This window comes from Streptomyces sp. NPDC001137 (genome assembly GCF_040298885.1).
Lineage (GTDB): Bacteria > Actinomycetota > Actinomycetes > Streptomycetales > Streptomycetaceae > Streptomyces.
Window position 1 is genome coordinate 114,686 of sequence record NZ_JBEPBA010000012.1, and the last position, 57,671, is coordinate 172,356.

Here is a 57,671-nt window from a genome sequence, read left to right on the forward strand (position 1 = left end):
CTAGACACACAGCACTTCCGTGCCGCCGCGCTCGATGGCGGTGGCGTCTTCCGGGCTCAGCCCGCTGTCGGTGATCAGCAGGTCCACGTCGCTCAGGTCGCCGAAGCGGGCGAAGTGCTCCTGGCCGTGCTTGGACGAGTCGGCGAGCAGCACCACCCGGCGGGCCGCGGCCACCGCCGCGCGCTTGACCGCGGCCTCGGCGAGGTCGGGGGTGGTCAGACCGTGGTCGGCGGAAAAGCCGTTCGCCGCCACAAAAAGTACATCAGCCCGGATTTCGCTGTAGGCCCGCAGCGCCCAGGCGTCCACGGCGGCGCGCGTACGGTTCCGTACCCGCCCCCCGACGAGGTGGAGCTGGATGCCGGGGTGGTCCGCGAGGCGGGCCGCGATCGGCAGGCTGTGCGTGACGACGGTGAGCGACGCCTCCAGGGGCAGCGCGGCGGCGAGCCTCGCCACCGTCGTACCGGCGTCGAGGATCATCGTGCCCTCGGTGGGCAGCTCCGTGAGGGCCGCCTTGGCGATGCGGTCCTTCTCGTCGGTGGAGGTGCCCTCGCGCTCGGCGAGGTCGGGCTCGAAGTCGAGCCGCCCGGCCGGTATGGCACCGCCGTGCACCCGCCGGACGAGGCCCGCGCGGTCGAGGGCCTTCAGGTCCCGGCGGATCGTCTCCGCCGTCACCTGGAACTCCTCGGCCAGCGACACCACGTCCACCCGCCCGCCGTCCCGGGCAAGCCGGAGGATCTCCTGCTGCCGCTCCGGTGCGTACATGTCCGTTCACCTCCGACCATGCCCGAACTTGTGGTTTCACTCGGAGGCTACGCCCGGATTTCTGGAAAGTAAACAGGTTCGGGCGCCACTCGGACACAAACGGGCATCGATGGCAGATGCACGAGATCGGCGCCGAGATCCGTGCCGAGAAGTGAGCAGACGGCTGCGGAAGCCCTGACGGGCAGTCACCCCGTCCGTATCCTGGACTCCGGGACGCAACTTCTTCGGGGGGTGTTGTGGACACGGACGACCCCAACCCGCACGCCCGGGCGGACGGCGGTCGCAACTGGCCCATCAATGTGGTCCAGGCGCTGCTCGCCTCGCCCAAGCTGGCGGACGGTCTGACCCGGGCACTGCTGTTCGAGCTGGTCGGGGCGGAGCTGGCACAGCCGCTGGAGGCGGCGGACCAGCCGAGCCTGATGCGCGAGTTCCTGGACCTGGTGCGGCACTGCGAGGGCCAGCAGGGTGGTCTGATGGCGTTGGCGCACGCGGTGGAGCGGATCGAGGGCCCGAGCTGGACCTCCCATGTGGTGGGCGAGCTGGTGCGGCAGCGGCTGGCCCGGGCGCCGTCGGCCGGGGTCAACGGGGTCGCGGTCGCGGCGAACCGGCCGATCGACGACCGCCGGGACTTCTTCGTCTCGTACACCGCCGCGGACCGCAGATGGGCCGTGTGGATCTCGTGGCAGCTGGAGAAGGCGGGCTACAGCGTCCTGGTGCAGGAATGGGACTTCGTCCCGGGCAGCAACTGGCTGTTCGGCATGGACGGGGGCGTGACACAGTGCGAACGCACCATCGCGGTCCTCTCCCCGGCGTATCTGGACTCCGTCTACGGCCGGCTGGAGTGGCAGGCGGTCCAGCACGGCGACCCGTCCGGGCTGCTGCGCAGTCTCGTGCCGGTGATGGTGGACCGGTGTGCTCCGCAGGGCCTGCTGGGCTCGGTCGTGTACATCGATCTGTCCTCGCCGGAACTGGACGTCGAGGCAGCCCAGGAACGTCTGCTGGCAGGCGTCGGCGGCGCGCGCACCGGCCGCTCCAAACCCACCGTGGCGCCCCCCTTCCCCCGCTCGGAGGAGCCGCGTTGACGGAGGCGGGCGGCGAGGACCGCAACGCCTCCCGGATACGCGCCCGGATCGGCGGACGGACGGCGCACACGCTGCTCGACATGCGGGCGCTGGGCACGGCCGAGGGGCGCGCCGAGCTGGTCGCCGCGGTGGGCCGGGAGACCGGACGTCCGCTCGCCACGCGGGACGAGGACACCGCGGCCGAACAGTTCCTGGATGTGGTCCGGCACTGCTCCGTGGACCCGGACGGGCTGTCGGTGCTGGCTGACGTGCTGCACGGCATGGATCCGTACTGTCCGCAGGTGTTCGCCGTGCGGCGGCTCGCCGACGAGTGGACCGCGGTGGGCTCGCTGGAGGGGCTGGCGGTCCTCGGGTCCTGGGGGTTTCTCGCCGAGGCGCTGCGCCCGCTCCAGCCGCTGCCGTACCCGTACAAGATGCGGTCCGCGCTGATGTGGCTCGCCACCGGGAAACGGCTGAGCGAACCGCCGCCGCACGCCGAGAACCCGTGGCACGACTTCCTCTATCTCGCCGGGCAGAACACGGCACCCGGTGAGCTGCCCCCGTGGATGCTCCACCTGGATGTGTGCGCCCCGTACATGAGCCGGGAGCTCAGTGAGGAGGTGATGGCCCGCAACCGGCACTGGTCGCTGGGCCTCGGCCTGTCGGAGCTGCTGGACGAGGAGCGCAACAGGGCGCGCGGGTCGTCGGTGTCCGGGGTGGCCCGGCAGCTGAGACGGTATCTGGCCATCCGTATCGAGACGGACCCGCTGAACAACACCCAGTACAACGTGTTCCCTTCGCACATGTCGGACGGGCCCGGCCGCGGCTGGGTGCAGGGGCAGCCGCGGCACCAGGTGCCGGTCGAGCAGCTGGAGGACGTGGTCGGCTCGATCGTCCGGCAGAACGAGCGGCACCGTCCGGCGGGGCCGGCCGGTGCGGCCGAACCGGCACCGCTCTTCCTGGAGTTCGTGCTGCCCTTCGAGCTGCTGAACCTGCCCGTGGAGTGGTGGCCGCACGACTGGGACTGGGCCTCGCAGGTGACGTCGGCGAGCGAGTTCTCGGTGGTCATCCGCAGCCTGGACCGCCTGCAGAACCGGGAGTGGCACGAGTTCTGGAACACCCGCTGGCGGCAGCTCGGCGCGGACGAACCGCCGTCGCGCTCGGTCTGCTACGCGGCCGACACCCGGGCACGTTCCGGTGCGTACGCCCTGGAGCAGCGCCTCGACGAGGACGAGCACCTGGTCGCCCTGGTGCTGAGCGAACCGCCGCTGACCGGCACCGGGCAGGGCAGCCAGGAGCTGCAGACCGCCTTGCGCATGGGGCTGCCCGTGGTGATCTGGAACCGGTCGGACCGGGCCACGTCGGGGTTGCGGGAGGTCCTGGACGAGTTGCTCCGCGGCGGCCTGAAGCGGTTCCCGGCCAGGGTCGACGCATATCGCCGGGAGGCCGCCGGCCAGAACGGCCAAGCCGCCACCGCCGGCCGCGCCGGCCACATCGGCCGCCATCTGACGGTCCTGTGGGACGACGCCGAACGCAACCCGATGGATCCGGACCCGGCCTGACGGGTCTTCGGGGGGTCGGGGCACGTGCACAGCCGTACGACCGGACCGCGCAGTGCGGCCGGCAACCGGAGAGGACACCGCTGATGTCGCCGACCGCCGAGCCCTGGGGCGTCTACCGAGGAACCGGCCTGCCCGGCTCAGCGGCCGCCGGCCCCTGGCCGGAGCCGCCACCCTGGCGCCGGTACCCCACCGTCCCCTGTCTGCCCCCGCCCCCCGACGACCCGTACGCGTCGTCCGTGCTCGGCGAGGCGACGAAGCCGCTGCCGGCCGCCCCCGGCGAGGTCGAGCGGGTCAACGCGGCGCTGGCGCTGTGCCGTCCCCTGCTGGTGACCGGCGAGCCCGGCACCGGCAGGTCGGCGCTCGCGTACCGGATCAGCCGCGAGCTCGGCCTCGGCAGGGTGCTGCGCTGGCGCCTCACCAGCTTGTCCACCCTCCAGGAGGGCCTCTACGACGGGGCCGGCCGGCTCGGCCCGCTGGGCACCGCCTTCCTGCCGTACCGCAGACCGCGGGTCCTGCTCCTCGACCGGCTGGACCGGGCGGAGATCGCGCTGCCGGAGGACCTGTGCACGGTGCTGGAGGCGGGCGGCTTCACGGTGCCCGGGGCTCCCGCGCACGTGGCGACCGACGACGACGCGGAGGCCGCGGTGGCGCTGCGCGGCGGCGCCGTCCAGTGCCACGCCTTCCCCCTCGTGGTGATCACCACCGGCGGCGACCGCGACCTGTCGCCTGCGCTGGCCGAGCAGTGCGTGCCGTTGCCGCTGGCGCGGCCGGACCGGGCGGCGCTGGAGGCCATCGCGACGGCGCGCTTCCCGCAGGGCCTCGCGGAAGACGTCCTGACCGCGTTCCTGGACCGCGCCGAGGCGGCCCAGGGGTCGGTGGTGCGGCGGCTCCTCGATGCACTGCACCTGGCGGCCCAGGGCGCACTGACCTCCCTGGCCGAAGGGCGCAGCTGGCAGGAGGCACTGGACACGGTCTGGGCGTGGACGGAGGCGGAACAGCCGTGAGCAGCGCTCCGCTGGAGAGAGCGCGTTGTGCCGTCTGTCAACTGCGGCGCAGTCGTGGCTGGTCGCTCCCCCACTCTCGGCTTCGCTCGAGCGGGGGGACCCCCATCGCGGCGCAGCCGCAGATCGCTACAGCCCCGCGCCCCTTCGGGGCGCGACCTGCCGGCCCCACCCCCAGCACGGGAGCGGAGGCCGACACCCCATGACCCCGCCCCCCGCCTGGCCCCCACTGCCACCCGAGTTGCCCGAAGCACTACGCCGCACCGGCACCGCCCTACGGCGGCCCGCCGGGTACCCGGCGGGCACCCACTGGGACGTCGCCGTCGTCGCCGACTCCGGCCCCACCATGGGGATCTGGGAGCCGACGGTGCGGGCGTTCGCGCGCGAACTGCACCGCACCGGGTCCTTCGCAAGGATCACCGTGCACCGGCTGCCGTACGGGCGCGGAAGGGCCCCGGCGACCCTGCCGCGGCACGGTGCGGCGGGCAGGCTGACTCTGCTGCTCACCGACGGTGCCGGGCCGCACTGGCGTGACCACGGGGTGGAGCCCTTGCTGCGGCGCTGGGCGCAGGCCGGGCCGACCTGTCTGATCCATCTCCTGCCGCACCCGGTGTGGCCGGTGACGGGTCTGCGCGGCTGGCAGGTGCAGCTGCGCTCCCCCGCTCCGGGAGCGCCCAACAGCCGGTTGCGCCGGCGGGCCCGCGGGCTGGGCCCCGACCCGTACGACCTGCCGCCGGCGCCGGGGCGGCCGGACGTACCGGTCCCCGTCCTCGAGCTGTCCGCGCGCTGGCTGGACGCCTGGTCGAGCCTGCTGGGCGGGGCGCCCCCGCGCTGGCTGCCGCTCACCGTGACCTTCCCCCGCGCCCATGTGCCCGCCTCTCCCGGACCGGACCCGCTGCCGCAGGACGCCCCCGCGATGGTGGCCCGGCTGCGGTCGGCCGCGCCCCAGCAGGTGTTCACGCTGGCCACCATGCTCGCCGCGATCCCCCTCACCGACCCGCTGGTCCGGCAGGTCCAGGACACGCTGCTGCCGGGCAGCTCGCTCACGGACTTCGCGCTGCTGCTCGCCCAGGGGATCGTCCGCCCGGCCGACCGCGCGTTTCCCGCCTACGAGTTCGCGCCCGGCGTGCGCGAGGAGCTGCTGGCCGCCGGACGCCGTACCGACCTGGTCCGGGTTGTCGAACTGGTGGGGGATCGTCGGGGGCTCGGGGGGGAACACTTGTGGCGACTGCCCCGGCTGCTGCGCGGCGAGTCCGTGTCCCAAGTCCCTTCCGTGGACGCGGAGTCCGGTCCGTGGCTGCTGGCGGAAAGCGCCGTGCTCCACGCCCTGTCCGGGCCGTTCCTGAAACCGGCCGGAGAGGTGGACGAGGCGGTCGCGGACCTCCGTGAGGAGCCTGCGCACCGGCACTCGTCCCGCACCAGCACCACCGCACCGTTCACACTCAGCGACCCCGTCGCCCGCACCCCGGGCGACGCCGACCACCCGACGCATCAGGGGAACAGGAGGCCGGTGATGCCAGAGCAGGCCCCGGCGCACACGGCGGGTACCGAGCGCACCAGGAACACCCCGACGGTCTGGGGGAACATCCCGCCGCGCAACCCGAACTTCACCGGCCGCAAGGATCTCCTGGAGGCCCTCCACCAGCGGCTGTTGCAGGAGAAGACGACAGCCGTCCTGCCCCACGCCCTGCACGGCATGGGTGGCGTCGGCAAGAGCCTGCTGGCGGTGGAGTACCTGTATCGCCGGATGTCCGAGTACGACGTGGTGTGGTGGATCTCCGCCGAGCGCACCGCGCAGATCTCCCTGTCCCTGGTGGAGCTCGCCCCGCGCCTCGGCATCACCGCCGGCAGCGACGCCTCCTCGACGGTCGCGGCCGTCCTGGAGGCGCTGCGCATCGGACGGCCTTACGCCAACTGGCTGTTGGTGTTCGACAACGCCGAGAGCCCGGAGGCGGTACGGGCGTTCTTCCCGGCGGGCGGCCCCGGCAACATCCTCATTACTTCCCGCAACCCCCAATGGGCGTCCATCGCCCGCCCGTTGGAGGTCGACGTCTTCCTCCGCGAGGAGAGCAAGCAGCTGCTGCGGCTGCGCGGTCCTGAGATCAGCGACGAGGACGCCGATCGGCTGGCCCAGGCGCTGGGCGACCTGCCGCTGGCCATCGAGCAGGCGGCCGCCTGGCACGCGGAGACCGGCATGCTGGTCGACGAATACCTGCGCCTGCTCACCGAGAAACGCGTGGACCTGCTGCGCGGCACCGCACCGCTGGACAACCAGCACCCGGTCATCGCCGCCTGGAACATCTCCCTGGACCAGCTGGAGACCAAGAACCCGGCCGCCTACCAGCTCCTCCAGGTCTGCTCCTTCTACGCCCCCGAGCCCATCGCCCGCTCCCTCTTCGCCCGTATGCCGCGCGGCTCGATCGCCCCCGAACTGGACCTGGCGCTGGAGGACCCGATCCGCCTCGGTCAGGTCATCCGGGAGATCGGCCGCTACTCACTGGCCCGCTTCAACCACCGCAACAACTCCCTCCAGATGCACCGCCTGGTCCAGGCCGCCCTGCTGTACCGGATGACGGAGGAGGACCGGTCGACGATGCGGCGGGGAGCGCATCTGCTGCTGGCGGCGAGCGACCCCAACGACCCGGACAACGTGCTGCGCTGGGACCGGTACGGCGCGCTCTACCCGCATGTGCTGGTCTCCGAGGCAGCCCAGTCCGACGAGGGCTGGGTGCGCAACCTCGTCGTCAACGAGGTCATCTACCTGCTGCGGTTCGGCGACTACCAGCCCTGTCTGGAACTCGCCCGCACCGCGCACGAGACCTGGTCGGCAAAGCTCGGCCAGGACCACCCCCAGACCCTCCAGGTGGCCCGCTGGCTGGGCTTCCTGCTCTTCAGCCTGGGCCGCTACCGGGAGGCCGCCGAACTCAACTCGGCCACTCTGGAGGCCTACCGGCGCACCGTCGGCCCCGACGCCCAGGACACCGCCGACGCGCTGGGCAACGTCGCCATCGACCACCGGGTACGCGGCGCCTTCAGCGAGGCTCTCACCCTCTCGGAATCCGTCCACCAGCAGTACTTACGGCTGCTGGGCCCCGACGACCCCGAAACCCTGCGCGCCGCCCACAACCTCGGCGTCAGCCTCCGCCTCGTCGGCGACTTCGCCCGTGCCCGCGACCTCGACCAGCAGACCTGGAACGGCTACACCGAGATCTACGGCCAGGACCATGTGCTCTCGCTGCTCAGCTGGCTCGGTTTCATCCTCGACACCCGGGAACTGGGCGAGTACGCCGTCGCGCTGACGTACCACCGAGAGCTGGTCGACCGGTCCAACTCCCTGCTGGGCAGCACCAATCCCCTCAGTCTCTCCTGCTACCGGCACCTCGCGGTGGCCCTGCGCAAGGCGGGCGAGCACCGGGAGGCGATGGAGACCGCCGAGCAGGCCCGCACGGACCTCATCCACCGGTACGGCACCGACAACCCCGAATCCATGGCCGCCACCCTGGAGTTGTCGGTGCATCTGCGGCACAGCGGCGACCTTCCGGAAGCGCTGCGGCTGGGCACCGACATCTGCGAGCAGTACGAGAAGACGTACGGCAAACACCATCCGCACGCCCTGTCGGCGGCGCTGAACCTGGCGATCACCTACCGGCTGCTGGGCAACGCGGCGGCCTCCCAGTACATCAACTCACTGGTGCTGGAGGAGTTCACGGCGACCCTGGGCGAGATGCATCCGTCGACCCTGGTGTGCCGCACCAACCTCGCCAGCGACCACTACGCCCTGGGCGACCCGGCCACCGCCCACGAACTGGACACCGAGACCCTGCGCCGCTCCCGCGAGGTCTTCGACGACGATCACCCCTCCACCCTCGCCTGTGCCGCCAACCTCGCCATGGACCTGCGCGCCCTCGGCCACACCGAGGAGGCGGCCACGCTCCACACCGACACCCATGAACGTCTCAGCCGCAAGCTGGGCAGCAGCCACCCTGCGGTACGGCTGGCCGCCGACTGGGAACACCGGGCTGACTGTGACATCGACCCCATGCCGTTGTGACAGTGCTCATGGCCGTCGGTCGTCCGCTGCGCCATCGTGGCTCGTCGCGCCCACGCGGCGGTAGCCGCATGTTCAACACAGCCCCGCGCCCCTATCGGGGCGCCAGCCAATGTGCCAGCGCCACCGGGTCCGGCGGCTCAGGCAGCAATCGGCTTACGGCTACGGCCAGTTCGGGGCTGTTGGTCAGGGCGGCCCCGGCAGCCTCCTCGCCCGTCTCGGTGAGCGCCAGGCCCAGGCCTGCCCAGGCTGCGGGTCTGGCTCCGGGGAGCGCCAGTTCCTCGGCGTAGAGCTCGACCGCGGTCTTCGCGTCGCCCGCCACCAGGGCCAGGTCGGCCGCGGCGGCGCCGGGGACCTGGGCGGCGGGATCGTCGTCGGCGAGCAGTCGCGCGTACTCCGCGGGGTCGACGAGGCTGAGGCGGGACAGCAACGCCAGGGTGTCCAGCCGGCAGGCGCCGGGGTCCGTGTGCAGTTCGGGCTCCGGCGCCGGCCCCAGCGGGGTGCCCGTGACGTCGACGGGCTCCCGGTGGCCGTGCTGCCATGCCTGCGCCACCGCCTGCGCATAGGCCTTGGGTGTGTGCAGGTGGTGGGCGCGCCAGGTCGCGTGGTGGTGGGCGGACGCCAGCCGGGCGAGGTTGTGCTCGTGCTCGCCCACCGGCTCCGCGCGCCAGGGCTCGGTCTGTTCCGTGAGCGCCTCGCAGAGCCGGCGCCCGAGCGGGGTCAGCAGGGGGTGGTCCCGCAGGGTGGTGAGCACCTGGTCCAGGGCGTCCCGCAACAGCGCGAACTCGAAGCCCGCGAGCCCCTCCTCCCCGCGCGCACGCCAGTACCGCGCCACCCCCGAAAAGGCGTACGCCCCGTGCACCAGCCCGCCGAGCGGGCGCGGGTCGTCCCGCCAGGGTGCGTAGAACAGGTCGCCGCAGTCCTCGAAGAGCGGGGTGAGGAAGATGAGGCCGTTGAGCAGGGTGTGCCGGAACTCATGGATGAGGGCCACACCGAGCTGGGCCGGCAGCACCGCCGTGTCCTCGTCGGGTTCCGTCAGCAGGACGCAGCCGAAGGCGTCGCTGGACGAGGCCGTGCGCCCGCGCAGGCGTTCCCGGTGGGGCAGCGGGACGAGGGACAGCAGCCCGGCGGAGAGCGCGCGGGCGTCGGCCCGGTGGTCGGCCACGAGAAGGGGCCACATGGCGGAGATCCAGCGCTGCCAGTCGGCGAACTGCTCGGGTGTCAGCCGCCGGGAGGCGGCCAGTCCGGTCACCGCCGGGTACGGGCCGAGGTCGTCGATCGCGAGCGTGAGGGTGAGGTCTTCTGCCGTGGCGCGCAGCCGACGCAGGCCCTGCCAGCCGGGAGCGTCGCGTTCGGGATCCTCCGGCAGCATCACCGTCGTACCGTCGCCGACGATGCTCACCACGCCGTCCTGCGCCCGGACCTCGGCGGTCCCCCAGCGCTCGGAGGTGTCCAGGTGCGCACGCCCCAGGCACGGCAGGAAAACAGTTCCCTCCCGCACCGGGACCCGCATCCGGAAGGGGGTGCCCGCCATGATCGACACGGTGGTCGCGAACTGGGCGAGGAAACCCAGCTCCACCCAGAGCGGCATCTCCTCCGCGCTCTCGTCCGGCTCGGCCCGGGACAGCCGCCGGAACAGGGCGGCCGCCCACAGGCCGACCTGCGGATCGAGCAGTACCGCGCGAACGGCCTCGGGTGCCTGTTTATCCACGCTCTCCAGCAACCGCCACGCCTCCCCGACCCGGGCGGTCTCGGCCTCGGGGGTGCCGGCGCAGGAATCCAGAATCCCCCGCATGAGCAGCAGCCGACGGCTGTACTCCACGTCCAGGAGCACGGCGACCGCCGTGTCGTCCTCGGTGGTGGCCAGCAGGGACCGCAGGACGGACACGGAGAGCTGGTGATGGTGCATCAGCACGATTTCCTCGTTCCCGGCCGGGAGAGTGACGTGCCGTGAAATTTAACCGGTCCCGGGGACCGTCCGGCAACTAGCTGCCGCTGCTGCCACCGATGGTGGAAAGCGGTTGGTTGACGCAGCGCCTCAGATGCTTGACGGAGGATTCCAGAACCACGCTGTCCAGGCTGCTGAGCTCTCCGAGGGAAAGCCCCGAGAGGTCGGGAAGCCAGCTGGACATGGCCGTTTCCGACGCTGCCGCCTCGGATGGAGTGGCCTGATTCCTCGATGCCATGACGTCCCGCCGCTTGTCCGGATAAACACGTGTCGAGGACACCCTGCTACACGGCACCCTGCCCCCGCAAAACAACACCCTGCCCCCGCAAAGACTAGGGACAGGGTGCCAAGTGCGCTACCTGACCGAAGCCAGGTTCTCCTGGTGAGCGGGGGCGTCCTGAATACCCCCGGCGGGCAGGACGGCGGTCTCGCGCTCCTTCGCGGGCTCTTCCGCCTCCCCGGCCCGCTTCGGCAGGGCGAACATCAATACGAAGATGGCCCCCATCACCGCGGCGACCCACCCCAGCGCATGCTGGAAGGCGTTCACGAACGCCGGGCCCACCTCGGACCGCGTCAGCCGGTCGCCGATCTCCCCGAAGAACACCACCGAGACCAGCCCGAGCCCCAGCGCGTTCCCCATCTGCTGCACGGTGTTGATGAGCCCCGACGCCGAGCCGGCGTGCTCGCGCGGCACGTCCGAGAGCACCGCGTCCGTCAGCGGGGCGACGATCAGGCCCATGCCGACGCCCATCACGATCAGGGGCAGCGCCATCTGCCAGGAGGCGATGGCGAGGCCGTAGCGGCCGGACTCCCAGATGTAGAGCAGGACGCCCGCGGCCATGAGCAGCGCGCCCGTCTGGAGCACCTTGCGGCCGAAGCGCGGCACCAGCTTCTGCACGGACAGGCCGGCCGCGGTGGAGACGGAGATCGAGAACGGCACCCCGGTCAGCCCCGCCCGCAGCGGGCTCCAGCCCAGGCCGGTCTGCATGTACAGCGTCCACACGAGGAAGAACACCCCGAGCGCGAGCCCGAAGACGGTCTGCACGGCGATACCGGCAGCGAAGCTCTTCACCCGGAACAGCGACAGCTCCACCAGCGGAGACCCGTCCCGTACGGCCTTGCGCCTCTCGTACGCCACCAGCACCGCGAAGACGAGGAGCGCGCCGGCCATCGAGACGTGCCCCCACAGCGGCCAGCCCAGCTCACGGCCGCGGGTCAGCGGGTAGAGCAGCATCGTCAGACCGAGGGTGACGAGCGCTACTCCGACCAGGTCCAGCTTCAGCGCCCGCGGTGCCTTCGACTCGGTGATGAAGCGGCTGCCGAGGACCAGGCCCGCGATGCCGACCGGGAGGTTGATGAGGAAGATCGGCCGCCATTCCAGACCCCACAGGTTCCACTCCGTGAGCAGCGCGCCGAGCAGTGGGCCCGAGACGGCCCCGAGCCCCACGATCGCGCCGAACAGACCGAACACCTTGCCCCGCTCGTGCGCCGGGAAGGTGGCGTGCACGATCGACAGGACCTGCGGCACCATCATCGCCGCCATCCCGCCCTGCAGGATCCGGGAGGCGACCAGCATCTCCGGGTTCGCTGCGAAGCCGCACAGCGCGGAGGCGAGGGTGAACCCGCCGATGCCGACGAGGAACAGCCGCTTGCGGCCGTGGATGTCGCCGAGGCGTCCGCCGGTGATCAGCCCCGCGGCGAAGGCGAGCGCGTAGCCCGCGGTGATCCACTGGATCTGGCTGACGGAGGCGCCTGCGTCCCGCTGGATCGACGGGATGGCGATGTTGACGATCGTGACGTCGACGAGGTCCATGAAGGCCGCGGTCATCACGATGGCGAGGGCGAACCAGCGCCTGCGGTCGCCCGCGGCGGGCGGGGCACCCTGGGTGCCCATGGAAACGGAAGGGATCTCGGTGGAGGTCATACCCCGAAGCTAGACCCCCATTAGGTCAGATCGTGTCCTACTTCTGCGGCATGCTCTCACCATGACGACGGACACCCCGGCCCGACTCCTCCAACTCCTCTCGCTCCTCCAGACTCCCCGCGAATGGCCCGGCGGCGAGCTCGCCGAGCGGCTGGGCGTGTCGCGGCGCACGGTGCGGCGGGACATCGACCGGCTGCGCGAGCTCGGCTATCCGGTGCAGGCGACCCTGGGCGCCGAGGGCGGTTACCGCCTGGTCGCGGGCAAGGCGATGCCGCCGCTGGTGCTCGACGACGAGGAGGCCGTGGCGATCGCGGTCGGGCTGCGGGCGGGCGCCGGGCACGCCCTGGAGGGCGTGGACGAGGCCTCCGTACGGGCCCTCGCCAAGCTGGAACAGGTGCTGCCCTCCCGCCTGCGCCACCGCGTCTCCACGCTCCAGGCCGCGACCACGCCGCTGACCAGCGGGGACGGGGCGAGCATCGCGCCCGAGACTCTGACCGTCATGGCGTCCACGGTGGCCGGGCACGAGCGCCTGCGCTTCGCCTACCGCGCCGGCGACGGCACGGAGTCACGACGCCTGACGGAGCCGTACCGTCTCGTCTCGACCGGCCGCCGCTGGTACCTCGTCGCCTACGACCTCGACCGCGCCGACTGGCGCACGTTCCGCGTCGACCGCGTGAGCGACCCCTTCGCAACCGGCGCCCGGTTCGCCCCGCGGGAGCTGCCGACGGGAAGCGCGGCGGAGTACCTGCGCCGCTCGATGCAACGACACCAGGAGTCGTACGACTTCGAGGTCACCTTCGCGGCCCCCGCGGAAACCGTCGCGACCCGCATCCCGTCCTGGCTGGGCACGCCGGAACCGATCGACGACCACTCCTGCCGCCTACGGGCCCGGACCGGCGACGCGGCGGACTGGCTCGCGGTCCGACTGGCCCTGCTGGGCTACGAGTTCACGGTACGGGAACCGGCCGAACTGGTGGAGAGCGTAAGGGAGTTGGGCGGACGGCTGGTGCGGGCCGGGGGTGGGTGACGCAGCTCGACGGGGCGAGGAGGGACCGTCTCGCCTTCGGCACGTTAGCGAAACGTGACGATCATATGGCAGAGTGTCACGCGCAATCGGGTCGCACGGCCCGTTTGACCAGCGCCCGGAGGGCGTGTGGCACACGTGACGGCGGGCCACCCCAGTGTTCAGGTCTGGGGTGACCCGCCGTCATGTGTGTTCCTGCGAGATCCCGGACCGCCCGAAAGAGAGCCGGGCCCCGGCGCCCGGGGGGAGGGGCGCCGAAGCCCGGCTCAGGAAAGTCCCGCCGCCGGGGGGGATGTGCGTCGGGACGTGGTCCGGTGGTTGCAGTGGTCCGGTCGCTCAGGGGGTGGGATGATGCCGCCGAACTGCTGTGCCCTGAAGTCTTGTTCCCTGCTTCTGACGGTTGAAGCGGCGTTGTACCGCCATGTTTGCGCGGTCTTTCGCCACCCGGCGTGCGCGGCCGGCGGCGCGTACGCCACCCGGCGCTCACCGGGTGCCGTACGCGCCCCCGTGACCGAGCCTCAGGCCGCCGCCTCGAAGCCCGTGTCGCGTGCCAGCTTCTTCAGCTCCAGCAGGGCGTGCTTCTCGATCTGCCGGATCCGCTCGCGGGTCAGACCGTGCTCCTTGCCGACCTCCGTCAGGGTGCGCTCGCGGCCGTCCTCGATGCCGTAGCGCATCTTGATGATGGACGCCGTGCGTGGGTCGAGGCGGCCGATGAGGTGGTCGAGTTCCTCGCTGCGCAGCAGGGTGAGGACGGACTGCTCGGGGGAGACCGCCGAGGTGTCCTCGAGCAGGTCGCCGAACTGGGTGTCGCCGTCGTCGTCCACCGACATGTTCAGCGAGACCGGGTCGCGGGCCCAGTCCAGGACGTCGATCACACGGTCCGCGTTCGAGCCGAGCTCGGCGGCGATCTCCGCGGGCTCCGGGTCGCGGCCGTGCTCGCGGTTGAACTCCCGCTGCACACGGCGGATCCGGCCCAGCTCCTCCACCAGGTGGACGGGCAGGCGGATGGTGCGCGACTGGTCCGCTATCGAGCGGGTGATCGCCTGACGGATCCACCAGGTGGCGTACGTCGAGAACTTGAAGCCCTTGCGGTAGTCGAACTTCTCGACCGCGCGCACCAGGCCGGCGTTGCCCTCCTGGATCAGGTCGAGCAGGGGCAGACCGCTACGGGGGTAACGGCGCGCCACGGCCACGACCAGGCGGAGGTTGGAGCGGATGAAGATGTCCTTGGCGCGCTCGGCGTCGGCCACCAGGGCCTCGAGCTCCTCGCGCGTGGCGTCGGCCTTGGACTCCTCGTACCCGTCGAGAACCTGTCGCGCGAACACACCCGCCTCGATGATCTGGGACAGCTCGACCTCCTTGGCGGCGTCGAGCAGCGGTGTGCGCGCGATCTCGTCGAGGTACATGCCGACCAGGTCACGGTCGGCGATCTCGCCGGCGTGGGCGCGAACACTGCTTGCCGCGTCGGCCGTCTCGCCGGTGGCGGACTTACGACGGGCGACGGCACGGGTTGCCATGCGTGCTCCCTTGCGATGGTGGGCTGACGGGTGGTCTCTCAGACGCCGGGCACTCGCCTTCGAGTGCCGCTGAGCACTTTGGTCGGGTGCCCTGCATCCGATGGAAACAACGACTGGAATCCGGACAGAATTCCCAACCCGCCCCCCGATTTTTCTGATCATGCAGTACCCTGTCCGGCCACAGAGGGAGGCCTGATGGCGTCGGAGCGTACAGAGGTGCAGGTCAGGCCGGGAGTCGAGGAGGACCTCGACGCTCTCACCGACCTCTACAACCACTATGTACGTGAGACGCCCATCACATTCGATACCGCCGTCTTCACTCCGGAAGAGCGGCGTCCTTGGCTGCTCTCCCACCCTGTAGACGGGCCGCACCGGCTGATGGTTGCCACGGATGCGGACACACAGGAAATTCTGGGCTACGCCACATCCAGCCCTTACCGCATGAAACCGGCCTACGAGACGTCGGTCGAGGTCACGGTGTACGTGGCCCCGCACGCGGGCCGCCGCGGCATCGGCACGCTCCTGTACAAGGCGCTCTTCGAGGCCCTCGCGGACGAGGACCTGCACCGCGCCTACGCGGGCATCGCACAGCCCAACGAAGCGTCCACGCGGCTGCATGAACGCTTCGGGTTCCGGTACGTCGGCACCTATTGGGAGGTGGGCCGGAAGTTCGGCAGGTACTGGGACGTCGCCTGGTACGAGAAGGAGCTGTAGGCCCGCAGGGGCCTCGAGGTCTCAGCCGAACTGCACCGACCGCTTCGCCATCCCCATCCAGAAGCCGTCGATCACGGACTTCTGCGCGTCCAGCTCGCCGGTGACGTCCGCCGCGCCCATGGTCACGAACAGCGGGGCGAAGTGCTCGGTGCGCGGGTGGGCGTAGCGGCCGGCCGGGGCCTTGTGGAGGAAGTCCAGCAGGCCGTCCCAGTCCCGGGCCTCCAGTGCCTTGCGGCCCCAGTCGTCGAACTCCGAGGACCAGGTCGGCACTCCCCCGCCCGTGTGACGCAGCGCGGCCAGGTTGTGGGTGAAGAAGCCGGAGCCGACGATCAGCACGCCCTCGTCGCGCAGCGGTGCCAGCTTGCGGCCGATCTCCATCAGCTTCACCGGGTCGAGCGTGGGCATCGAGATCTGCAGGACCGGGATGTCGGCGGCCGGGAACATCTCGACGAGGGGGACATAGGCGCCGTGGTCGAGGCCGCGGTCCGGGATGTCCTGCACGGGTATGCCGGGGGCGCGCAGCAACTTCCGCACGGACTCGGCGAGTTCGGGTGCGCCCGGGGCCTCGTACGTCACCTGGTAGTAGTGCTCGGGGAAGCCCCAGAAGTCGTAGACGAGCGGGACCGTCCGCACCGCGCCCAGCGCGAGCGGGGCCTCCTCCCAGTGGGCGGAGACCATGAGGATCGCCTTGGGGCGCGGCAGGTCGGCGGACCAGGCGGCGAGTTCACCGGGCCAGATCGGGTCGTCCGCGAGCGGCGGCGCACCGTGACTGAGATAGAGGGCGGGCATGCGCTCCTGAGTGGCGGCGGACATGGCGGCGACTCCCAATGCTTGAACTCTCAAACTCCCTGTTCCAGAGCATACGCCGCGGTTGTTTAATTTTCAAGGAGAGCTCTCGTACGATGGATACATGAATACGGCACCCACATCCGCCGACGAAGCCTCCGCAGCGGCGAAACCCGCCGAGCAGACTCGCTGGCTCACCGCCGACGAGCAGCGCATCTGGCGCTCCTACCTGCATGCCACCATGCTTCTCGAGGATCACCTCGACCGCCAGCTGCAGCGGGACGCGGGCATGCCGCACATCTACTACGGGCTGCTGGTCGGCCTCGCCGAGGCCCCGCACCGGCGGCTGCGGATGACCGAACTGGCCATGAAGTCGAAGATCACCCGCTCCCGTCTCTCGCATGCGATCGCGCGGCTGGAGAAGAACGGCTGGGTGCGGCGCGAGGACTGCCCCTCCGACAAGCGCGGGCAGTTCGCGGTGCTGACGGACGCGGGCGCCGAGGTGCTGGAGCGGACCGCGCCGGGCCATGTGGCGGCTGTACGGCAGGCCGTGTTCGAGCGGCTCACCCCGCAGCAGCAGGAGGCCCTCGGCGAGATCATGGAGATCGTCGCCGAGGGCCTGCAGCCCAGCGATGCGGGCGCGGACCTGCCCTGGCTCCGCTGAGCCGCTCACTCAGCAAGCCAGGGCAGGTCCCGGGGTCGTACGCGGGAGGCGTCCCCTTCCTCTCGCGTACGGATGGTTCCGAAGGGGGTACCGCCGGACGGCCGCCGTCAGTGGGCGACCACCGGGACGGCCAGCTCGTCCTCGACGCCGTCCTCGGAGGACGACACCGTCGTCGAACCCGGGCGGCCGGCGTTCACCAAGGTCCCGACGATCGCGGCGGCGAGCACCAGCATGCCGACGGCGAACCAGATCGCGTTGGTGTAGCCGTGCACCGCACCCTGCATCTGGACCAGCTGCGCCTGCGACTTGGAGGTCGCACCCGCGATGTGGTCCTTGATGTACGAGGTCGTCGCGGAGGCGGCGATCGTGTTCAGCAGGGCCGTACCGATCGCGCCGCCCACTTGCTGCGAGGTGTTGACCATCGCGGAGGCGACACCGGCGTCACGGGGCTCGACGCCCAGGGTGGCCAGGGACATGGCGGGCATGAACGCGGTACCCATGCCGAGGCCGAGCAGCAGCATCGACGGCAGCACCACCGAGGCGTACGACGAGCCGATCTCCAGCTGGGTCAGGAAGAGCATGCCGCCCGCCGCGACCAGGAAGCCGGGGCCCATCAGCAGCCGGGCCGGGACCCGGGTCATCAGCCGGGTGCCGATCTGGGTCGAGCCGATCATCATGCCCGCGATCATCGGCAGGAAGGCGAAGCCCGTCTTGATGGGCGAGTAGCCCTTGATGACCTGCAGGTAGTAGGTCAGGAAGAGGAACGTGCCGAACATCGCGATGATGGCGATGCCGAGCGAGAGGTAGATGCCGCCGCGGTTGCGGTCGGTGACCACGCGCAGGGGCAGCAGCGGGGCCTTGACCTTGGCCTCGGTGACGACGAACGCGATCAGCAGGACGGCCGACGCCACGAACAGGGAGACGGTCGTGGTGTCGCCCCAGCCGTCGGACTCGGCGCGGGTGAAGCCGTAGACCAGCGAGACCAGGCCGGCGGTGGAGAGCAGCACGCCCGGGATGTCGAGCGGGTTGCGGTTGCGGCCGCCCTCCGGCTCACGGATGACGAAGTACGCGCCGAGCGCGGCCACGATGGCGAACGGGATGTTCACGAAGAACGTCCAGCGCCAGTCCATGTACTCGGTGAGCACGCCACCGAGGATGAAGCCGACGGCGCCACCGCCACCGGCGATCGCACCGTAGATGCCGAACGCCTTGGCGCGCTCCTTGGCGTCCGTGAACATCACGGCGAGCAGGGACAGCGCGGCGGGCGCGAGCATGGCGCCGAAGACGCCCTGGAGGGCGCGGGCGCCGAACATCATGGCGCCGGTGGTGGCCGCTCCGCCGAGGGCGGAGGCGGCGGCGAAGCCGGCCAGACCGATGACGAAGGCGCGCTTGCGGCCCCACAGGTCGGCGATCCGGCCGCCGAACAGGAGGAGACCGCCGAAGGCGAGGGCGTAGGCCGTGACGACCCACTGCCGGTTGCCGTCCGAGATGCCCAGGTCGGTCTGGGCGGACGGCAGGGCGATGTTCACGATGGTCGCGTCCAGCACGACCATCAGCTGGGCGAGCGCTATGAAGACGAGCGCTTTCCAGCGGTTGGCGTCGCCGGTGTTCTCGACGGCGCCTGGAGCCTTTGAGGCTGTTGCAGACATGGGGGTACCCACTTCGGGACTTCGTGACGGAAAAAGGCGTCTTACGGGGACGGCTCGTCTACGGGCTTCCGGCGACGGCCGGTGATTCGGTAAGTCGGTGCTCGGTGTCGGGTGTTCGGTGTAGTGACCGGCTTGGGGTGCGGAACTAATCGCAGGGCCGGCGCAGATCCTCCACGGTCACGGGTGTGCCCGGCAGGACCGAGCGGGCCGGGGCCCGCAGTCCGTCCAGGAACAGCTGCAGATGGCGGTGTACGAAGCGGTCGTTGACGAAGCAGTCGGTGCCGGCCGGGGGCCGGCTGAGCTGCGCCACCACGATCATGAGGTCCCCGACGGCGACGTCGGGGCGGAGCTGGCCGGCCTCCTTGGCGCGGTCCATCAGCTCGTTGACGGTCTGCTCGACCCGCCGACGGGCCGCTTCGAGATCGGGATGGTTCTGGTCGAAGGTGCTCTGGACCATCGGGCACAGCGCGCTGATCCGCTCGTCGGCGGCGGTGTGCACAAAGCGCTCGAGCGCCTCGAAGGCGTCCCCGGTCTCGGCGAGCGCGAGCTCGGCCGCCTCCGACGTCCGGTCCATGACGGAGCAGACGACCTCGCGGACGAGTGCGTCGCGGTCGGGGAAGTTGCGGTACACCGTGGCGTTGCCCACGCCGGCCCGGCGGGCGATCTCGTCGAGCGGCACCTCGGGGCCGAACTCGGTGAACATCTCGCGGGCGGCGGCGACGATCCGCTCCCGGTTGCGCAGGGCGTCGGCGCGCGGCCGGGTCACCTTGCGCTGCGGGGCCTTCGCGGTCGTCGTGGCGGTCACGGTGTGCTCCTCGGTGAGTGGTGCTGCGAGCAGTGGGTGCTGCTGCGGGTGGTCGGTGGTGCCGCGATCCGGGGAAGCATTCCCCGTTTCGCTCGGACACCTGACTAAACGGGGAGACGCTCCCCGCTTATTTCAGGTTGACAGAGAGATTTAATGTGACCTGAGTCACACCGCCCTCTCATCGAAACCCCACGTTCGGGCTCCTCCAGCGCGCGCCCGCGCGGCCCCCCGATCAGGGTGATCGAAAGGGCGCAGTCCGATGCCGCCGGCTGCCATGGACGAAGGACGCGTGCATGCAGGTCTGCCGTCGGATACGTCCACGCCGTGCGGCCGTCCTCGCGTCCGTGACCGTCCTGACCTTCGCGTTCAGCACCTCGGCCGGCACCGGACATCTGACGGCGCCCTCCACGACGGCCGGGGCCGGCCCGATCGCGCCTGCCCGCAGCGCGGTACTCAGCCCCTGCATGATCAGAGGCGGTCACGCCATCCAGCTGTCGGAGGGCGTCCCCACCGGCACCGGCTACTCCCGCTCCACGGGCACCGTCCACGCCCTGACCCTGATGGTCGACTTCTCCGACGCACCCGGCCCCGGCAACGCCCTCGACCGCTTCCGCGAGTTCTTCCCGAAGACCCGCCAGTGGTTCCGCACCGCCTCCTACGGCCGCCTGGACTACCGCCCCGAGACCCCGATCCCGCACTGGCTGCGCATGCCGAAGCCGTTCAAGGCCTACGGCATAGAGCGCGGCGCCCCCTTCGACTCCGGCTACCGCGAGCTCGTCCAGGACATCGTCAGCGCCGCCGACCCCAAGGTGAACTTCCAGGAGTACGACTTCCTGAACGTGCTGGTGACCCCGAACGCCGGCCCGTCCGCCCTGGACACGGTCCTGTCCGTGACCTTCGCCGGCAACACCGAGGCACCGGTCGCCGACGGCGTCCCCGTCGCCAACGCCTCCTTCGTCTACTCCCGCCAGGACGACGGCTCCGGCTCCTACGGCAGGACCGGCTACCGGGTGCTGCCGCACGAGAACGGCCATGTCTTCGGCCTGCCCGACCTCTACACCCAGGCGGGCGGCGGCGCCGTCGGCCACTGGGACATCATGAGCGAGGACTGGGGGGCCAACAACGACCTGCTCGGCTGGCACAAGTGGAAGCTGGGCTGGCTGGACCCGTCCCAGGTCAGCTGCGCCTCGCGGCACGGCACCACGGAGCACACGCTGACGCCGCTGGAGCGCGCGGGCGGCCCGAAGCTGGTCTTCGTGCCGCTCAGCAGCCGCACCGGGTACGCCTTGGAGGTGCGCGTCCGCGCGGGCAACGACGAGGCCGTGTGCCGCCCTGGCGTACTGATCTACAAGGTCGACGCGGACGTCGACACCGGCATGGGACCGGTGAAGGTCTACGACTCCCGGCGCGACAGCGGCGGTTGCACGCGCAGCCCCAACGTCCACGCGGAACTCTCGGACGCGCCCTTCACCCCCGGCGAGGTCTTCAAGGACCCGAAGCGCGGGATCCGGATCACGGTGGCGGGGACGGACCGCTCCGCAAGCGCGCGCTACCGGGTGCTGGTGACGCGGCCGTGAGCGGCTCGCGGGGAACCGGTGGGACGCCGGTGGGACGGCCGCCGTCGAGGTGACGGTTCTCCGCATTACGGTAGGCATGCCCCGACCGCCGTACCGGAGACCCGATGCCCGCGAAGCCAACGATGGACGCCGACGCCGCTTCTCCCGCCGTACGGGCCGCGTCGTCCGGCGTACCGGCCGCTGCCGCCGCCATGCCGGACGGCTCGTCCGGCGTACCGGCCGAGGCGGTCGCACCGCTCGTCCGTGGGGTCGCCGTGCTGCGGCGGCTGACCGAGGCCGGCGGGGCCCTGAGCCCGAGCGCCCTTGAACGGGCCACGGGCCTCGCCCGCTCCACGGTCGACCGGATCACCGCCACCCTCGCCCGGATGGGATACGTCCGCCTCGACGGCCGGGACGTGATCCTGACCCCCCGCCTGATGGAACTGGGCAACGCCTACCTCTCCGCCCTGCGCCTGCCCGCCCTGCTGGACGCATGCGCCGACGCCCTCGCCGACGAACTGGACGAATCCGTGTCCCTGGCCGTCGCCGACCGCGACGGCATCCGCTTCATCCACCAGGCCACCCGCCGCCGCGCGATGTCCCTGAGCTTCCGCATCGGCGACCTGCTGCCGGCGGAACGCACCGCGCCGGGCCCCCTGTTCGCGACGGAGTGGACGCAGAACGACTGGCGGGAATGGCGGCAGCGCAGGGCGGCGGACCGGGAGGGGACGCTCTTCCCGGCCGTACCCCCACCCCAACACCCGGCCACCGACGAGGACTTCGAGCAGCGGGTGGCCCGATCGGCCGCGAACGGCTGGGCCTTGGACGACCAGTTGATCGAACCGGGCCTGGTCGCCGTGTCCGTCCCCGTACGGGACCCGCACACCGGCCGTATCGCCTGCGCGGCCAACGTGGTGAGCCACACCAGCCGGCACACCGCCGCGGACCTGCGCGACACCCTGCTCCCCCGGCTGCGGGCGGCGGTACGGGCGATGGAGGACGACCTGCGCGAGGTACCGCCACCCCAGCCGTCCGCCGCGCCCTCCGGCCTCGCGACCTGGACCGGCGCCTCGAAACAGGAACTCGGCCGGGAGTTCGTCGAATCCCTGGCCCGCGGCCTGACGGTCCTGACGGCCTTCGGAGAGGGCCGCGCCGCCCTGACCCTGACGGAGGTGGCCAAGGCAACGGGCCTGGCCCGCGCGACGGCCCGCCGAGCCCTGATCACCCACGAACACCTGGGCCTGGTCCAGGCACAGGCCCGTACCTTCACCCTGACCCCGCGCGTCCTGTCCCTCGGCTTCCCGCCCCTCTCCCGCACGTCCCTCCCCGAGATCGCGGCCCCGCACATGGCCGAACTCGCCCAGCGGGTCCACGAGTCGACGTCCCTGGCCGTGCTGTCGGGCGCCGACATCCAGTACACGGCCCGCGTCGCCACGAGCCGCATCATGAGCGTGAACATCACAGTGGGCACCCGGCTACCGGCCTACGCGACGTCCATGGGCCGCGTCCTCCTGTCGGACCTCCCCCCGTCCGACCGCCCTCTCCCCCTCCCCCTCCGCCCCTTGACCCCCCACACCCTGACCGACCCGGAGACCCTGACCCGCCTCCTCTCCGAGATCCGCGCCCAGGGCCACGCCCTGGTGGACGAAGAACTCGAAGAGGGCCTCCGCTCCATCGCGGTCCCGGTCCGCGACCGCACGGGCCGAGCGGTCGCCGCCCTGAACGTGGCCATGCACGCGGCCCGCCACACGCCCGAGGAGTGCGAGCGCGACATCCTGCCCCACCTCCGCGCCACGGCGGCCCGCATCGAGCAGGATCTCCACGTGGCAGGCCGCTTCACCCGGGTCCCGACGACCTGACCCCCACACCCCGCCCGAACAGATCCGGTACGCTGACGCCAGTGGCCTCCACGGCCACGACTCGCCTTCGTGGGGCTTGCAGAAAACTCCGTCGCCGCAGGTCAGCGAGTGGCCAGGAGATAGCTCCGGAACGCACGCCCGTCGATTCGGAAACGATCAGCTGATCGCTGCAGGTCAGGGCGCGTTCTCGGGAACATGCCAGTCGGCCTTCTGGAAGTGACCCGTAGAGGCGTGAAGCCTTGCACGTTCTTGTCGGCTCGAAGGCTTCCTCGCACACTCAATGCTTCACCCGGAAGACGGTGAACGATGGTGTCGTACGTGGATCCAGACTGGCAGTCAAGCCACGGCCCTTTCCCGTCGCAACGGGATCGCAGCCGGGACCGGCACAGCCTCACGGGCCGAGAACGGCCCCGGTCCAACGACTCTGCTTGTACCTCGCAGCGCAAAAGGCAAGACCGCCGAGGAAGCGCACCATGCTCTTCGTCGGCAATCTCGCTACTTGCGCGGGCGGCGGAGAATTAGACCAGAACTGGTTGCCCACGGAGTGCGCACCCAGGAGATCGGGTACCCACGTTGATTCGCGAGGCTGGCTCCTATTCCACTTCCCTCGTGGCTCCGGCTTCACTGGCCAGGACAAGTTGGGTGATGGTGTGGCCGTCAATGGTGCGAACGGTGACGCGGTACAAGCCCGGAATATTCACGGTGGTCCTGGCCTTGATCTGCCCGTCACCCCAGCCTGCTTTGATGACCTGCGGGTTCTGACCGGCAACGTCGGCTATTTCGCAACGGAGACCAGCCAAGGAATCCACGCCGCTGAGCGTGATACTCCAAGCGGTTCCGACTTCTACCAGATCGGGAACGTCCAGTCCGCAGCCGGGGGCGCCCTGAGGCGGGCCCAAGTGTTCGTCGTCCCGCAGTATTTCCGCTACGGCCTTGAGCGCGACGCGATCGGAGGCGACGGCTCCATGCTGTAGCGGAAGTGGTGTGACAGCGGGTCCGACGGCTGCGGAATCCTTGTATACGGTGCCGTCGCCCTTGACGTCATAGAACCTCAGGCCGCCGCGCGAGTCGCGGATGAAGTCACCACTGGTGTGCTGGCGAGCTCCGTGCTGATGCGGGTAAACCACGCCGTCGCGGATCGTGAGACTTTGCATGGTGGCCTGATTTGTGCCGGCCACCGCCCAGTGCCCGGGCAACCTGACGTTCGCCTGCTTTTCTTGGAACTCGACTGCTGCCTGGGCGAGTTCGGCATTACCTCCGATGCCTGTCACATCGCTGGGGGTGAGGCGACGGACATCGTTCCCGTCGATGAGGCAGGCGTACTGCGGAAGAAGGTCATGAAGGCCTGGCATGGTGGCTGAGATGGATTGCAGTTGCCGGTGCGGGAGCGGGACTGGGGCACCGCGCCCTGTGTTGAGGATCGCGGCTGCCTTCACCGCACCGTAGAAGGGCGTACCAAGGGTGAGTACGGCGCGCGTGTCGTCGGCCAGAGCGCCGTCGTACGGGGCATCGAGGGCGGCCCGGGTGACGAGGCCTCCCATGGAATGAGCGACGAAGACGAGGCGTGCCGGACGTTCGTCCACACGGTTGCGCCGAGCGGCGTCGTGGGCAGGATGCAATCGCCAGGCGGTCAGGTGGCGGCGGGCGGCCTCGGCCAACAGGTGGCCGTTGACGGCGACAGGCAGGCGCCAGTCGTAGGCGAACTCCAGGACGGCGGCCGAATCGGCGACGCAGCCTTGGACCGCATTGATCAGGTTGGTGTAGGGCTCGAACCCCTGGAGGTAGGGAGTCCAGGATGAGTGGCGCATCAGCTGAGTGGGCTTGATCCGGGTGGTCTTGCCTTCCAGTTCCTCCGGAGTCAGGCGCAGCGGCTCGAGGCCCTTGGGCCGTGTCCATGCCTTCAAGAGCCACGACACGCCGGATAAGCCCCAGATGGTCTTCTGAGTGACGGTGTCGTAGAGCTCACTGCCCATGATGCCCGGGACGATGACAACGGCGTCCTGGGTGATGTCGGCGGTCACATCCGATGTGGCGGAGGAGTTCGCAGGTTCTGGCCCGTGGCGATTCATGGCTGTGAACAATAGAGAACATGCAGGGGGAGCACGGGGAGATTGGCTTAGTCGGGCAGGCCAATCCGTCAAAGAGTGAAGAGGGCGCAGGGCCGGCCGCGGGCTCACTGGTCATCGTGACTGTGGAGGACGGGGACCCTGAGTTCGCCAAGGCGATCGAGGAACAGCTGTCGGTCGTGACTGCGTGGTGGAAGGCAGGACCGGAACCGGGCGAAGGGTTTGTACAGACCATTCTGCGTGCGCCGGAGGAACGTCACGATGTGGAACGTTTCTTGCACAGCTCCGGCATCCGGGACGCGGCAGAAGACGAGGCGCTGGTCCTCTACATCACGTCACACGGCGCTGTCGGCACATCCACCAGACACTTCCTGCTCCTGCCAAGCACGGACACTGATCGGCTGCTGGCGACGGGCATGCCGACGAACGAGGTTGTCATCGCGGCTCTCGACTCGCAGGCCTGCCATGTACTCGTGATCGTCAACGCCTGTGAGGCGGAAGGCATCGATGTAGAGCTCAGGGACCTGGCCCGCGACCTTGTCCGGCCAGAGTCCCCGGGGAGGGCGCTGAACGTCGTGGCGACAACGGGGGCCCGTTCCCCGGTGCTGGGCCGCGAGTTCGCCGTCGTCCTGCGCATGGCCTTCGAGTGGTTTCAGGACGCGGCCGGTATCGCCCGTCCGTACCTGTCGATCTCCGAATTCATGCAGGCTCTCGAGCAGGCCACCGACCGACTCAACGAAGAACGGGATCTTTCACTCGCGGGTCCCCGAACGGTCCTCCAGGGCAAGCTCGGCGCCCCGACCCCTACCCTGCCCAACCCTGGCTACCGGCCCAAACCGCAGGTGGTCACAGAAGCCAGAGAGGAAGTCGCAGCCACGCCCGAGGAACTGGAGTACTGGCTGGACCGCGCCAGCGGCCGCGCCAGCCGCGACGATCCCGGCTGGTACTTCTCCGGCCGCCAGGAACTCAACCGCCGACTGACGAGCTTCGTCAAAGGTCCCGCGGGCGTCCTCATCGTGACCGGCACCGCCGCCAGTGGGAAATCCGCGGTACTGGCCCGGGCAGTGACGCTCAGCGATTCCGCCTTCCGGGCGTCACCTCGCTACGCAGAGGCAGTGAGCAAGTCTCCCGCGAACACCGTCCCGGACGAGGGATCGATCCACGTGGCGGTTTCAGCCCGCAACCGCGGGCCGCTGAGCCTGATCGAAGCCATCGGTACCAGACTGGGCGGTGAGCGGGACCGCACACAACCTGCGGCAGATGCTCTGCGGCAATGGCAGGAAGGGCTGCGCACATTCTTCACGTCCCGTCAGAAGGACACGGTCACGGTGGTCGTCGACGGCCTGGACGAATCCCCGGAGGCTGGTGCCTGCATCCGAGATGTTCTCGTGCCTCTCGCCGGCTATGCCGGCGGGCTGCCCGGTATGGCGGACAGAATCTCGATCCCCGCCCAGGCTGCCGACTCCACGTCGGCCGAACCGTCCTCCGGCCACAGTGGCCTGCGTCTCCTCATCGGGGTCCGCAGCACCAGCCCGGGTACCCCGGTGGCGTCGGCCGCCACCGGGGTACCCGGGCTGGTGCAGGAACTCCGGCTTGTCTTCCCGGCAGCGCAGGTGGTGCGCACGGACGGAGAGGGGGTGCAGGCGGATATCGCCGCCTACGTGACTGCTCTGTTGGCCGGGGCTCCCTGGGGCACCGACCCGAAGGTGATCGCCTCGGCAGCGGAGCGAGTGGCGCGTCATGCAGGTCGGTCTTTCCTGGACGCCCGCTTGGCCGCCGAACAGTTGCGTCGGGGCGACGGAGTCGCACTGCTCCGCGACCAGCTGTGGCTCTCACGGCTCGACCGGGGCACCGTGGGGCTGTTCGAGCAAGATCTCAACCAGGTCGGCGATGACGGCCTGAACCGGGAGGAGGCGCTCGCCCTGCTGCGCGCCACCGCGTTCGGGCTGGGGCGCGGAATGCCGTGGGCCCAGGTGTGGCCGGCCGTGGCTTCAGCGCTGCTGCAGGCCCGTATCGATCACGCCGACGAGAAGATCCGACGGCTCCTCGAAGGCCGACTTGCCGGATACCTCACACATGACATCGAGGATGACCACGTTGTGTACCGACCCGCCCACGAGCAACTCGGGGTGATGCTGCGCCAGTGGCCTCAGCCGCCGCACGAGATGAGGAGGGCCTTGGATGAACCCGGATGAGCGGCAGAGGAGCGCCGACACCGGTGAGCAGCAGGCCCATGCACGCATCGCAGCCGCACTGGCGCGTTTGGTCAAGCCTGATGCAGTGACCGTGCCGCACCCCTATCTGACCCGGCACCTGGCTCACCATGCCGCGCTCGGCGAGGCTCTGGATGACAGCCACGTGCCGCCTGGCCTGCTGCCGTGGGTCTCCGGCGACGGAGTCCGGGGACGTCTCGGCCTCCCACACGCACGCCGTGCGAACCGGGAATGGCTCACGGCATGGGCTGCCATCGAGCCCTACGTCCAGGACACGGATCTCCCCTCCCGCTGCTCCAGTCTGCATCTGGCCTACACAGCCTTGCGGTTTCCCGGTGTTCCCCGGCAAGACCTGCCTCAGGAGGCCGCAGAATTCCCGGGCTCCCGCCTGTGTGTCCTCTGGTCACAATGGGCGCCGCCCTCCAACGTGCTCGCGACGCTGAACCGTCGCAGTCTGTCGCTGGCCACGGCCGAAGGTCCCGGTGGTGCGCAACTGCTGGTTGTAGGCAGTGAGTTGGGCGGCATCGAGCTCATCGACACGGCTACCGGTACACCTGTCGGGGACCGGATTCCCGCGCACGACGGCGACGTGCGATGCCTGTTCTTCGTGGCGCACTCCACCGGCGATGGAGCGCTTGTGTCTGGCAGCACCGACGGCACGGTACGCGTCTGGGACACGGTCCGGGGGATCCTGCTTGACCATATGACGTTCGGGGGGCGTACCTGGACCGCTGCTGTCACCGGATACCGCGACGACGCAGGGACGTTGACTGTGGCAGCGGTCAACGGTGACGGCGCGGTGAAACTCTGGCGCGAGCACTCGGAGGAACTCCACCTGGCCGACATGAGCGCTCATCCGTCGGAACAGGCCGCATTCGCACTGGGCCTCGCCATCGGCCCCGGCGGACGGCAGCTGCTGGTCGGTGCCGGCCGCACGCTGAAAGTGTGGGACACCGCGGATCATCGATTGCTGCATGAGTACTCTGTGGGCGCTCCGGTCAGGTGCCTGACTGAAACGACCATGCCGGGCTGGGTCGCAACCGGCCACAGCGACGGCTCCATCACCCTGTGGGATACGGCTTCAGGCCTCCAAGCTATCTTCCGAGGAGAGGAAGAGCCTGTCACCGCGCTGGCGGCACTGCGCATCGACGGCTCGGACCTAATCGCCGCGGCCGGCTCCGGATCAACGATCGATCTGTGGGACATGGACACCAGGCATAGGACCGGTCAGCTCACCGGACACACGGACGCCGTGACAGCCCTGCGCACGATCTCGGCCGACGACTGCGACCGGCTCGCCTCCACCGCTCGGGACAACACGGTCCGGCTTTGGGACACGCATTCCATCCGTCACGCGATTCGGGGCACCGCCACAGCCCCCGCCGCCGTAGCTGCGGCAATCACTCCGGAGTCCGTTGCCGCACCGCTCCTGGCCGTCAATTACAGCACCGCGCAAACCCAGGTCTGGGACACCCTCACCGGGACGGTCACCGGCTCGTTCGGCAGGGATTCGAAGCATGCCTCGTCTGCCCTCAACTGGGCACCGGAGCACGAAGGCCGGCGCTTACTCCTCTGGGCGGCATCCGACCACAGCATCCGGTCCTGGGACCCCGTACGCGGTGCTGCTGCCGGCGTCCTTCTCAAGGGGCACTCCCGTCCCATACACGTCCTCGCCTCGACTGCAGCCTGCGATGGACGGCGGTTGGCCATCAGCGGCGACGATTTCACAGTCCGGCTCTGGGACCTGGACAGAGGACGACCGCTACAGCAGTGGCGGCATCCCTACACGGTCCGAACCGTAGCGGCGGCATCCGACGGAGTCAGCGCGGACTGGTTCGCTTCTGGCAGTGCTGACGGGACGGTGCGCCTTTGGGCGGGCACAGACCATGCGCCCAAAAAGGTCCTCTACTGTCGACAGGGGATCATCAATGCCGTGGCCATCAACACGGGCACCTCCCCGTTGCCGCCTTTCCTCGCCAGCGGTGGAGATGACCACACGGTGCGCCTATGGGACTTGCGCACCCTCGAACCCATCGGCGAGCCTCTTCGAGGCCACACAGCCGCCGTCGAGGCCATCGCTACCTGGACAACGTCCGCTGATATCGCTCGCTCCTACGTCGCCAGCTCCTCTCGGGACGGCACGATCCGGGTCTGGGATGCGACAACGTCTTACTGCGTCCTGCAGCTGGCCACGGGAACTCCTGTGCACACGCTGTCCGTGCGCCCCTCCGGCGAATCCGTCTACAAGGTCGTCCTCGCCATGGCGGGAGAGGCCGGAGTCGCCGTTCTCGAGTTGGACCTGGAGGACCCGTCGCCTACGAAATAGGCCGTGCGCCCCCTCAAATCCTTCGTGCGCCCCTCATGGGATCGGCAGGACCAGTCGCCCTTGTCTGTCCAGCAGCAGAAAATGATCGTTCGGCTGTGTTCAGACGCCCGGGCATCCGGCAGTGCGTGCCGACACCCGTCCCTGCCGCGCACACGGCGAGCAACGAGCCAGACCCGAGAACCGACACGTGCAAGTTCGTACCTGAGTGAGGAGCGGCCCATGAGCGAGGGCACACCGTTAGAGGCAAGTCTCATACCGGCACCGGAACGCGGGGTGTGGCGCCTGGGGAAGGCGGAGAACCCACGCAAGTACAACAAGATCAGCCGGGAAGACGACAGCCGCTCGGGGGGCAACCGGTGGAGCCTGGTGAGCTACGGCACCTTGTACTGCGCCTCCGATCTTGACGGGTGCTTCGCCGAGGCGCTGGCTCCTTTCCGTGTGGATCCCGAACTGCGTGAATTCATCGGCGACGACTGGAACGAGCCCTACTTCATGAGGCCCGGGCACCTTCCCCAGGACTGGCGCACCCGGCACACGCTGGTGCGGTTACAGCCGGCCAAGGAGGCGCGCTTCTTAGACGTCGACAACGAGCAGACGCAGCGCACGTTGTCGAGAGAGCTCAAGGAAGAGCTGGCGCAGTTCGACATCACCGACCTGACCGCCGAACACGTCCAAGGCACGAACCGCAGGGTGACGCGCCAGATCGCCGCCTGGGCAATCGCACAGCGCGACCCACAACAGGGCCGGCTGATCCACGGGATCGCCTACCGCTCCCGCTTCGGGATGCGCCAGTGCTGGGCTATCTTCAGCGATGTCGATCTGGAAGAGGTGGAGAGGCAGCCGATCTGGCCGGAGACCGAGGGGCTGGGGAGAGTCGCCGAAGAGTACGGACTCACCATCCGCTGACGCCGCGACACCACACTCGCTATCCCCCGCTCGCATCCACCTTGAAACCTCCATCAGCCGCGTAGCCCGAACGAAGGAAAACGTCAGTGACCACCTGACACCATCAGGCGACAGGATCGAGCGAAGCTGCACGTCAGATCCCCAACCTCGCTTCGATGAACCGATCTTGATAGGTCTTCAGGCGGCAGAAGTTAGCGCAAAAACGGTGGAGTTAGAGGTGGATTCTGGGTAGCCTTAACTCATGAACTATTGGGGAGGGACCATGAACACACTCAGCCACCAGTTACCAGCAGCCGCCATCGCCGCACCTGCGATCGCGCTGATACCTCCTGACGGCGCTCCGCAGGCCAGCCAGCCGAGCAACTGGCGTCGCAACAAGCTCCTGCACAGCCTGCACCCCCTCAGTCAGCCCAGCACCGGATCTGCCTCCGAGACCGGCATGCAGCGATGCTGACCACAGGCGTCTAGCGCCGTCATGATCCGCAGAGGTCACGCTTCCCCGCGGATCCACCTTTCAGAAGCGTCACATCAGTCAGCGGCGCCGAGCCCGCATCTGCACTCCATCGGACGTGCGGCAGGCCGAGTTGTCCGCAATCAAGTCCTGCACCCGTTGCCTGACACGCGACCAGTCGGCCACCGGCCAGGCGTGCAGTCAGAACACGAGGGAGGAAATGCCATGGCCACCACAGCCAACAACCCCGCAGCCGCCAAGAGTGCAGCAAGCGCCGAGCGAGCCCACGCCACCACGGTACGCATGTCCATCGCGGACATCGCCCGATTTCTGCAGGACAACCTCGGCCAGCGCCTGACCGCTCGCATCACCAACATCAACGATCCCCGGCAGGTCGGCAAGTGGGCTTCGGGCGATTCAGCACCACGCCAGGATGCCGAAGACCGACTCCGCGCGGCCCTGCAGGTGTTCCAACTCATCCAGGACGCTGAGAGCCTCTACACAGCACGTGCGTGGATGATCGGGATGAACCCCCAACTCGAGGACGAAGCCCCTCTTACGGTGATCGCTGAGGGGCGCTTCAAGGACGTCATGGTCGCCGCACGTGCTTACGTCGACGGCGGCTGACTCACTGCAGTTGGACACAAAGGCCAGCGCAAACTTTCGTGCCGCCTCGCAGACAAGGCCGCGGGGCGGCACAGCCACGCCCCACGGGGAAGGCGCAGATCCTCGGTGCCCGGCCGCTCATCGGCTCCCCGGCGGCTTCGGCCAAGATGCTCCTACGGCAGCCGCATCCAGCAGATCACCGAGGCGCAGCCAGGCGGTCGGCCCGGAGTAAGTGGCCGGGCAGGCCGCAAACCGGTCCCACGCATCCTGATCGGCGCTCAGGGCCTCACGTACTACCGAAACCACAGCCGGATGTGCGCTTCCGTAACGATCACCCCGCGCACGTAGCACCGACCAGGCTGGCAGGGCACGTACCAGTTCCGACGTGATGTCCCGCCTGGCCAGGACCAGACGGGTCCAGGCCTCGCGCCACGGCGGACCGCCACCGAGATTCCCACGCAGGCCCTCGGTGAGACGGAGCAGCACCGTGTCCGGGGAGCCGTGCCGGCGCAGTACGTCCTCGAAGTCGTCGTCGGACCGGTGCCCGCTCGCGGCACACGCGAGGAGAGCCTTCTCCACGAGGGAGTCGTCGCCGGGATGCCGGTCCAGGTACTCGCTCAGGGCCTGTGCCGGGACAGCGGCCAGTTCGCGCACTGTCACCTCGCCAGGGGCGCCGAGTGCGCTCCGGCGGCGATCCGCGCCGACGGCGGGCGGCGGATCGGCAAGGACGCGCTCGATCGTGTCGAGGATCTCCTCGAGCTCGCGACGCCGGTCGTAACGCGGCTGAAGGCCGCGCTGGTGGGGGCTCAACCGTTTCCGCGCATGCCGGACGATCGGGCGGACCCCGGCCTTGACCTCCTCGGTGACCGTCGGAAGGTGCAGCATCATGTCGCGTACCCAGGCCACCTCGTCCGGGTCGATGGCCGAGTAACGGTCCTCGGCCTCCCAGAAGGGAAGGGCACGGGCTGCCGTCTCGGCGAACCTTGCAGCGAGGTCTGCGAGCGTAGTCGCGGGAGCCCGCCAGTGCACCGGCCGGTAGCCGTCCTTGGCCTGCCCCGGGTTGAGCAGGTGACGCCAGGTTCCGGATGCGGCGTGCCGCACCCAGGTGACGGGGGCCTCGCACCCTATCTCGAGCAGCGTGGTGCTCTCACGGCTCAGGAAATGGCGGAGGCGGACCTGCTCCTCGTCCGGCAGGGCGGACAGTTCCGCGGCGAAGCAATCCAGTACCTGCTGCTTGTCCAACCCATCGCGGCGCATGCGGGAGGCCTGGGCCAGCAGCAGTTCGTAAGGGAAGCGCCCAAGGTCGGCCCCGGCAAGCTCGGTCAGTAGCGCAGGCTCGACCGACCAGGGAAGACTGCCCAGCAACTCGTCGCGGACCGTCCGCTCGGCGTCAGTGTGCTTGGACCACTCCACGAACTCCCGGTGGCGGTCCGGGTTTCGTTCAAGTATCCGGCGCCACATGCTCGCCCATGCCTCATACGCCCGTGTGTGACGCTCCAGCCAGTCGTCGGCGTCCTCTCCCTCGCCCAGCTTGCCGGGGTCGGGGGCCGTGGGAAGCGTGTCGCGAGCTGCCGCGAACACCAGGTCGTGCAGCGGGCCTTGCCGTAGCACGATCTGGGCCTGGGTTGGGGCCTCCAGTAGTCGGGGAGCCATCGGCGGCGGTGTACCGCCCCGGGCACGCACTTCCTCGGCAACCGCACTGACCAGCCACTCAGCGGCGCGTGGGCTACCGAGCTGAGCCAACTGCTCAGCAGTGCAGCGCTTCAGCGTCTGGTCCCGCAGGGATGCCGGACACGATGGGTGCCCAAGGGCGAGCGCAACCAGGGTCGGTCGACGATCGAAGTGGGGCAATTCCTTCTCGGCTTCCAGGTCCGCCGCCACGGCTGCCTCCAGAAGCCATGGGGGCGCCTCCTCGGCATGGGGACCCAACAGCAGAGCCTCGGCGAGGGCGGAGCGGTCGTATCGGGGCTGATCCGACCGGACTTGCTGCGCCGCCAGCCGTACCACGGGGTCCTCCGGGCCGCAGTCGGCCATCGCCGTGAGAAGGAATTCGGAGGGCAGCACAGCGTCGAGGTCCTGGCCGGTCACGAGAGGTTCTCCATCAGGATCGTTGGTGCACTTGCTCGGCATGCTGAAAGGTCCTGCACGAGGTTCACTGCGGCCCCTGAACGATGAGAAGGGCATCCAGTGTCAACGGCCATTTCGTTCTCCCCGTAGGCGGCCAGGAGTTCGCCCCGCTGGCGGCCGTCGAGATGTCCCCGGTGGCGGCCAGATAATTCCCCGCCCTCGGGTCGGTCGGGTCAGCTGAAGGGCTTCACTCCCTGTCCGCTGGTGGCCTGGGTGAGCCGGTAGCTGTCACCCTGGGTGACGACGATGTGAGCGTGGTGCATGAGCCGGTCGACCGTCGCCGTGGCCAGGGTCTTGGGCATGATCTCGTCGAATCCGGAGGGGTGGAGGTTGCTGCTGACGGCGACCGAGCGTCGTTCGTAGGCGGCGTCGACCAGGCGGTAGAAGCCTTCGGCGGCGTCCGGCGAGACCGGCAGCAGGCCGATGTCGTCGACGGTGATCAGATCCGAGCGGATGATCTTCGCGAGGGCTCGGGCGATGGAGTCGTCCGCGCGGTGCCGGCGGACCAGGACTCCGAGGTCCTCGATGGTGAACCAGGAGACGGTCAGCCCGGCCTCGACCGCGGTCTGGCCAAGTGCCTCGGTGAAGTGGCTTTTGCCCGTGCCCGAGGGCCCGCAGATGCAGAAGTTCTCCCGCCGCCCGACCCATTCCAGGGACTTGAGGGCGTCCTGGGTGGGGCGGGGAATGGCGGACTTGGTCTCGTCCCAGTCGCCGAAGGTCTTGCCGGTGGGGAAACCGGCCCGCTTGCGGCGGGTGTGGAGGTTGGCCCGGTCCCGGCCGGCGGCTTCCTCGGCCAGCAGGACGCGGACGACCTCGGCCGGGTCCCAGCGTTGTGCCTTGGCGGTGGGGATCAGGTCGGCCAACACCCGCCGCAGGTGCGGGAGTTTGAGCCGCCTGGTCAGCTCGATGGCCTCGGCGAGCGGGTCGCCGTTGGTGCCGGGAACGGTGCGAAGTGGGGTGGCCATCAGGCGAGATCGCTTTCGTCGTGCTCGGAGACGTCCGAGGTCGTGGTGGGCAGGCCGAAGGAGGACCAGGCGGAGGTGCCGGGCTGCAGGGAGTGTTCCTCGCTGCGGCGGACAGGCTCGGTGTGCTCGCGTGTGGCCTGGTAGTCGACGATGGACAGCAAGTCCTTGTCCGCGAAGCGTGCGGTGACCGCGGCGGTGCCCAGGGCCCGGTCGACCTCGGCCACCGAGTAGAGCTTGGACAGGGCGACGGCCTCGGCCATCTTCGCCTTGACGCGTCGGACCCCGGCCGCCCCTGCTTCGACCAGCCAGGACGCCGCCCCCGGACCGAGCGCGAGGAAGGCGGCTTCCTCTGCCGAAGTGGCCTTCGGGGTGCGGTCGTTGTCCTTGTTCTCCCGCGGCGGGTAGTGGGCGTCGTCCAGGACCGGAGTGCCCGGCTGGCCGCGTCGGTGACGGGCGGCCTCGCGGGCCGAGCCGTCCTCACCGACCGCGGTGACGATCAGCTCGTCGCCGTGGAACCGGGCCCAGACCCGGTTGTCGATCAGCTCGTGCGGAACGGAGTAACGGACCCCCTCGACCGAGATCGTGGACTCCCAGTTCACCCTCCGGGTGGTGCCGAACGCAGCGGTGAACGGCCTCCTCGGCAGCGGGTGCAGCCGCTGCCGTTCCTCGGCGAGCCGCTCGACCGGCTTGCGCCGAGTCGCCCGGTGGGTGCGGGAGTTGACCTCGTCGCAGAACACGCGGCAGGCCGCCTCCAGCTCGCCGAAGGTCTTGTAGTGCTCGCGCAGGTTGACGTCCTTCGGCACCAGGTCGGCCTTCGCGATCCGGACCGTCGCCTCGGAACCGCCCTTCGTCTCCGGGTCCGCGGGCAGACACGTGCGTATGGTCGTGCCGTAGTGCCGGGCGACCTCGACGATCTCCGGGTTGCGGACCGCGATCCCGGCGACGTGATCGGTGGTGACCGTCTTCTCGTTGTCCGTCAGGACGTAGGCCGGCACCCCGCCGATCCGGCGGAACGTCGCATCCAGACACGAGGTGACCGTCGGCAGCGTCTTGTCCCAGATCGGGATCACGATCCGGAACCGGGACCAGGCCAGCCAGGCGCACCACAAGATGGTCCTGCGGCCGGCGATGGTCGGCCCGTCGCCGAAGTCGTACTGAATCCACAGCCCCGGCTCGGTCACCCACGGCCGATAGACCCGCCGCCGACCAGCCCTGAACTGGGCTTTCGCCTCGGCAACCGTGCGGCGGGTGGTGCGTTCCCCGCCGGTGAAGCCCATAGCAACGATCCTCTTGTGCACCACGTCCGCACGGATCTTGCCCTGCGAACGGACCACCAGTTCCTCGATCTTCGGCAGATAGTCGTCGATCGCGCGGGCCCGGTGACGGCGCTGGTCCGGGTGCTGGCCGGCGGCCCGCATCTTCACATACCGGGCCACCGTGTGGTGGTCGACGCCGGTCAGCTCGGCCGCGGCGCGGTAACTGCCCGTGAGGTCGTACGCCTCAAGGATCTCCATGATCTCCCTGCTGTTCTTCACCCGCCCGAGCCTCGCCGAGCGGGATGCGTCCAATGCGAGCGGGGAGATATCTGGCCGTACGTGGGGAATCCCGTGGCCATCAGTGGGGCGGTAAGTGGCCGCCTATGGGGAGCTTGTCATGGCCGCCGTCAATCCAGCGGGCGGGTTCGCGTGGGGTGAGGGATCTCGAGCCAGCCGTCGCCCTCGGCAAGACAGCGTGGGATGGCCCCGTAGCGGCGCTACTGCCAGTTGATCCACCATCGTGGCTCGTTGGGCTGTCCTGCACGCCGTGCAGAGGTCGGCAGCAGTTCGCCGGCGAGTTCGATGTCCTCAAGCGGCGCCCCAAGACTCCGCACGTGCTCGAGGGCGGAAAGCGCAGCTCGGCGCAGGGGGCTGTCGAAGTTCCAGCGCTCGTCGATGGCCATGACCGTCTGGCGTCCTGGGGGCACGGCGTCGGTGTCGGGAAGGGTGAGACGGGAGATCGTGATCAGTCCGGCGTCACGCCATTGCACCAGGTCGTGACGGACTGGCCGAGGAATGTGCCGGTCAAGACCTTCGAACTCTTCGATCATGTCGTCACGCGGCGCCCGCCCGGCGTTGGGGTCCTCTTTAATGCCGTGAAGCACGGCGAGTGCCTGCTCTAGCGTGTCCCCCCGGCGCCAGAGGGGAAGCATGGCAACGCCCTCGCGTTCCAGCTCCTTCCGCTCGGAAGCCTCCCACTGGAACTGGATGCCACGGCGACGCCCGATCAGAGCCTGGCGCAGATCGATCCGGGGATCCCGTGCGGAGGAAACCAGGTAGGCCACGACACGCGCGTGCATCTGCTCATCGCGGTGGAAGTCCACCGCAATGTCCACGTCGTGCGGGTCCAGGGCGCCGCGCGCGTACGAGCCGAACAGGTACACGGCGTCGACCAACTCCAGCGGCCACCCTGCATCCTCGTCCAGACGCTGCAGCAGCTCCGTCACCAGTGCGGTGGCCCGCTCGCGTTTCACCTCGCCCCCATCCCCCTGACCCCTTTGTCTCCGTGCGATCGTAAGCTCGATGCCCCACGCGAGGGGGCGGTTCAGCACAGTCCGTCCCAGTTGTTCAGGGGTTGCTTGCAGTCGCTCTCGCCGTCTGTTCGGTGTCTTACTTCAGCGATTCGCCTGATCGTTGTTGGCATCATTCGCATGCAACTCAGCAGAGGTGCGGGCACCGGTTCTGACGGACGCTCAACACATGAGAAAAGCACTCCGAAAGAAATCTCCCTCCACCGCGTTGGCCGTGATTGACTGCCAAGATCGCGTGTTGCTGTGCCGCACTCACGGCGAGTCCTCCTGGTGCCCGACCCCTTCAAGAGTAATCCGCATCCTGCCGTCAAAGTTCTCCGTAATTCACACTCTGGACCCGCTCTTCTCGCACTGGTTCGTTGCCCGCACGCCAGTAGTTGGCATATTTGATCCCACGACAGAGCAAGGCGTCCCAGCTGCATCGATGCGTATCTTCGTCGTCCATCACAACAGAATGAGGTCGCTCAGCCTTCGGGCTCGCATGCGTTCCCGCGCGGACGCCGACTACGTCTGGCATCCACTGTCAGATGTCGAGGGCGAGGATTTTGACGTGCATCCACACGAACTCGGCCCCTTTCTACGCGGATATCTGGAGGGGTGGATTCCCGACGGCGTCATCACTCTCGTCGAATGACCGTTCATTCCTCTCCAAGGAGCGTGCTCTGTGCCAAGTGCTCACTATCGACGCCGGTCTCCGGCTCGCGGTCCGTTGGCCCTGGAAATCCGGACCCTTCTGGCAGCCGCAGGACTACCAGAAGCGGAAAGCGATGACCGCGACCGAGCTCACGGCATGGTGGTGACGGATCGCGGTGAGTCGGTCGGCGTGGAGTGGTTCGTCTCGCGCAGCCTGCGTCGGGTCGCAGCCGATGAACAACTGCGAGGGTGGCCCATGGGCGCTGCGGACCGTGCGCACGAGGCCGCTCGACGTCATCTGCACGCGGCGCTGTTCGGCATCCTGTCGGAAGTGGGTTACTTGGTCGAGGCTGATCCGGCTGACACTCCGGGTGCCCTGTCCGTTCGAGCCGGCAGGGTTGCCATACCCGCGACGTTGGCCGCGGACATCAGGCGGATCCTTGCGGTCCTCCATGGGGTGACGGGCAGCTCTGATGACCCCGGCACGGCCCCGTGAGGCACAATCCGTGCGTGGACCCGCAGTTCAATTCCTCCGCTTCCGTAGCTGAGCTGCTGCGTGCCAGGTACGCGCGCCGTTTGCCGAGCTCGCTCATGGAGCTTGCCGGTCCCGTGCATGGTCGGGTCGAGCTGCCGCTGCACGTCGCATGGTCGGGCCTGCGTGCCTACGACCTCGACCGCCCCCGGCAATGCATGAGCCTTTATCGCACCGTTCTGGCGGAAGGACAGCGCGACGACCTCGTCGCCTTCCTCAATCGCGACCTGCTGCTCGCCCAGTGGCCTGACCTACGCACGCTGATCAGCAGACACATTCGTGCCGTCTGGGAAGAGGCCTTCCCCGAGCTCGTTTAACGCATCGAGCCCGGCCTGACCTGACCAGCGGCGCACTGGTCACTTCCGTGGGCACGATCGTCGAGGCTGAACACCCCAGGTCGGTCGCGCCGATCGCTGCGCTTCGAGCTCATCGATCAAGGACATGCACCAAGAGGTCGTCGACGGCACGCTGGACTCGTAGCGGCCATCGGCCTGCCGCAAGGGCACGAGCTGCGCGGGCCCTTGCAGCAGCCGGGTGCTGTCCCGTGACGGTGACGGGTACGTCGTCGCCGAGCGCTCGTAGCATGCCGTCGTAGGGGCAACCCGTCTCGCATCCTTCCAAGCGTTGGTCCATGGTTCCGGTGGTCAGGTGGTGCAGGTGGGCTCCGGTGTCGGCGATGCCGCTCGGCGCTGTGACCATGGTGAGGAACTGGTTGAGCTGCGCGGCGGCCGCGCTCGTGGAGAAGATGAAGACGTTCTCCTTCCGGCGCAGCGGATGATCGGCCGAGAGGCCCTTGATGTAGGAGGGGTCGTCGAGAAGCCCGTCGCGTTCCACGGGAACGTGGGCAGGGTCGTACTGGCCCAGGCATTCCAGGCACGCACGGCCGGGGGCGGCGACGTGGGCGCGCCATTCGGCGCCCTTCAGGCGCCCGCCGCGGGCATCGACCGAGATACCGCCGTCCACGACGGGGATGAGGTGGGCGTAGGCGAGGAGGTTGAGGGCGGCGCGGGGCCAGGGTCTGTCGACGCAGGAGAAGAGCAGGTCGCAGTCCGCGACGGCGGCGAAGCCATCCGGCTCTACGACGCTCAACTCGTGCGTCGCGACACGGATGTCCGTGCCGGTGGCCGATCGCCGGGCTGCACGTGCGGCGATGTCTACCTTGGCCCGGTGCAGTCGCACGTCGCGGTCGGTGGCGTGGAGGAGTCGGTCGAGGTTGACGGACTCGACGGTGTCGAAGTCGAAGAAGCTCAGGTGTTGGAGACCGGTGCGGGCCAGGGCCTCGACGATGAGCATGCCAACCGATCCGGTGCCGACGATGCCGACGTGGAGCCGCGCCAGGTCGTTCTGGGCTTCCTGTCCCCAGGCGGAGATGGTGCGCACCTGCCGGTTCGTGGCTTCGGGCGCGGGAATCAGGGTGTCGTTGAAGGTGACCGTGAAGCGGTCGCCGATGACACGTACGTTCTCCGCCTCGGTCGGGCAATAGGTGCGTGGCGCGTGCCGCTGCCAGACACGAGCGCCGTATCGGGCGTCCGCGCCGGCGAAGGTCATACCGACCAGCGGCAGTCCGGTGAGGGTGATGGTCTGGGCGGCGAAGGATGCCTCGGCCGCGTGGTCGACGTCGTTCAGGCGCTGCCATTGGCGGCCGCGGGGATGGGCATGGATGAACCCCAGTCCGCAACCGTGCTCGGCAGCTGTCCCGGCGGCCCGCAGGAAGTACTCGCTGGTGAAGTCCACAGTGCCGTGCACGATCCGATCACCGTCCTCGGGGAGTACGAGGTCGACGATCAGAGCGGTCGTACGGCGGGAGCCGGTACTCGGCCGCCACAGGACAAACGTGCAGTCCTCTTGGCCGTCCGCGCGGCGCAGATGTCCGGTGAGGCGCTGCGCCACGGCGGTCGTCATGGCGACCGAGAAACGGGTGATCATGCGGGGGGCTCCAGTTGCGAGAACAGGGTGCGCAGGTGCCGCAGGTAGCCCCGGACGGTGCGGTCGGCCGGCCAGTTGGAGGCCGGGCGGCTCCAGTACTCCCATTCCTCTCCGCGTGTCGTGAGCGGGGAAGCATGTACGGCTCCGTGGGGGTGGCCCAGGCGCGGGGTGACATGGGGGCCGGGCGGCGGAGACAACGGCCAGTCCTGCACGAGCGCCAGGCCGATCTTGACGGTCTCCCCGGCCCTGGGGCCGACCTCGATGGTGTAGTCGAAGACGGCGAACTCTCCGCGTTGCTCCACGGCGTAGCCGGCCGCGGCCAAGCCCGCGAGCATGCCCGCGGGCCCGGCTTCCGGCAGGGTCGTTGTCACGAGACCGGGGTGGGGCCGGTGAACACCGACACGAACTTCTCCCGCTCGTAGGCGGTGATGTCCTTGTCGCCCTCGTCCTTGAACGACTCCCGGTGCCGGCCGTTGACCCGCTCCAGGTAGTGCGTGGCCGGATCGATCCCGGCCAGCTGCAGGATCTCGTTCGGGGCCGTGTGCTGGGGCACTCCCGAGACCTGCTCTTCGTCGAGGATGACCGTCACCGTCTTGTGTGCGGCGCCTCCGTGCCGCGTCTCCGTTGTCGCCATGACGACCGTCTCCCTTCTCCTGCCCGCCGCAGCGGGCCGGGATATGTGAAAGGCGGGCCCGGAAGCCCGCCTACCTGCTCTTCTTCGAGCTGCGCGACGCGCGCTCGTTCACCGTCGTCGATGGATGCCTGCGCACCGTGGCCTGCCTCACGAACCGGCCCGTGATCGCACTTCGCCCGCGCTTGCCGCCCGACCCGCTTGCCTTGATCGACTACCCCGGCTGGTTCACCTCCTGCCTCAGAGACCCCGGTGGCCTCCGTGCACTACCTGAAGTGCAGCACGAACCAACCTCGGAGGCAACATTTTTCGAGTGACAGTTTCACTGTCATGCACCAGCACAAGAGAGGCCGCCCCGACGGCGGGCGGCCTCTCGACAGGACGACGGAGCCCTACGGTGCCAGTGTGGGGTCCGCGATGATGCCGAGGTTGATGAGCCGGTAGTTCATGGCCATCTCGCTCATATCAAAGTGCTTGGCCATGAGGGGCACCAGTTGCTTGGCCGTGCGGAATTCGGCCTCACGTGCCGCGCGGCGCACCATGGCCTCCGGGGCCAGCAGGGCAGCCGCGAAGCGGTTGGCCTCCATCTCCTCACGATCCGTGGCCATGCTCGACACCGTGTCGCGGAAGTTGACACGGGTATCGGTGTCCAGGATCAGTGGGCGGCCGCGGTGCAGCTTCAGATGCCCGAGTTCATGGGCCACCGTGAAACGCTGCCGGTTCTTGTGGTGCTTCTGGTTCACGCCGATGACTTGCTCGTCTCCCCGGCGCATCAGCATCCCGGAGACGTCGTCCGGCATGTCCTGCGGTACGACCAGCACGCCCAGCTTTTCCGCGATCAGCCACGGGTCGATGGGCGCCTCGTCGATGCCGAACTGCGTCAACAGCGTCCTAGCCGCCGCGTCAGACCTGGCCATCGTGCGCCCTCTGTTCAACCGCCGACGTCCAGGAAGCCACGGTGTCTGCGAGATAGTCCGGCAGCTCGTCCTCATGGCCGGGCTCCTGCAGCGTCGGCAGGAGGTCGGCCGGCTTCACCCCCAGTGCTGAGGCGAGGCGCACCAGCCGATACGGCGGAGGGGCCTGTGCACCGGACTCCATGTTCGTGATCGACCCGCGCGTCAGCCCCGCCTTGCGGGCCAGCAACTCCTGCGTCAGCTTCGCTTTCACCCTCGCTACGCGCACTCGCCGACCGATCTCGGCATTGAAAGCCCGCTCAACATCGTCCACGCCGCTCCCCGAAATGACAGCCACACTGACATCCCAACTTAGTCCACCCTCACCAAGACCACCACAGCGGCTCCCCGAGAACCGGGACGCCAGGCCTGAGAACGACTTCTGGGTGAACGTGAGAGACCGGCAGCCCGGGCCTTTGCGTGTGTCTCACCTGGGCGGCGGGGGAAGGCCGATCTCGGCTACCTCTTCCTGCCGCGGGCGGGGGGGACTCTGGTACGCCGCCGAGGCGTGCGCGACAGCACTCGGCTCGGTCGCCGGCGCGCTTCCTAGTGAGCCTGCGGTGCTCACCACTCAGAAGCAGTCGGTTCAGCCAGCAGAGGGGTGGTGCGCGATCAGGACCCGCGTGAGATGGCTGCCAACCTCCTCGGCTGTGCGCATGGGAGGGTTCACGGCATCGCCGCAGGAGCCCCGGTGCCGTGGCAGAAAGGAGTTGGTAGAGGGATGTGTGGTTAGTTCTGCGGTGTGGCGAGGGTCTGTGTGCTGTTCGCCCAGGCGGTGTCGAACTGTTGGAGCGCAATCGTGTAGAAGAGGCCGGGCGCCCGTGCGTACAGGCAGGGAGAATTCCTGCCGTGAGCGTTGTCGCTGTAGAAGGTGAGGTAGGCGACCTCGTCAGTGGCTATGACGCGGCAGGTGTGGGGGAGGTCGTAGCCGCGCAGCTGGATATTGCGTTGCGTGCGGGCGGCTTGGGCGAGGTAGTCGGTGTTGGCTTGGACCTGGCTTCTGAGCAGGCCAGGGGTGAAGCCTGGGTCGAAGCGGGAGACGTCCTGGGAGCGGCGGTCGAGCCAGGAGCCGGGTGGTGTGTGGAGGTCGGGCAGCAGGATCTGGACAGAGGCCGGTGAGAGGTCGCCGGACCACAGGGGAGCGAAGGCTTCGCGGGTGAGTATGTTGCCGCGTCCTGCCATGACCTTGATCCAGCGGGCGCGGCCGAGGTCGCTTGCCATGTTCCGCTCTGCGGAGGATTGGCGGTGGTAGGCCCGGCGTAATCCTGTACCGGTGAACCAGGAGCAGGCGGCCGTGAGCCACCACAGGGGACGCGAGGCGCGCAGGAGGCTGAGGGCGAGCAGGACGGCGCTGGTTGCGAGGGAGCTGAGTATGCCGAGGAGGAAGGCGTTCATGTGAGGGCTCCGGTTGGGGAGTTGTTCTCCTTGGGCTGTGCCGGCGGCGCTCAGGGCTGGGTCAGCAGAGGTAAGGGAGCAGTTGGCGGAGGACGTGGGCGGCGTGTCGTGCTGCGATTTCATGGTGACTGTGGCCCTTTTCCTCGTCGGCGTTGTCGGATACGCCACGGATGACGATCCAGCCGGGGTTGGCTGTGCCGTGGACCATGGAGCAGCTCGGTGCCTACGCAGACCCCGGACGGGACCCACGGGGCAGAGTCGTGACCGTTGCCTACCTCGCACTGGGACAAGACCTGCCCGCTCCCATTGGCGGCACCGATGCCGCACGTGCATTCTGGGCCCCCGTGACGCGCCTGGAGGACGGCGGGCTCGACTTGGCGTTCGACCATCAGGCAATCCTGACCGAGGCCCTGGAAGAAGTCCGCAGGAAACTCGAGTACACCTCTGTGGCCACAGCATTCTGCGGGCAGACGTTCACACTCAGAGATCTGCGCACGGTCTACCAAGCGATCTGGGGCCAGCAGTTGGACCCCAGCAACTTCCGCCGCAAGGTGCTCAACAGCACGGGATTCGTGCAGCCGACGGGAGAGCAGTGGCTGCCTCCTACCGGACGTCCCGCTGCCCTCTACCGCCGTGGACAGGCATGGCTGCTCAGCCCGCCCCTGCTGCGCGCCGCAACGTCCGGGCAGCGAGTCTGAGTAACTGTGCCGCCTTCCGGGAGCACATGCACGTCCAGGCCTCAGGATCACGCAAAGTTATAACCACTCCCGGATCATCAACCAGCGGCCCTTGCATCCGGGGACGCGGCCGACCGCACCGCGACTGGCCCCGGCCAGAGCTGGTGGTCTAGGGCGTCTTCCAGGCGTGTGAGAGTGCCGATGTCGGGAAGCACGTCACCGTTGACCACGCGGGCGACGGTGGAATGGGCGACGCAGGCGACGTCAGCGAGTCCCCGCAGGGATAGACCGCGTGTCCGCATCGTCCGGCGCAGGTCTCGGGCCAGCAACAGGCCGCAGTGAGCGCTGAGCGGAGCATCCGAGGCGAGGGTCACCTCAGGCCAGGTGCCGTCCGCCACATAGAACAGAGGGGGTTTGTCGTTGTTGCTGCGTGGCATGGCCCGATCGTGCCACGCACGGCACCGCCCCGGAGCTGGCTCCGTGAGCTCTGCAGCCTCTCTCAGCGCGGTCGGGGCCGGGATGCTACGGGCGACCAGCGTCGCTCACTATCCCGCATCCCGACCTCTGCGGGCTTGCGCATCACGACCGAGCAATTGCGCCTGGTTCCTCCGACACCTGTCGGCACCACTCTCACAGAACCCGGCAACCACCCTCAAAAATAGGCGCGTTGCCGTCACGAGCCGCTGATCCCATACACCAACTTGCGTGACCTTGCGGCAGGTTGAGCCAAGACTCCACGTATTAAGAGACCTCAGATCACCACGAAACCACCCGCCCAGCCAGAGCAGACGGACCATCAGATACGTTTTGCTCACGGAGCATTTGGCTACTTGCTGCGGTTAGCTTCGAGGACAGGTAGGGTGATCCACAAGTCGCTCCAGAGGCAGCTGAGGAGAGTGTGGTGAGCAACGCAACGAGCACACATGCTCAGCCGCTCATCACTCGTCTCCGGGAGCTGGCCGAGGTCGAGCGCACTCGCCGCGAAGCAGCCGATCTGGCTGTGGTCGAAGCCGAGCGGGCACTACAGGAAACCCAATGCGCTCAGCGTGTCGCGGCCGAGCGCCATGCCGCTGTGCAGGCGACCGTCGAAGCCGCCGAAGCGTACGCGCGGCAGCAGAAGCAAAGTGCGTCGGACACGCATTCCCGCGCCGAACAAACGGAGCAGGCGGCCGCGGGCAAGCCTGCCTCTCCGAGCACTCCAGGGCGCTCCTTGAAGCGCCTGATCGTGGACGCACTCAACATGGGAGAGATCACTCCACTGACGCTGATCTACGAGCGCGTACGAGAGGTCCGACCGGACGCGGCTGAAAAGTCGATCCGCGGCGCACTTGCGAACCTGCACACGAGGGGCACGGTGGAAATCGTCCATCGGGGTGCCTACCGGCTAGTGGTGATTCCGGAGGACTACCGCACGGACACCTAGAGAGAACAACCTCGCACCCAGCAACGTGCGCGTGGCGCCGCCAGAGAGTACTTGGCGGTTCTCCTCCAGCGGCGCCGGTGACACGTCAGCTGAGGGCCCACGCATCGAACACCACCCTAGGGCATAGCCCGTGTTCCGCGTCGGGTCCCGATCAGAAATCCCTGTAGTAGGACACGAACTGAGGGCCCGTTATGCCATTTCTGGCGACTTACATCAGCAAATGTCGCTCATCCGCAGTCCCTGTGACGCACTCCGTCCTGCGCGCAGGAGGCGAGTGATGACATTTTCCGGTTCTTCGCGATCTCGCATGCTCCCGAACGAGCGCCTCACCCCGCGTCGGAACCTTGAAATCATCGACGTCATGGCTGAACTCGGCGGCCCACAGCGGGATGACGTCAGCGCCATGACCATCGGCGAGCGGCTCAAGATCTCTCCGAAGTCCGTCGCCTCGGCGGCCGGATTCCTCACCCAGGCCGGGATCTTCCAACCCGGCCGCGGCTCCTGGGCACTGACCGAGACCGGTTTTGCCTTTGCGCAGTTGAGAAGCACCGATTCAGCACGAGCCCGGCTCCTGCTGCGCGACCACTGGCAGGGCCAGTGGTTCCACGTATCCGCCCAACAGCACCTGTCGACTGGGGCCTTGGAGGAGGCCGAGCTGGCTCGGCGCCTTCAGGCCAGCACCCCCGGCCCTGCCGAGCGCGGCCTTTATCTCACGGAGTGGATGGCGTACGCCCTACTGGTCGACCGCGACGACCAGGGGCGGCTCACGCTCCCCTCCGCCCAGGAGCCTCCCACGGTCTCCACTCCCAGGAAGCCGGAGCCGTTGGGAGTCCTGGATCCTCTGATGAGCGCCACTGCCACCCAGATCTCCGCGCTGCCCGATGACCAGTTCATCGCGCTGATGGGCGCCTACCAGACCGTATTCGCCGCACTGGCTCCACAGATTCCACAGCAGACCAAGGGCTGACCGAGCCCCCTTCTCGGGCGCTGCGCGGCTTCCCAGTCGCGACGCCTCTTCACCAGCCTGCACCGCACCTGAGCCAGGCGGGTCACCGGCCGCGCCACTACGGCGCCGCCATGTCGGCATCGCGCTTGAGCGTGTCTGCGCCCCCGCTCGGCCGCTGTGCCCGTCACCCCTTTTGCCTCCTCCTGTTGCCGCGGAGATCATCCATGCCCATGGTGTCGCATGTATGGAACACCACGTTTTCAACCGATTCGCCCTCTCAGTCCACGCATCCTGCGGCTCGTGGGGCGCGGCCGGTTGTGCTGGTGCCACCCCGGCGAAGGGCTCTCACCGTGGGAAGCGACCTATCCCTCACGCTCGCGCTCGACCGTGTCCAGGACATGTGGCAGACCATGGCTGCCCGCGGCGAGTTCACCGAACAGACGCTGGACAAGTTCGGCCTGCTCCTCAGGCGCTTCGGGCGCTACTCGCAGCTGCGCGGCGCGGTCGTCCTGGACGACATCACGCCGGACTTGGCGGAGGACTTCGTCACGGCTCGCGGTCGCAGCCGTCACGGGCGCGTCGCTGACTCCGCCGTGGCCACCATGCTGTTGCGCCGCTCAGTGCTGCGCATCGCATACCGCACCCTGCGCGAGCTGAGCCTCAGCGACGGCGACCCCACCCGGGACATCGTTCTGCCGCGCCGCACGACCGGTGATGTACGGCCGCTGGACGAGGACGAGGTCATCGACCTGCGCCACCGAGCGTCCTTCGTCACCCGTCCAAGCCGCCACGGTGCCGTGGCCGCTCTCGCCCTTGCCGGCGGCCACAGCGGCGAGATCGGTCACATCCGTGTCCAGGACCTCGATCCGCAACGGCGCCGCGTGTGGATGCACGGCTCCACCAAGACCGACCCCCGCTGGTGTCCCCTGGACGACTGGAGCCTCAACGTCCTGGTCAACCGGGCCGAGTTCGTCGCCGCTCGCCAGCTCCGTCCCGACTCCGCACCCCGCGCTCGCCTGGCTGTCTCCGACCGCCATGCCTCCGACGCCGCCTTGCAGGCCCGCGTCTGCGTCGCTCTGCGCGACTTGCTCATCCGCATCGGTCTGAGTAGCGAGGACGACGTCAAACCGGCTTCCGTCACCGCCTGGGCGGGCCTCGAAGCATTCGAGCGGACAGGACGCATCGAGGACGCCGCCCGCCGCCTCGGCCTGCGCTCACTCGACCGAGCCGCCGCGGTGATCGGACACACCTGGCGCACCCCCAGCACCAGAAACAGCGACAACGACGCGGAGGTGGTCGGTGGCTGACGACATCTTCGGTGATCCGCTTCCCCAGGAGCTGAGAACCAGCCGAAAGCGCCAGCTGGGCGACGGGGAACAGCGCACTCAGCCGCAGCGGATCGCGGACTGCCTCGACGAGCCCCTCATCTACGAGATGGCCGAGCAACTGCCCGCGCCGGCCAGCAGAGGCTGCCCCCGCCAATACCCGGCCGTCGTGTACCTCCTGCTCGCCACCTTGATGACAGTCACCGGCTCCAAACGCTCCGCCGTCGGCACCCTGGCCAGTACACCGTGGCGTGCCGTCCGTGCTTCCGTACGACGGAACGCCGGACGTACAGCAGCCGCCTTGCTGCCGCCCAGCGCACCGAGCCGCTTCCAGTACCAGTACGCCGAAGCAAACCTCTTGGCCCCCAGCATCGAACTCCTCCAGGAGCTTTTCGAGCGGCACGCAGTCCGACAGGCCCTGGACCAGGGTCTGTTTCCGGAGGATGCCGCGCGTAACTGGGTGAGGCCGGCGCGTCGTCAGCTCCTTGTCGGCGACGCCACTGTTCCCAAAGCGCCTTCCAAAGCGGAACATCCCTTTACCGTCGACACCGCCACCGGCGAGATGCGCAGGCACCGGGTGGATTCCGCAGCCCGCCTCTACTACGAGAACGGCGAGAAGGAGAAGCGCCTGGCACGGGGCACGAAGTGGTTCTTCGCGTCAGCTCGCGACGACGGCTACTGGCAGCGCGTCATCCTGGCGGTGCGGCACGTCGCGGGCGGTGACTACGAGGACGAAGCCGCTGTCGCCGTACGCTCCTTCACCCAGCTCAGCCGTCTGCTTCCCGGCTGCATGGGCGTCATCTACGACGGCGCCTTCCGCGGTGTCCACCGCGACACCCTCGCCCGCCTCGGCCTGCTGGTCATCAACAAGCAGCACGGCTCGGTCAAACCACGCGCCTACGAACTCCTGCGCTTCGGGCGCTGCCGCCACGACCTGTGGTGCGAACAGGGTCGCATCGCCGAGCGAGTCCTCCTCGACGACGGTACGAGCACCCTGATACCGGTCCCTGTTAGCCGCCTCGAACGCCGGCAGGGCCGTACGAAGTCACGCTGGTACCACCTGCTCCTCATCCCATGCCGCCGTGGGGCCCACCCGTACCGGGTCCAGGTCGGGATCACCACAACCCCCGCTGACCGCATGGGCACGGATCCAGCTACCGGCCGCAGACTCAAGAGCGACACCGAACGCGACTTCCACCGCGCCGAATACCTTCAGCAGATACCTGAGTCCACCCTCACCCACCAGCAGCTCTACCCCTACCGCAGCGACTCCGAGTCCGTCCACAACCAGTTCGACCAGAGCCTGTGGAACGACCGCATGATCTCCTACGGCCTCGATCGCCAGAAGGTCTTCGCCCTCGGCTTCGCCATCGCCCAGAACGCCACCAGCAGACGTGTCTTCCTGGAGCGATCCAAGGTCATGCAGGCGGTGGGCGCGGGGTGGAAGCCCGCGTAGTACTGCTGAGAAGACCAGCCGCTGGCTCGCCGCCGCTGTCCTCTTCATCTCCTGAATGGGCGCCGAGCCACTGTTTGAAGAGACCGACCGATTCGTGAATGGCTGGGCATCACCCCGCCCGACGGCGTGGGCGGCACCTCGGCCGGGAACGCCGGGGCCGCCCGACCCCTCGTCTACGGCGATGGCCCGTCCGCCGTGGGTCGAGGTCGACGGGCTCACCGTCCACCTCGACCCAAGAGTGGGCGAGGAAGGGGACAACGCGCACACCGGAACCCGAATCACCACATGAAGGCTATTCCCATTGTTTCCGCGCGCTGCTCGTTGGCGAGCCGGTATGCCTCCGCCGCCTGACCTGCGGGGAACCGGTGACTGATTAGACCTGCGCAATTGAACTTCTTTTGCGCCATGAGGTCGAGAATGCGGTGGTGCAGGGCTGGACTTGTCCCGCCGTGCCGTTCGTGATCGTCATGCACCGCGGTGATGGTGAGGCCCTTGGTCATCACGTCGGACGTCAGATGTTGTTTCTCGGGATACCCGGTTTCCCCCAGCAGGAGGACGGTCGCATGGTCACCAGCGAGACCCAGAAGATGGGCGAACACATCGGCGCTTCCGGTGGTGTCGACAACGAGCGAAGGACGAGTTCCCAGAACGTCCTCGAGCCGGTCATGGCCGAGGCGAGCGCGAATCAGTGCCGTGGCGCCACCTGCCCGGGCGTGCTCCAGCCGTATGTTGGACGGGCACACCACCGTGATCTCTCTGCAGCCAGCCGTGGCGGCCCAGCGCACCGTCATCTGGCCAATGGGCCCCCCACCCACGATCACCACGTCCTGGGCGAGGGCGAAGGGGGCTGCGATCGCGGCACGCAGAGCGATCTTGGCGATACCCGTCCACACGGCTTCCTCGTCGCTGACCTCTTCGGGGATGCGGGTGACGCGTGACCGGGGAAGTGTGAAGCGGCTCCCGTGACCTTCCCGGTGGAACACCCGGGTGCCCACCTGTACATCCGTCACCTCTGCCCCGACGCTGTCCACCACACCGACCGTGACATAACCGGGTGAGAACGGCAGGGCGCCGTACTCGGCGAAAACGCTGGTCGGAGAGAACGCGCCAGTGAAGACCGTGTTCTCGGTCCCGGTGGACATGAGGCTCAGCGTGGTGGTGACCCGGACCTCGTCTGGTTTGGGATCGTGGGCATGATGCGGCTGCAACGTAACGACGCCCCGCTCGGGGAATATCAACCTGCTGTCCATCGACCTCTGTTTCCCTTCATGCGTGAGCGGCCGTATTGGCCATGGAACGGGGACGCTCGCACCGGCTGGCGATCTGGGTGACCGCAGCCGATCGCTCGCTCGTCTCGATGGCGAGGAGGACTTCCAACACGTGATAGACGAAATCGGGACCAGTGCTGTGGGGCACTCCGGTTCGGATTGCGGTCGCGAGGTCTGCGACGCCGAGCCCACGTCGGAACTGATCGCCTGAGCCATGGGCGGCCTGCGGCGGCATGACTGGCGAAACTGGGTCCCAAGAGGTGCCCTCCTTCATTTTGATGAGGACGTCCCCGTCGTACCCATTCGGATCCGCGAGCGACATGGCCCCTTTCGTCCCGTAGATCTCGACGAAGGGCAGGTGGGCATCCCAGACATCGAAACTCAGCTGAACGACGCAGACGGCTCCGGAGACGAAGCGAAGCAAGGCAGCCGAGTGCGTTGCGACCTCGGCCTCCACAACCTCCACGCGGCGGTTCGGTGCCGTGACGACGCGGCGCTTCTGGCCGGTGTGACTCATGCTCGCAACCTCGGCGACCGGCCCGAGGCAGCTCACCAGCAAGCTGATGTAGTAAGGCCCCAGGTCGAGAACGGGGCCGCCACCCGGCTTGAACAGATGTGTGGGATCTGGGTGCCAGGATTCCGCACGATGATGTACGAAGAAGGCGGTCGCGGCCACAGGGGCGCCGATCCGTCCCTCGTCCAGTACCGCGCGGGCGGTCTGCGCGGCGCCGCCCAGGAAGGTGTCGGGAGCCGCACCGAGCCGGCGGCCGGTCGTCCCTGCAAGGGCGATGGCCTTCCGCACGCTGTCGAGGTCCAGGGCGAGTGGTTTCTCGCTGTAGACGTGTTTGCCCGCCTTTAGGGCCGCCTCGGTAACCTCCATGTGAACGGTGGGCGGGGTGAGGTTGACGACCACCTCGACGCCGGGATCCTGGAGCAACTCGTCGACTGTTCCGTGAGCTGGAATGTTGTGGCGGCCGGCCGCCTCACGAGCTCGGGCGAGATCGATGTCGGCGCACCGCACCACGCGTACATGAGAGTCGGATATAAGTCCTCGCATGTATATGTCGAAAACGTTCCCGCAGCCGACGATGCCGATTCCTACTGATTTCAAATCGGGCCCCTTCTTGAAGACGCGCCTGCCCTATTCCTAATGGGTGGTCTCCTGCTGCAAAGGTGGGTGGGCGACACCGAGTTGTAGATGCCGCTCGTCAACTGCCGTCCCTGGTGTCGGAGAGCTCGAGAGCGGTAAAGGTAACGTCATCGAAAATTGCCCGGCATCCCGCACCGTTCGGCGACTGTGCGAGGAAGCCCACCTCGACCGGTTCGTCGATCGGCACCCCGAGGGTGCACACGCGCACCAGCTGCCATGTCCGGCCGTCGGCCGAGCTGTGCAGGGCGAACGCGTGCCTCATTCGGGAGACGCGCAGGTAGACAGTTTCGCCGACCACGTCCCACGAGTTCGCGTCATCGGACACGCTGCGCGTCACGACTGAGACGACGCTTCCCCGGCCCCCTGGCGAGAACTCGAAACAGAGCTTGAGCCACGTCGTCTCGTTGACCCACACCACCAGGACACCCGCATCGAACCGGTTCTTGAAGTCGACGGTGACCCGCGCGCTCAGCTGGAAGGGCCCCGTCACCGCCCCAGTCAGCCTGGTCAGGTCGGCTGATGCTTGGCCGGGCGCAGCGGTCGGGTCGATGAACAAGTCGCTCTTTTCCGCCGAGACCATCTCAACCGTCGTCCCGTCGGTACTCCACCGCGCTCCAGCCGGCCCCCCGGCGGTCAGCTCGAAGGGCAGCGACGACACGCTGACAGATTCCATGGTCTTACCTCACGCTTCGATCGGTTTGAATATCAACAGGTCGTCAAGGTCGCACAGAGCCAGAGAGTCGAGACGTAGGTCCGCGGCACCGAAGTCGTGCGACCGCGTCAGGATGTGTGGCACTGCTACACAGAACGCACCGGCCGCTTTCGCGGCCTGGACCCCGCGGCTGGAGTCCTCGAAGGCCACCATTCGCGCCGGCGCCGTCCCGAGCCGGCGCGCCGCGAGCAGGTAGAGGTCGGGCGCAGGCTTGGTCCGGGCGGCGTCCTCAGCAGTGACGACCGTGTCGAAAAAGTTGAGCAACCCGAACCGGTGGAGGTGGGGAATCACGGAGGCCGCTCGGGAACTCGATGCGACGGCGAGCGCCAGGCCGCGCCGCTTCGCCGCGATTACCAGCCGCCGGACCCCCGGCAGCGGAGCCTCGTACTCCATCCAGGTATGGAACAGTTGCTCGCCCCGGTCCTCTAGCTCCGCTGCTCCGATCGTCCCGCACTTGGCGGCCAGGTTCTCGAACGGATTGAAGTCGTGGAGCGTGCCGCCGATGGACTCCACATACCTGTCGCGCGGCAGCTCCTGGGAGAACGACCTGTAGAGCTCCGTGAGCACCGCCAGCCACAGCACCTCGGTGTCGGCGATCAACCCGTCGAAGTCGAACACCAGCGCCCGGTCCTGGCCACTCACGGCGTTGCCACCGCGTCCGGTCGGCCACGCTGCGAAATGAGCCGGGCGTCCGCTTGGTAGGTCATGTGCTTGCCGAGGGTGCATATCGCGGCGACCGCGTAGAGCGAGGCGATCGCACCGAACAAGAGAAGCGGTCGGCTTTCAAAGATCACCGCTGCCAGATATCCGGTCGGGATGGACACCACGGCGGTGAAGGTCTGCACAGCCGCGAAGAAAGTGGCCCGCTCGTCCGGGTGGACGCAGCCCACCACGATGGCGTCGCGGTAGGACTCCACGAGGAACGGGCCCGCCGAGGTGAACACGGTGCAGACGAGGAGTAGAGGGAGGTTCCCCGGTCCGAGCTCCAGGAACAAGAGCCAGCCGAGACAACTGGTGACAAGTGACCACCGCGCCATCGCGCCCGCGGAGAACCGATCGGATGCCCATGGCATGACGACGGCGTAGGAGAACAGCGCGGTGATCGCGCCGACCGCCGGCACCGTGCCCACAACTAGGGCGCTGTATTCCAGGCTCTTCGTCAGGTACACGGCCAGGAAGATGTTGAGCTGAAAGGCGACGAAGCTCAACATGTACATGAAAATCAGGCGGCGCAGTACCGCATGCCGCCCGGCCGCCCAGAGCAGCTTCCCGCTGTCGAGCACGCTCCGCAGCATGCGCGTGTCGGCATGGCGTTCCATGGCCTCGACGCCTGCCTGTGTCTCCACGGTGTACCGGTGGCGCAGGCAGTTGTGCAGCAGCATGGCCAGCCCGCCGACGAAGAACAGCACGCGCAGCGTCGGGACCGTGCCATAGCGGTCCATGAAGAACCCGACGATCGGCACCAGCAAGCCCGCGAACATGATCACCACCTTGATGGCGGCGAAGATGCGTGGCCGGGCCTTTTCCGGGCTGTCCTCCGTCGCGAGCAACCAGAACGACACGTTGACGATCTTGGACGACGCGTTGAGGAGGTAGCCCAGGAGGAACATCCAGACGTTGTTGCTGAACGCCCACACGAACATGGGAATGACCCAGGAGGTGACATCGAACCAGAAGGTGGCCCGGCGCCTGCCCATCCGGTCGGTCACCGCGCCCGCCACAAGCTGAAATATGAACGCGACGTACAGGTTGGCCGAAACGATGGCGCCAATGGCCACCGTGCTCAGGCCGACGCTCTGCATGTACAGCGTTGAGTAGTAGAGCGCTGCCGTGCCGAAGATTGCCCAGAACGGTTCGGTGTAGATGCAGTACCGGGCATTGCGGTGGAGGTTCGCCACGAAGCTCCTGCGCTTCATGAGCGGATCACGGCCTTGACAGCCTTGATGTCGACCTTCTGCCCGCTCGCCAGGTCGACGCCCATGGTCGCCTCGAAGGCGTCGCGGAAGTTGGCCATGTCGACTTCGGTGGTCACCATTTGCGCCAGTTCCGGCATGTCGGAGGCGAAGTCGATGGCCGGGCCGATGGCATCGTGCAGCGGGACGGCTGCGATGATGCTCAGCCCGTCGTCGATGAGCTTGGTGGGCTCCACTTCGACCCGGTAGGTGTCGTCGTAGCCCATTGGCACGACCCGGCCGCCCTTGGCGACGACGTCTATAGCGGTGGCGAGCTGGTTACCGACCGCGTCGATCACCACGTCGAACTTCTTGCCGTCCGTGAGGTCTGACACGGTCTCCGGAGTGAGCTCGTCGGGGTGCAGTGCGTAGTTGGCCACGGATGCAGCAAAGTCGCGGCGGTACGCGTTCGGCTCGGTGGCCACGGTGAGCCGGCTCAGCCTGCGAGCGATGCTCTGGCACAGCAGGCCGATGGCACCGGAGCCGATCACCAGGATGGACTCGTGCGGCTGCAGGCCCGACTTAAGGACGCTGTTCAGCGAGCAGCCCAGCGGCTCGATCAGGCTCGCGACCTGCCAGCTCATCCCTTCGGGAATCGGGTAGAGATACTGCGCGCTGCCGACGTAGTACTCGGCAAAGGTGCCCGCAAGGGTGAAGCCCACTTGGTGGTCGTCGAAGTTAAAGCAATAGCAGTACGCACCCAGCCGGCAGTTGCGGCAGTTGCCGCACGATTGCGTGGGGTTGATGATGACACGGTCGCCGACCGCCAGGTGTGTCACTCCGTTGCCGACCTCGACAACCGTGCCGACACCCTCGTGCCCCAGCACGGTGCCCTCCTCAGCCACCGCCAGCTTGCCCGCCAGGATCTTGTGGTCTGTACCGCAGATGCCCGTCATGGCGATCTGCACCTTCACGTCGTTGGGGGTCCGCAGGACAGGCTCCTGGACCTCGACGAGGTCCATCCGCCCCTTACCTGCATAGACGAGTGCTCGCATTTCCGGCCTCCGTTTGTTCGTGGGGTCAGTAGCTGGTCAGGGCGGCGTCGATGGCCCGCTCGACTGCGTCGAGCTGGGCTGGCGTGTGCCGGTCCGAGAAGACGAAGTAGCCCTTGGTGAAGATCTGCCGTTCCGCGAGGGTCGCCAGCACGTGTGCGCGGAACGGATCGGTCCAGAAGTCCGCCACCCTGGGTGTTCCGAGGGAGAAGCTCGAGTGGTCCCCCCGTACCTCGACTCGCCCACCCAGCCCAAGCTCGGCAATTCGCGAACGCAGGGCGGCCATCATGGTCGTGGTCCTCGCGCGCCATGAGGGCCATATGGGCGCAGCGTCCATCAGGTCCTCGCAAGCCAAGGCGGCAGCCAGGGCCAGGGACTCGCTGGAATGGGCGTTGCTCATGCGTACGTCCTCGCCGCGCAGCACCAGCCGTCGGTCACCGAGGACCGCCGCGAGCGGCAGGCCGTTGGCCATGCCCTTCGAGATGCAAAGCAGGTCCGGCCAGACGTCAACCTCACCACAGGTCGCCCGTCGGCCCATGCGTATACCGGAGGTGACCTCGTCGAACACCACCACCAGGCCGTGGCGCCGCGCTTCCTCCACGACGGTGCGCAAGTGGTCGGCCGACCAGCGATTTGGGCACAGCACCGCTGCGGCGATCGACGCGGAGTGCCCCCGCACAAGGTCGAGGAAGCGCTGCGGGTCGTCCGGCGGGGACGTAAGGGTCAGAGCTGCCACGGCCTGCGGGATGCCGAGTTCGCCAGGCTGCACCGAGTAGTGCGACGGCGCAGCCCAGTCGTGCCATCCGTGGTACTCGGTCGCCAGCACGAGATCCCGTCCGGTCACCGCGCGGGCGATGCGGACCGCACCGCTCACAGCGTCGGCGCCGCTCTTGGCGAACTTCACCGACTCGTAGACGCCGAACCGTGCCAGCAGGCGCTGCGCGAGCGTCAGTTCGAGCGGATCGGGAACCGAAAAGGACGTCCCGCTCCGCAATCTCGCAACCACCGCTTCCTCGACCTCGGGACGCGCGTGGCCCCAGGTGACGGTGCCCATGGCCATCTCGCAGTCCAGCCAGGCACGGCCGTCAAGGTCGGTGAATTCGGCATCCTTGGCGTGCAGCGCCGCGATCGCGCCACGCCCCGGAAGCAGTCGATACGGTGTCTTCGCCAAGGTGCTGCAACCGGCCGGGATGACCTTTTCCACCTCGGCGAGCCAGGCAAGGCTCGGCGTGTCGGAGGCGGAAGTCGTCGGGTTGTTCGTCACCGGACTTTGACTCCCGGCCAGCAGCTCGCGTACAGGTCCGCGAGGCCCATGCTGTTTCCATGCAGGTCGATGACGATGTCTGCCGACCCGGTTGCCAGGCGCTGGGCGAGCCACATCCGGTTGTCCAGCAGGCGGACGAAGTTTTCGACGAGGATCAACAGCGGCCGGGTTCCGGTGATCAGTTCGGTCGGCAGGACCAGCGGTAGAGGGATCGGCTGCTCGCCCTCGACCTTTGACGAGTAGTCGAGCACGGAGTTCCGGTCGATCATCGACGCGCCGGCCAGCGCCTGCCAGAAGTCGGCCGCGTCCGTACGCGTCTCCGCCATGTCCAGCGGTAGGTAGTGGTGGATGTCCTCCGTACGGGCTCGCAGCGAGTCGAGCAATCGTGGCGTGATGTCGTTCTCGATGTACGCGCCCCAGGACCTCCAGAAGCGCGCCAGGTTGGTCTTGCGGTTGCCTGCCCGGTGCACGCCGTTGCGCCGCTCCCAGTGGTACGAGGTCACCTTCGGGTCGATCACTGTGCGGTAGCCGAGCATTCTCGCCCGCATCTGGTAGTCGAAGTCCTCGTATCCGTTGAAGTACCGCTCGTCCAGCTGCCCCACCGCGTCCCTGACCTGCCGGGTCATGGCGAACAACGCGAAAGCGGCCAGCGGGACCGCATACGGGGAGTCCGGCAGATCAGTGACTCTGGCGTTGAGGTAGAGGTGTCTGCCGAGTGTTTCGCCAAAGGAGATGCCACAGTGCTGCACACCGCCGGTCTGGGGGTAGAGCAGAACCCCCGCGGTCATTCCCGCCTCGGGATTTTCACTTAGGGTCCGCAGCATTCCGGCCTGCCAACCTGGTTCCAGAATCAGGTCCGAGTCGACGAAGAAGATGTTGTCGCCCTCGGTGATGGCGAGGCCTTGGTTGAGCGCTTGGCCGCATCCACGGGGATTCTGGTTGTGCACGGTCGTCACCGTGACCGCGCCAGCCTGCTCTGCTTTGATCGTACGGGCGAACTCCTCGATCAGTTCGCCCACTTCTGTTCCGGAACCATCGTTGACCATGATCAATTGCGTGTCCGGCTCGATGGTCCGGCGCATCGACTCCAGGAACAGCGATAGGACCGATCTGGACTGGAATATGGGCACGATGACACTGCTACGCACGAAATCCCCCTAACGACGGGTAATGAATGGCAAACCTTGTCGCCGAAACTCTGAATCGGCCACAGCCGAATGGCGACGCCGTGCTCGATTCACTCCTCGGGCACGCTCAGCACCTGTTTACGGAGCTGTGAAATCTCCTCCCACAGAGTCCTGGGCGTCCGGAACGCGTCGAGGAGGACCAC

General features: G+C 68.3%; 49 protein-coding genes (1 of these 49 cut by a window edge). 20 read left to right on the forward strand and 29 right to left on the reverse strand.

The window, feature by feature from the left end:
* The gene (locus ABT254_RS24510; RefSeq protein ID WP_351473838.1) at window positions 1-762 is read right to left on the reverse strand and encodes a DeoR/GlpR family DNA-binding transcription regulator; all 762 of its coding nucleotides are present in this window, start codon (window positions 760-762) and stop codon (window positions 1-3) included.
* Window positions 763-998: 236 nt separating this feature from the next.
* Here ABT254_RS24510 and ABT254_RS24515 point away from each other — a divergent pair, with 236 nt between their 5' ends.
* From ABT254_RS24515 to fxsT, 4 genes are all read left to right on the forward strand, one after another.
* On the forward strand, window positions 999-1,844 hold the full coding sequence (locus tag ABT254_RS24515; RefSeq protein ID WP_351473840.1) for a toll/interleukin-1 receptor domain-containing protein: 846 nt from the start codon (window positions 999-1,001) through the stop codon (window positions 1,842-1,844).
* Window positions 1,841-3,385, forward strand: coding sequence for a VMAP-C domain-containing protein (locus ABT254_RS24520; RefSeq protein ID WP_351473841.1), 1,545 nt, complete (start codon window positions 1,841-1,843; stop codon window positions 3,383-3,385). Before ABT254_RS24515 ends, ABT254_RS24520 begins: the two co-directional genes overlap by 4 nt.
* Before the next feature lie 83 nt (window positions 3,386-3,468).
* The gene (locus ABT254_RS24525; RefSeq protein WP_351473843.1) at window positions 3,469-4,389 is read left to right on the forward strand and encodes a MoxR family ATPase; all 921 of its coding nucleotides are present in this window, start codon (window positions 3,469-3,471) and stop codon (window positions 4,387-4,389) included.
* A gap of 199 nt (window positions 4,390-4,588) precedes the next feature.
* The gene (gene fxsT, locus ABT254_RS24530; RefSeq protein ID WP_351473844.1) at window positions 4,589-8,437 is read left to right on the forward strand and encodes an FxSxx-COOH system tetratricopeptide repeat protein; all 3,849 of its coding nucleotides are present in this window, start codon (window positions 4,589-4,591) and stop codon (window positions 8,435-8,437) included.
* 91 nt (window positions 8,438-8,528) lie between these two features.
* Here the strand turns inward: fxsT and ABT254_RS24535 are convergent, their stop codons facing one another.
* On the reverse strand, window positions 8,529-10,343 hold the full coding sequence (locus tag ABT254_RS24535) for an HEXXH motif domain-containing protein (protein ID WP_351473846.1): 1,815 nt from the start codon (window positions 10,341-10,343) through the stop codon (window positions 8,529-8,531).
* 394 nt (window positions 10,344-10,737) lie between these two features.
* A complete protein-coding gene (locus ABT254_RS24540; RefSeq protein ID WP_351473849.1) occupies window positions 10,738-12,306 on the reverse strand; it encodes an MFS transporter in 1,569 nt (522 codons plus the stop codon).
* 61 nt (window positions 12,307-12,367) lie between these two features.
* On the opposite strand from ABT254_RS24540, the gene ABT254_RS24545 reads away from it, so the two are divergent.
* Window positions 12,368-13,333, forward strand: coding sequence for a helix-turn-helix transcriptional regulator (locus tag ABT254_RS24545; RefSeq protein WP_351473851.1), 966 nt, complete (start codon window positions 12,368-12,370; stop codon window positions 13,331-13,333).
* 515 nt (window positions 13,334-13,848) lie between these two features.
* Here ABT254_RS24545 and ABT254_RS24550 read toward each other — a convergent pair.
* A complete protein-coding gene (locus ABT254_RS24550; protein WP_351473853.1) occupies window positions 13,849-14,847 on the reverse strand; it encodes a sigma-70 family RNA polymerase sigma factor in 999 nt (332 codons plus the stop codon).
* Between the two features lie 195 nt (window positions 14,848-15,042).
* On the opposite strand from ABT254_RS24550, the gene ABT254_RS24555 reads away from it, so the two are divergent.
* Complete coding sequence (locus tag ABT254_RS24555) at window positions 15,043-15,561, forward strand: GNAT family N-acetyltransferase (RefSeq protein ID WP_351473856.1); 519 nt, start codon at window positions 15,043-15,045, stop codon at window positions 15,559-15,561.
* A 21-nt stretch (window positions 15,562-15,582) separates the two neighbouring features.
* On the opposite strand, the gene ABT254_RS24560 is transcribed toward ABT254_RS24555, so the two are convergent.
* Entirely contained in the window at window positions 15,583-16,374 is a 792-nt protein-coding gene (locus tag ABT254_RS24560; RefSeq protein ID WP_351473858.1) for a dioxygenase family protein, read from the reverse strand.
* A gap of 97 nt (window positions 16,375-16,471) precedes the next feature.
* Here ABT254_RS24560 and ABT254_RS24565 point away from each other — a divergent pair, with 97 nt between their 5' ends.
* Window positions 16,472-17,011, forward strand: coding sequence for a MarR family winged helix-turn-helix transcriptional regulator (locus ABT254_RS24565; protein WP_351473860.1), 540 nt, complete (start codon window positions 16,472-16,474; stop codon window positions 17,009-17,011).
* Between the two features lie 107 nt (window positions 17,012-17,118).
* Here ABT254_RS24565 and ABT254_RS24570 read toward each other — a convergent pair whose 3' ends face one another.
* Both ABT254_RS24570 and ABT254_RS24575 read right to left on the reverse strand, forming a co-directional pair.
* The gene (locus tag ABT254_RS24570) at window positions 17,119-18,660 is read right to left on the reverse strand and encodes an MFS transporter (protein WP_351473863.1); all 1,542 of its coding nucleotides are present in this window, start codon (window positions 18,658-18,660) and stop codon (window positions 17,119-17,121) included.
* 145 nt (window positions 18,661-18,805) lie between these two features.
* On the reverse strand, window positions 18,806-19,465 hold the full coding sequence (locus ABT254_RS24575) for a TetR/AcrR family transcriptional regulator (RefSeq protein WP_351473866.1): 660 nt from the start codon (window positions 19,463-19,465) through the stop codon (window positions 18,806-18,808).
* Window positions 19,466-19,758: 293 nt separating this feature from the next.
* On the opposite strand from ABT254_RS24575, the gene ABT254_RS24580 reads away from it, so the two are divergent.
* Both ABT254_RS24580 and ABT254_RS24585 read left to right on the forward strand, forming a co-directional pair.
* Entirely contained in the window at window positions 19,759-21,042 is a 1,284-nt protein-coding gene (locus ABT254_RS24580; protein ID WP_351473869.1) for a M6 family metalloprotease domain-containing protein, read from the forward strand.
* A gap of 104 nt (window positions 21,043-21,146) precedes the next feature.
* Window positions 21,147-22,880 carry an IclR family transcriptional regulator domain-containing protein gene (locus tag ABT254_RS24585; protein WP_450748680.1) on the forward strand — a complete coding sequence of 578 codons (1,734 nt, stop codon included), beginning with the start codon at window positions 21,147-21,149 and terminating at the stop codon, window positions 22,878-22,880.
* 593 nt (window positions 22,881-23,473) lie between these two features.
* On the opposite strand, the gene ABT254_RS24590 is transcribed toward ABT254_RS24585, so the two are convergent.
* Window positions 23,474-24,949 carry an esterase/lipase family protein gene (locus tag ABT254_RS24590; protein WP_351473872.1) on the reverse strand — a complete coding sequence of 492 codons (1,476 nt, stop codon included), beginning with the start codon at window positions 24,947-24,949 and terminating at the stop codon, window positions 23,474-23,476.
* A 20-nt stretch (window positions 24,950-24,969) separates the two neighbouring features.
* Here ABT254_RS24590 and ABT254_RS24595 point away from each other — a divergent pair, with 20 nt between their 5' ends.
* From ABT254_RS24595 to ABT254_RS24615, 5 genes are all read left to right on the forward strand, one after another.
* Window positions 24,970-27,141, forward strand: coding sequence for a hypothetical protein (locus ABT254_RS24595; RefSeq protein ID WP_351473875.1), 2,172 nt, complete (start codon window positions 24,970-24,972; stop codon window positions 27,139-27,141).
* Window positions 27,128-29,485, forward strand: a complete 2,358-nt coding sequence (locus tag ABT254_RS24600) for a WD40 repeat domain-containing protein (protein ID WP_351473878.1) — start codon at window positions 27,128-27,130, stop codon at window positions 29,483-29,485. The genes ABT254_RS24595 and ABT254_RS24600 overlap by 14 nt, the downstream gene beginning before the upstream one ends.
* Window positions 29,486-29,704: 219 nt before the next feature.
* Window positions 29,705-30,391: an RES family NAD+ phosphorylase gene (locus tag ABT254_RS24605; RefSeq protein ID WP_351473880.1), complete on the forward strand. Its 687-nt coding sequence runs from the start codon at window positions 29,705-29,707 to the stop codon at window positions 30,389-30,391.
* Between the two features lie 262 nt (window positions 30,392-30,653).
* Window positions 30,654-30,845, forward strand: coding sequence for a hypothetical protein (locus ABT254_RS24610; RefSeq protein ID WP_351473883.1), 192 nt, complete (start codon window positions 30,654-30,656; stop codon window positions 30,843-30,845).
* Between the two features lie 222 nt (window positions 30,846-31,067).
* Window positions 31,068-31,469: an XRE family transcriptional regulator gene (locus ABT254_RS24615; RefSeq protein ID WP_351473886.1), complete on the forward strand. Its 402-nt coding sequence runs from the start codon at window positions 31,068-31,070 to the stop codon at window positions 31,467-31,469.
* A gap of 117 nt (window positions 31,470-31,586) precedes the next feature.
* On the opposite strand, the gene ABT254_RS24620 is transcribed toward ABT254_RS24615, so the two are convergent.
* The 5 genes from ABT254_RS24620 to ABT254_RS24640 form a co-directional block, all read right to left on the reverse strand.
* Entirely contained in the window at window positions 31,587-33,329 is a 1,743-nt protein-coding gene (locus ABT254_RS24620; protein WP_351473889.1) for a hypothetical protein, read from the reverse strand.
* Window positions 33,330-33,748: 419 nt separating this feature from the next.
* Window positions 33,749-34,540, reverse strand: a complete 792-nt coding sequence (gene istB / locus ABT254_RS24625; RefSeq protein ID WP_351473892.1) for an IS21-like element helper ATPase IstB — start codon at window positions 34,538-34,540, stop codon at window positions 33,749-33,751.
* Window positions 34,540-36,075, reverse strand: coding sequence for an IS21 family transposase (gene istA / locus ABT254_RS24630; RefSeq protein WP_351473894.1), 1,536 nt, complete (start codon window positions 36,073-36,075; stop codon window positions 34,540-34,542). The genes istB and istA overlap by 1 nt, the downstream gene beginning before the upstream one ends.
* Window positions 36,076-36,293: 218 nt before the next feature.
* Window positions 36,294-37,049, reverse strand: coding sequence for a nucleotidyltransferase domain-containing protein (locus ABT254_RS24635; protein ID WP_351473897.1), 756 nt, complete (start codon window positions 37,047-37,049; stop codon window positions 36,294-36,296).
* An 805-nt stretch (window positions 37,050-37,854) separates the two neighbouring features.
* Window positions 37,855-38,193 (reverse strand): hypothetical protein, encoded by a 339-nt coding sequence (locus tag ABT254_RS24640; protein WP_351473900.1) that lies wholly within the window; start codon window positions 38,191-38,193, stop codon window positions 37,855-37,857.
* 56 nt (window positions 38,194-38,249) lie between these two features.
* Between ABT254_RS24640 and ABT254_RS24645 the strand changes: the two genes are divergently transcribed.
* A complete protein-coding gene (locus tag ABT254_RS24645; RefSeq protein ID WP_351473903.1) occupies window positions 38,250-38,588 on the forward strand; it encodes a hypothetical protein in 339 nt (112 codons plus the stop codon).
* A 109-nt stretch (window positions 38,589-38,697) separates the two neighbouring features.
* Here ABT254_RS24645 and ABT254_RS24650 read toward each other — a convergent pair whose 3' ends face one another.
* The 6 genes from ABT254_RS24650 to ABT254_RS24675 form a co-directional block, all read right to left on the reverse strand.
* Entirely contained in the window at window positions 38,698-40,197 is a 1,500-nt protein-coding gene (locus ABT254_RS24650) for a HesA/MoeB/ThiF family protein (protein WP_351473906.1), read from the reverse strand.
* Window positions 40,194-40,568 (reverse strand): hypothetical protein, encoded by a 375-nt coding sequence (locus tag ABT254_RS24655; RefSeq protein WP_351473908.1) that lies wholly within the window; start codon window positions 40,566-40,568, stop codon window positions 40,194-40,196. Before ABT254_RS24655 ends, ABT254_RS24650 begins: the two co-directional genes overlap by 4 nt.
* Window positions 40,565-40,831, reverse strand: a complete 267-nt coding sequence (locus ABT254_RS24660) for a hypothetical protein (protein ID WP_351473911.1) — start codon at window positions 40,829-40,831, stop codon at window positions 40,565-40,567. Before ABT254_RS24660 ends, ABT254_RS24655 begins: the two co-directional genes overlap by 4 nt.
* A 389-nt stretch (window positions 40,832-41,220) precedes the next feature.
* Window positions 41,221-41,745, reverse strand: a complete 525-nt coding sequence (locus tag ABT254_RS24665; RefSeq protein ID WP_351473914.1) for an ImmA/IrrE family metallo-endopeptidase — start codon at window positions 41,743-41,745, stop codon at window positions 41,221-41,223.
* Window positions 41,732-42,055, reverse strand: coding sequence for a helix-turn-helix domain-containing protein (locus ABT254_RS24670; RefSeq protein WP_351473916.1), 324 nt, complete (start codon window positions 42,053-42,055; stop codon window positions 41,732-41,734). The genes ABT254_RS24665 and ABT254_RS24670 overlap by 14 nt, the downstream gene beginning before the upstream one ends.
* 455 nt (window positions 42,056-42,510) lie before the next feature.
* Window positions 42,511-43,176 (reverse strand): hypothetical protein, encoded by a 666-nt coding sequence (locus ABT254_RS24675; protein WP_351473919.1) that lies wholly within the window; start codon window positions 43,174-43,176, stop codon window positions 42,511-42,513.
* A 260-nt stretch (window positions 43,177-43,436) separates the two neighbouring features.
* Here ABT254_RS24675 and ABT254_RS24680 point away from each other — a divergent pair, with 260 nt between their 5' ends.
* Window positions 43,437-43,874, forward strand: coding sequence for an NUDIX hydrolase (locus ABT254_RS24680; RefSeq protein WP_351473921.1), 438 nt, complete (start codon window positions 43,437-43,439; stop codon window positions 43,872-43,874).
* 77 nt (window positions 43,875-43,951) lie between these two features.
* Here the strand turns inward: ABT254_RS24680 and ABT254_RS24685 are convergent, their stop codons facing one another.
* The gene (locus ABT254_RS24685; RefSeq protein ID WP_351473924.1) at window positions 43,952-44,290 is read right to left on the reverse strand and encodes a helix-turn-helix domain-containing protein; all 339 of its coding nucleotides are present in this window, start codon (window positions 44,288-44,290) and stop codon (window positions 43,952-43,954) included.
* Window positions 44,291-44,754: 464 nt separating this feature from the next.
* On the opposite strand from ABT254_RS24685, the gene ABT254_RS24690 reads away from it, so the two are divergent.
* From ABT254_RS24690 to ABT254_RS24705, 4 genes are all read left to right on the forward strand, one after another.
* Window positions 44,755-45,276, forward strand: a complete 522-nt coding sequence (locus ABT254_RS24690; protein WP_351473926.1) for a hypothetical protein — start codon at window positions 44,755-44,757, stop codon at window positions 45,274-45,276.
* 277 nt (window positions 45,277-45,553) lie between these two features.
* Window positions 45,554-46,243 carry a hypothetical protein gene (locus tag ABT254_RS24695; protein ID WP_351473929.1) on the forward strand — a complete coding sequence of 230 codons (690 nt, stop codon included), beginning with the start codon at window positions 45,554-45,556 and terminating at the stop codon, window positions 46,241-46,243.
* A 329-nt stretch (window positions 46,244-46,572) separates the two neighbouring features.
* The gene (locus ABT254_RS24700) at window positions 46,573-47,529 is read left to right on the forward strand and encodes a site-specific integrase (protein ID WP_351473932.1); all 957 of its coding nucleotides are present in this window, start codon (window positions 46,573-46,575) and stop codon (window positions 47,527-47,529) included.
* On the forward strand, window positions 47,522-49,003 hold the full coding sequence (locus ABT254_RS24705; RefSeq protein WP_351473935.1) for a hypothetical protein: 1,482 nt from the start codon (window positions 47,522-47,524) through the stop codon (window positions 49,001-49,003). The genes ABT254_RS24700 and ABT254_RS24705 overlap by 8 nt, the downstream gene beginning before the upstream one ends.
* A gap of 278 nt (window positions 49,004-49,281) precedes the next feature.
* Here the strand turns inward: ABT254_RS24705 and ABT254_RS24710 are convergent, their stop codons facing one another.
* From ABT254_RS24710 to ABT254_RS24750, 9 genes are all read right to left on the reverse strand, one after another.
* Window positions 49,282-50,253 (reverse strand): zinc-dependent alcohol dehydrogenase, encoded by a 972-nt coding sequence (locus tag ABT254_RS24710; protein WP_351473938.1) that lies wholly within the window; start codon window positions 50,251-50,253, stop codon window positions 49,282-49,284.
* Between the two features lie 16 nt (window positions 50,254-50,269).
* Window positions 50,270-51,382, reverse strand: coding sequence for a Gfo/Idh/MocA family protein (locus tag ABT254_RS24715; protein ID WP_351473941.1), 1,113 nt, complete (start codon window positions 51,380-51,382; stop codon window positions 50,270-50,272).
* Between the two features lie 97 nt (window positions 51,383-51,479).
* Window positions 51,480-52,094, reverse strand: a complete 615-nt coding sequence (locus ABT254_RS24720) for a DUF1349 domain-containing protein (RefSeq protein ID WP_351473944.1) — start codon at window positions 52,092-52,094, stop codon at window positions 51,480-51,482.
* Between the two features lie 9 nt (window positions 52,095-52,103).
* Window positions 52,104-52,751, reverse strand: coding sequence for an HAD family hydrolase (locus tag ABT254_RS24725; RefSeq protein WP_351473946.1), 648 nt, complete (start codon window positions 52,749-52,751; stop codon window positions 52,104-52,106).
* Window positions 52,752-52,771: 20 nt separating this feature from the next.
* The gene (locus ABT254_RS24730) at window positions 52,772-54,049 is read right to left on the reverse strand and encodes an MFS transporter (protein WP_351473948.1); all 1,278 of its coding nucleotides are present in this window, start codon (window positions 54,047-54,049) and stop codon (window positions 52,772-52,774) included.
* Window positions 54,046-55,047, reverse strand: a complete 1,002-nt coding sequence (locus ABT254_RS24735; RefSeq protein WP_351473950.1) for a zinc-dependent alcohol dehydrogenase — start codon at window positions 55,045-55,047, stop codon at window positions 54,046-54,048. Before ABT254_RS24735 ends, ABT254_RS24730 begins: the two co-directional genes overlap by 4 nt.
* 58 nt (window positions 55,048-55,105) lie before the next feature.
* Complete coding sequence (locus tag ABT254_RS24740) at window positions 55,106-56,341, reverse strand: aminotransferase class III-fold pyridoxal phosphate-dependent enzyme (RefSeq protein ID WP_351473952.1); 1,236 nt, start codon at window positions 56,339-56,341, stop codon at window positions 55,106-55,108.
* The gene (locus tag ABT254_RS24745) at window positions 56,338-57,489 is read right to left on the reverse strand and encodes a glycosyltransferase family 2 protein (protein WP_351473954.1); all 1,152 of its coding nucleotides are present in this window, start codon (window positions 57,487-57,489) and stop codon (window positions 56,338-56,340) included. The genes ABT254_RS24740 and ABT254_RS24745 overlap by 4 nt, the downstream gene beginning before the upstream one ends.
* 89 nt (window positions 57,490-57,578) lie before the next feature.
* On the reverse strand, window positions 57,579-57,671 hold the 3' end of the coding sequence (locus ABT254_RS24750; protein ID WP_351473957.1) for a condensation domain-containing protein. The gene runs 4,890 nt beyond the window's last position; only the last 93 of its 4,983 coding nucleotides appear in the window; the start codon falls outside the window, past its right edge — the gene reads right to left on this strand; its stop codon occupies window positions 57,579-57,581.

What these genes read in the sequence shown, in the direction of transcription:
- ABT254_RS24525 (WP_351473843.1), top strand. Translation starts at nt 3,469, where the DNA reads ATGTCGCCGACCGCCGAGCCCTGGGGCGTCTACCGAGGAACCGGCCTG.
- ABT254_RS24535 (WP_351473846.1), bottom strand. Translation starts at nt 10,343, where the DNA reads ATGCACCATCACCAGCTCTCCGTGTCCGTCCTGCGGTCCCTGCTGGCC.
- ABT254_RS24540 (WP_351473849.1), bottom strand. Translation starts at nt 12,306, where the DNA reads ATGACCTCCACCGAGATCCCTTCCGTTTCCATGGGCACCCAGGGTGCC.
- ABT254_RS24675 (WP_351473919.1), bottom strand. Translation starts at nt 43,176, where the DNA reads ATGAACGCCTTCCTCCTCGGCATACTCAGCTCCCTCGCAACCAGCGCC.
- ABT254_RS24510 (WP_351473838.1), bottom strand. Translation starts at nt 762, where the DNA reads ATGTACGCACCGGAGCGGCAGCAGGAGATCCTCCGGCTTGCCCGGGAC.
- ABT254_RS24650 (WP_351473906.1), bottom strand. Translation starts at nt 40,197, where the DNA reads ATGATCACCCGTTTCTCGGTCGCCATGACGACCGCCGTGGCGCAGCGC.
- ABT254_RS24570 (WP_351473863.1), bottom strand. Translation starts at nt 18,660, where the DNA reads ATGTCTGCAACAGCCTCAAAGGCTCCAGGCGCCGTCGAGAACACCGGC.
- ABT254_RS24710 (WP_351473938.1), bottom strand. Translation starts at nt 50,253, where the DNA reads ATGGACAGCAGGTTGATATTCCCCGAGCGGGGCGTCGTTACGTTGCAG.
- ABT254_RS24605 (WP_351473880.1), top strand. Translation starts at nt 29,705, where the DNA reads ATGAGCGAGGGCACACCGTTAGAGGCAAGTCTCATACCGGCACCGGAA.
- ABT254_RS24565 (WP_351473860.1), top strand. Translation starts at nt 16,472, where the DNA reads ATGAATACGGCACCCACATCCGCCGACGAAGCCTCCGCAGCGGCGAAA.
- fxsT (WP_351473844.1), top strand. Translation starts at nt 4,589, where the DNA reads ATGACCCCGCCCCCCGCCTGGCCCCCACTGCCACCCGAGTTGCCCGAA.
- ABT254_RS24695 (WP_351473929.1), top strand. Translation starts at nt 45,554, where the DNA reads ATGACATTTTCCGGTTCTTCGCGATCTCGCATGCTCCCGAACGAGCGC.
- ABT254_RS24660 (WP_351473911.1), bottom strand. Translation starts at nt 40,831, where the DNA reads ATGGCGACAACGGAGACGCGGCACGGAGGCGCCGCACACAAGACGGTG.
- ABT254_RS24580 (WP_351473869.1), top strand. Translation starts at nt 19,759, where the DNA reads ATGCAGGTCTGCCGTCGGATACGTCCACGCCGTGCGGCCGTCCTCGCG.
- ABT254_RS24610 (WP_351473883.1), top strand. Translation starts at nt 30,654, where the DNA reads ATGAACACACTCAGCCACCAGTTACCAGCAGCCGCCATCGCCGCACCT.
- ABT254_RS24550 (WP_351473853.1), bottom strand. Translation starts at nt 14,847, where the DNA reads ATGGCAACCCGTGCCGTCGCCCGTCGTAAGTCCGCCACCGGCGAGACG.
- ABT254_RS24665 (WP_351473914.1), bottom strand. Translation starts at nt 41,745, where the DNA reads ATGGCCAGGTCTGACGCGGCGGCTAGGACGCTGTTGACGCAGTTCGGC.
- ABT254_RS24615 (WP_351473886.1), top strand. Translation starts at nt 31,068, where the DNA reads ATGGCCACCACAGCCAACAACCCCGCAGCCGCCAAGAGTGCAGCAAGC.
- ABT254_RS24545 (WP_351473851.1), top strand. Translation starts at nt 12,368, where the DNA reads ATGACGACGGACACCCCGGCCCGACTCCTCCAACTCCTCTCGCTCCTC.
- ABT254_RS24555 (WP_351473856.1), top strand. Translation starts at nt 15,043, where the DNA reads ATGGCGTCGGAGCGTACAGAGGTGCAGGTCAGGCCGGGAGTCGAGGAG.
- ABT254_RS24730 (WP_351473948.1), bottom strand. Translation starts at nt 54,049, where the DNA reads ATGAAGCGCAGGAGCTTCGTGGCGAACCTCCACCGCAATGCCCGGTAC.
- ABT254_RS24640 (WP_351473900.1), bottom strand. Translation starts at nt 38,193, where the DNA reads ATGGAGGACCGCAAGGATCCGCCTGATGTCCGCGGCCAACGTCGCGGG.
- ABT254_RS24560 (WP_351473858.1), bottom strand. Translation starts at nt 16,374, where the DNA reads ATGTCCGCCGCCACTCAGGAGCGCATGCCCGCCCTCTATCTCAGTCAC.
- ABT254_RS24585 (WP_450748680.1), top strand. Translation starts at nt 21,147, where the DNA reads ATGCCCGCGAAGCCAACGATGGACGCCGACGCCGCTTCTCCCGCCGTA.
- ABT254_RS24590 (WP_351473872.1), bottom strand. Translation starts at nt 24,949, where the DNA reads ATGAATCGCCACGGGCCAGAACCTGCGAACTCCTCCGCCACATCGGAT.
- ABT254_RS24735 (WP_351473950.1), bottom strand. Translation starts at nt 55,047, where the DNA reads ATGGACCTCGTCGAGGTCCAGGAGCCTGTCCTGCGGACCCCCAACGAC.
- ABT254_RS24595 (WP_351473875.1), top strand. Translation starts at nt 24,970, where the DNA reads ATGCAGGGGGAGCACGGGGAGATTGGCTTAGTCGGGCAGGCCAATCCG.
- ABT254_RS24600 (WP_351473878.1), top strand. Translation starts at nt 27,128, where the DNA reads ATGAACCCGGATGAGCGGCAGAGGAGCGCCGACACCGGTGAGCAGCAG.
- ABT254_RS24685 (WP_351473924.1), bottom strand. Translation starts at nt 44,290, where the DNA reads ATGCCACGCAGCAACAACGACAAACCCCCTCTGTTCTATGTGGCGGAC.
- istB (WP_351473892.1), bottom strand. Translation starts at nt 34,540, where the DNA reads ATGGCCACCCCACTTCGCACCGTTCCCGGCACCAACGGCGACCCGCTC.
- ABT254_RS24720 (WP_351473944.1), bottom strand. Translation starts at nt 52,094, where the DNA reads ATGGAATCTGTCAGCGTGTCGTCGCTGCCCTTCGAGCTGACCGCCGGG.